50 protein-coding genes and 1 other RNA gene are annotated in these 49,749 nt (G+C 65.8%); 27 read left to right on the forward strand and 24 right to left on the reverse strand.

The window, feature by feature from the left end; genetic code table 11:
- Positions 1-190: 190 nt before the first annotated feature.
- Together HNO88_RS18480 and HNO88_RS18485 are read right to left on the reverse strand one after the other, a co-directional pair.
- A complete protein-coding gene (locus HNO88_RS18480) occupies positions 191-1,357 on the reverse strand; it encodes a thiolase family protein (protein ID WP_184249188.1) in 1,167 nt (388 codons plus the stop codon).
- A gap of 2 nt (positions 1,358-1,359) precedes the next feature.
- Entirely contained in the window at positions 1,360-1,788 is a 429-nt protein-coding gene (locus tag HNO88_RS18485) for a Zn-ribbon domain-containing OB-fold protein (protein WP_184249191.1), read from the reverse strand.
- 250 nt (positions 1,789-2,038) lie between these two features.
- On the opposite strand from HNO88_RS18485, the gene kaiC reads away from it, so the two are divergent.
- The 3 genes from kaiC to HNO88_RS18500 are packed head-to-tail and all read left to right on the forward strand — an operon-like array spanning position 2,039 to position 5,488.
- Entirely contained in the window at positions 2,039-3,718 is a 1,680-nt protein-coding gene (gene kaiC, locus HNO88_RS18490; RefSeq protein ID WP_184249194.1) for a circadian clock protein KaiC, read from the forward strand.
- Positions 3,715-4,017, forward strand: a complete 303-nt coding sequence (locus tag HNO88_RS18495; RefSeq protein ID WP_221420100.1) for a circadian clock KaiB family protein — start codon at positions 3,715-3,717, stop codon at positions 4,015-4,017. Before kaiC ends, HNO88_RS18495 begins: the two co-directional genes overlap by 4 nt.
- A gap of 1 nt (position 4,018) precedes the next feature.
- Positions 4,019-5,488 carry a sensor histidine kinase gene (locus tag HNO88_RS18500; protein ID WP_184249197.1) on the forward strand — a complete coding sequence of 490 codons (1,470 nt, stop codon included), beginning with the start codon at positions 4,019-4,021 and terminating at the stop codon, positions 5,486-5,488.
- An 18-nt stretch (positions 5,489-5,506) separates the two neighbouring features.
- Here HNO88_RS18500 and HNO88_RS18505 read toward each other — a convergent pair whose 3' ends face one another.
- A complete protein-coding gene (locus HNO88_RS18505) occupies positions 5,507-6,427 on the reverse strand; it encodes a TIGR03619 family F420-dependent LLM class oxidoreductase (protein WP_184249200.1) in 921 nt (306 codons plus the stop codon).
- A gap of 154 nt (positions 6,428-6,581) precedes the next feature.
- Here HNO88_RS18505 and HNO88_RS18510 point away from each other — a divergent pair, with 154 nt between their 5' ends.
- Entirely contained in the window at positions 6,582-6,917 is a 336-nt protein-coding gene (locus HNO88_RS18510) for a 2Fe-2S iron-sulfur cluster-binding protein (RefSeq protein ID WP_312857120.1), read from the forward strand.
- Here the strand turns inward: HNO88_RS18510 and HNO88_RS18515 are convergent.
- Together HNO88_RS18515 and HNO88_RS18520 are read right to left on the reverse strand one after the other, a co-directional pair.
- Positions 6,914-7,699, reverse strand: a complete 786-nt coding sequence (locus HNO88_RS18515) for an alpha/beta fold hydrolase (protein WP_184249203.1) — start codon at positions 7,697-7,699, stop codon at positions 6,914-6,916. The two genes, HNO88_RS18510 and HNO88_RS18515, sit on opposite strands and share 4 nt — an antisense overlap.
- Before the next feature lie 10 nt (positions 7,700-7,709).
- Positions 7,710-8,204, reverse strand: a complete 495-nt coding sequence (locus HNO88_RS18520; protein WP_184249206.1) for a flavin reductase family protein — start codon at positions 8,202-8,204, stop codon at positions 7,710-7,712.
- Positions 8,205-8,494: 290 nt separating this feature from the next.
- On the opposite strand from HNO88_RS18520, the gene HNO88_RS18525 reads away from it, so the two are divergent.
- From HNO88_RS18525 to mmsB, 7 genes are all read left to right on the forward strand, one after another.
- Positions 8,495-9,928 carry an aldehyde dehydrogenase family protein gene (locus HNO88_RS18525; RefSeq protein ID WP_184249209.1) on the forward strand — a complete coding sequence of 478 codons (1,434 nt, stop codon included), beginning with the start codon at positions 8,495-8,497 and terminating at the stop codon, positions 9,926-9,928.
- Positions 9,929-10,059: 131 nt separating this feature from the next.
- Entirely contained in the window at positions 10,060-10,608 is a 549-nt protein-coding gene (locus tag HNO88_RS18530) for a hypothetical protein (RefSeq protein WP_184249212.1), read from the forward strand.
- Between the two features lie 21 nt (positions 10,609-10,629).
- Positions 10,630-11,775 (forward strand): acyl-CoA dehydrogenase family protein, encoded by a 1,146-nt coding sequence (locus HNO88_RS18535; protein WP_184249215.1) that lies wholly within the window; start codon positions 10,630-10,632, stop codon positions 11,773-11,775.
- 41 nt (positions 11,776-11,816) lie between these two features.
- A complete protein-coding gene (locus tag HNO88_RS18540) occupies positions 11,817-12,062 on the forward strand; it encodes a hypothetical protein (RefSeq protein ID WP_221420102.1) in 246 nt (81 codons plus the stop codon).
- Complete coding sequence (locus HNO88_RS18545; RefSeq protein WP_184249221.1) at positions 12,055-13,098, forward strand: enoyl-CoA hydratase/isomerase family protein; 1,044 nt, start codon at positions 12,055-12,057, stop codon at positions 13,096-13,098. The genes HNO88_RS18540 and HNO88_RS18545 overlap by 8 nt, the downstream gene beginning before the upstream one ends.
- Complete coding sequence (locus HNO88_RS18550; protein ID WP_184249223.1) at positions 13,095-13,880, forward strand: enoyl-CoA hydratase-related protein; 786 nt, start codon at positions 13,095-13,097, stop codon at positions 13,878-13,880. The genes HNO88_RS18545 and HNO88_RS18550 overlap by 4 nt, the downstream gene beginning before the upstream one ends.
- Before the next feature lie 178 nt (positions 13,881-14,058).
- Positions 14,059-14,928 carry a 3-hydroxyisobutyrate dehydrogenase gene (gene mmsB, locus HNO88_RS18555; RefSeq protein WP_184249225.1) on the forward strand — a complete coding sequence of 290 codons (870 nt, stop codon included), beginning with the start codon at positions 14,059-14,061 and terminating at the stop codon, positions 14,926-14,928.
- Between the two features lie 307 nt (positions 14,929-15,235).
- Here mmsB and HNO88_RS18560 read toward each other — a convergent pair whose 3' ends face one another.
- Genes HNO88_RS18560 through HNO88_RS18575 form a run of 4 tightly spaced genes read right to left on the reverse strand, consistent with a single transcriptional unit; the run spans position 15,236 to position 17,857 of the window.
- Entirely contained in the window at positions 15,236-15,775 is a 540-nt protein-coding gene (locus HNO88_RS18560; RefSeq protein WP_184249229.1) for an NUDIX hydrolase, read from the reverse strand.
- Positions 15,772-16,455 (reverse strand): TPM domain-containing protein, encoded by a 684-nt coding sequence (locus HNO88_RS18565; RefSeq protein ID WP_184249232.1) that lies wholly within the window; start codon positions 16,453-16,455, stop codon positions 15,772-15,774. The genes HNO88_RS18560 and HNO88_RS18565 overlap by 4 nt, the downstream gene beginning before the upstream one ends.
- Before the next feature lies 1 nt (position 16,456).
- Complete coding sequence (locus tag HNO88_RS18570; RefSeq protein WP_184249234.1) at positions 16,457-17,236, reverse strand: TPM domain-containing protein; 780 nt, start codon at positions 17,234-17,236, stop codon at positions 16,457-16,459.
- A 24-nt stretch (positions 17,237-17,260) separates the two neighbouring features.
- Positions 17,261-17,857, reverse strand: coding sequence for a LemA family protein (locus HNO88_RS18575; protein ID WP_184249324.1), 597 nt, complete (start codon positions 17,855-17,857; stop codon positions 17,261-17,263).
- A 194-nt stretch (positions 17,858-18,051) separates the two neighbouring features.
- On the opposite strand from HNO88_RS18575, the gene mscL reads away from it, so the two are divergent.
- Both mscL and ssrA read left to right on the forward strand, forming a co-directional pair.
- Positions 18,052-18,531 (forward strand): large conductance mechanosensitive channel protein MscL, encoded by a 480-nt coding sequence (gene mscL / locus HNO88_RS18580; RefSeq protein ID WP_184249238.1) that lies wholly within the window; start codon positions 18,052-18,054, stop codon positions 18,529-18,531.
- Between the two features lie 11 nt (positions 18,532-18,542).
- Positions 18,543-18,899: a transfer-messenger RNA gene (ssrA, locus tag HNO88_RS18585) on the forward strand.
- Positions 18,900-18,996: 97 nt separating this feature from the next.
- On the opposite strand, the gene HNO88_RS18590 is transcribed toward ssrA, so the two are convergent.
- A complete protein-coding gene (locus HNO88_RS18590; protein WP_246382020.1) occupies positions 18,997-19,290 on the reverse strand; it encodes a hypothetical protein in 294 nt (97 codons plus the stop codon).
- A gap of 265 nt (positions 19,291-19,555) precedes the next feature.
- On the opposite strand from HNO88_RS18590, the gene HNO88_RS18595 reads away from it, so the two are divergent.
- Together HNO88_RS18595 and HNO88_RS18600 are read left to right on the forward strand one after the other, a co-directional pair.
- A complete protein-coding gene (locus HNO88_RS18595; RefSeq protein WP_184249241.1) occupies positions 19,556-21,673 on the forward strand; it encodes a malate synthase G in 2,118 nt (705 codons plus the stop codon).
- Positions 21,674-21,741: 68 nt separating this feature from the next.
- Complete coding sequence (locus HNO88_RS18600) at positions 21,742-22,116, forward strand: PilZ domain-containing protein (RefSeq protein ID WP_184249244.1); 375 nt, start codon at positions 21,742-21,744, stop codon at positions 22,114-22,116.
- 174 nt (positions 22,117-22,290) lie between these two features.
- Here the strand turns inward: HNO88_RS18600 and rsmA are convergent, their stop codons facing one another.
- From rsmA to HNO88_RS18620, 4 genes are all read right to left on the reverse strand, one after another.
- The gene (gene rsmA / locus HNO88_RS18605; RefSeq protein WP_184249247.1) at positions 22,291-23,112 is read right to left on the reverse strand and encodes a 16S rRNA (adenine(1518)-N(6)/adenine(1519)-N(6))-dimethyltransferase RsmA; all 822 of its coding nucleotides are present in this window, start codon (positions 23,110-23,112) and stop codon (positions 22,291-22,293) included.
- A 48-nt stretch (positions 23,113-23,160) separates the two neighbouring features.
- On the reverse strand, positions 23,161-24,177 hold the full coding sequence (pdxA, locus tag HNO88_RS18610; RefSeq protein ID WP_184249250.1) for a 4-hydroxythreonine-4-phosphate dehydrogenase PdxA: 1,017 nt from the start codon (positions 24,175-24,177) through the stop codon (positions 23,161-23,163).
- An 8-nt stretch (positions 24,178-24,185) separates the two neighbouring features.
- Complete coding sequence (locus HNO88_RS18615; RefSeq protein WP_312857123.1) at positions 24,186-25,421, reverse strand: peptidylprolyl isomerase; 1,236 nt, start codon at positions 25,419-25,421, stop codon at positions 24,186-24,188.
- 395 nt (positions 25,422-25,816) lie between these two features.
- Entirely contained in the window at positions 25,817-28,141 is a 2,325-nt protein-coding gene (locus tag HNO88_RS18620; protein WP_184249253.1) for an LPS-assembly protein LptD, read from the reverse strand.
- Between the two features lie 130 nt (positions 28,142-28,271).
- Between HNO88_RS18620 and HNO88_RS18625 the strand changes: the two genes are divergently transcribed.
- From HNO88_RS18625 to HNO88_RS18640, 4 genes are all read left to right on the forward strand, one after another.
- Complete coding sequence (locus HNO88_RS18625) at positions 28,272-29,735, forward strand: leucyl aminopeptidase (RefSeq protein ID WP_184249256.1); 1,464 nt, start codon at positions 28,272-28,274, stop codon at positions 29,733-29,735.
- A 151-nt stretch (positions 29,736-29,886) separates the two neighbouring features.
- A complete protein-coding gene (locus tag HNO88_RS18630) occupies positions 29,887-30,321 on the forward strand; it encodes a DNA polymerase III subunit chi (RefSeq protein WP_184249259.1) in 435 nt (144 codons plus the stop codon).
- 90 nt (positions 30,322-30,411) lie between these two features.
- A complete protein-coding gene (gene ndk, locus HNO88_RS18635; RefSeq protein WP_184249262.1) occupies positions 30,412-30,834 on the forward strand; it encodes a nucleoside-diphosphate kinase in 423 nt (140 codons plus the stop codon).
- Between the two features lie 110 nt (positions 30,835-30,944).
- Positions 30,945-31,190: a hypothetical protein gene (locus HNO88_RS18640; RefSeq protein WP_184249264.1), complete on the forward strand. Its 246-nt coding sequence runs from the start codon at positions 30,945-30,947 to the stop codon at positions 31,188-31,190.
- A gap of 154 nt (positions 31,191-31,344) precedes the next feature.
- Here the strand turns inward: HNO88_RS18640 and HNO88_RS18645 are convergent, their stop codons facing one another.
- Complete coding sequence (locus HNO88_RS18645; RefSeq protein ID WP_184249267.1) at positions 31,345-32,310, reverse strand: NAD(P)H-dependent flavin oxidoreductase; 966 nt, start codon at positions 32,308-32,310, stop codon at positions 31,345-31,347.
- Between the two features lie 174 nt (positions 32,311-32,484).
- Here HNO88_RS18645 and HNO88_RS18650 point away from each other — a divergent pair, with 174 nt between their 5' ends.
- Positions 32,485-33,648, forward strand: a complete 1,164-nt coding sequence (locus HNO88_RS18650; RefSeq protein ID WP_184249270.1) for an FAS1-like dehydratase domain-containing protein — start codon at positions 32,485-32,487, stop codon at positions 33,646-33,648.
- A 153-nt stretch (positions 33,649-33,801) separates the two neighbouring features.
- Here HNO88_RS18650 and leuA read toward each other — a convergent pair whose 3' ends face one another.
- The 8 genes from leuA to miaA all read right to left on the reverse strand — a co-directional run bounded on the left by leuA (position 33,802) and on the right by miaA (position 42,108).
- On the reverse strand, positions 33,802-35,469 hold the full coding sequence (gene leuA / locus HNO88_RS18655) for a 2-isopropylmalate synthase (RefSeq protein ID WP_184249273.1): 1,668 nt from the start codon (positions 35,467-35,469) through the stop codon (positions 33,802-33,804).
- Positions 35,470-35,794: 325 nt separating this feature from the next.
- Entirely contained in the window at positions 35,795-36,106 is a 312-nt protein-coding gene (locus HNO88_RS22065; protein WP_184249276.1) for an I78 family peptidase inhibitor, read from the reverse strand.
- A complete protein-coding gene (locus HNO88_RS18665) occupies positions 36,103-36,753 on the reverse strand; it encodes a YceI family protein (protein ID WP_184249279.1) in 651 nt (216 codons plus the stop codon). The genes HNO88_RS22065 and HNO88_RS18665 overlap by 4 nt, the downstream gene beginning before the upstream one ends.
- A 71-nt stretch (positions 36,754-36,824) precedes the next feature.
- On the reverse strand, positions 36,825-37,343 hold the full coding sequence (locus HNO88_RS18670) for a hypothetical protein (RefSeq protein WP_184249282.1): 519 nt from the start codon (positions 37,341-37,343) through the stop codon (positions 36,825-36,827).
- 56 nt (positions 37,344-37,399) lie between these two features.
- Positions 37,400-38,419 (reverse strand): ketol-acid reductoisomerase, encoded by a 1,020-nt coding sequence (gene ilvC / locus HNO88_RS18675; RefSeq protein ID WP_184249285.1) that lies wholly within the window; start codon positions 38,417-38,419, stop codon positions 37,400-37,402.
- Positions 38,420-38,532: 113 nt separating this feature from the next.
- Positions 38,533-39,048: an acetolactate synthase small subunit gene (gene ilvN / locus HNO88_RS18680; RefSeq protein WP_184249290.1), complete on the reverse strand. Its 516-nt coding sequence runs from the start codon at positions 39,046-39,048 to the stop codon at positions 38,533-38,535.
- A gap of 160 nt (positions 39,049-39,208) precedes the next feature.
- A complete protein-coding gene (gene ilvB, locus HNO88_RS18685) occupies positions 39,209-40,951 on the reverse strand; it encodes a biosynthetic-type acetolactate synthase large subunit (RefSeq protein WP_184249293.1) in 1,743 nt (580 codons plus the stop codon).
- Positions 40,952-41,124: 173 nt separating this feature from the next.
- Entirely contained in the window at positions 41,125-42,108 is a 984-nt protein-coding gene (gene miaA / locus HNO88_RS18690) for a tRNA (adenosine(37)-N6)-dimethylallyltransferase MiaA (protein ID WP_184249296.1), read from the reverse strand.
- On the opposite strand from miaA, the gene serB reads away from it, so the two are divergent.
- Both serB and HNO88_RS18700 read left to right on the forward strand, forming a co-directional pair.
- Positions 42,101-42,982: a phosphoserine phosphatase SerB gene (gene serB, locus HNO88_RS18695; protein ID WP_312857121.1), complete on the forward strand. Its 882-nt coding sequence runs from the start codon at positions 42,101-42,103 to the stop codon at positions 42,980-42,982. The two genes, miaA and serB, sit on opposite strands and share 8 nt — an antisense overlap.
- A 1-nt stretch (position 42,983) precedes the next feature.
- Complete coding sequence (locus tag HNO88_RS18700) at positions 42,984-43,634, forward strand: DUF1345 domain-containing protein (RefSeq protein ID WP_312857122.1); 651 nt, start codon at positions 42,984-42,986, stop codon at positions 43,632-43,634.
- A 51-nt stretch (positions 43,635-43,685) separates the two neighbouring features.
- Here HNO88_RS18700 and purL read toward each other — a convergent pair whose 3' ends face one another.
- The gene (purL, locus tag HNO88_RS18705; protein ID WP_184249302.1) at positions 43,686-45,905 is read right to left on the reverse strand and encodes a phosphoribosylformylglycinamidine synthase subunit PurL; all 2,220 of its coding nucleotides are present in this window, start codon (positions 45,903-45,905) and stop codon (positions 43,686-43,688) included.
- Between the two features lie 135 nt (positions 45,906-46,040).
- On the opposite strand from purL, the gene HNO88_RS18710 reads away from it, so the two are divergent.
- The 5 genes from HNO88_RS18710 (at position 46,041) to queA (ending at position 49,623) form a co-directional block, all read left to right on the forward strand.
- Positions 46,041-46,292, forward strand: coding sequence for an exodeoxyribonuclease VII small subunit (locus HNO88_RS18710; RefSeq protein ID WP_184249304.1), 252 nt, complete (start codon positions 46,041-46,043; stop codon positions 46,290-46,292).
- 36 nt (positions 46,293-46,328) lie between these two features.
- Positions 46,329-47,222 (forward strand): polyprenyl synthetase family protein, encoded by an 894-nt coding sequence (locus HNO88_RS18715; RefSeq protein WP_184249307.1) that lies wholly within the window; start codon positions 46,329-46,331, stop codon positions 47,220-47,222.
- Positions 47,222-47,737, forward strand: a complete 516-nt coding sequence (gene coaD, locus HNO88_RS18720) for a pantetheine-phosphate adenylyltransferase (RefSeq protein WP_184249310.1) — start codon at positions 47,222-47,224, stop codon at positions 47,735-47,737. Before HNO88_RS18715 ends, coaD begins: the two co-directional genes overlap by 1 nt.
- 139 nt (positions 47,738-47,876) lie before the next feature.
- Positions 47,877-48,563: a peptidylprolyl isomerase gene (locus tag HNO88_RS18725; protein ID WP_184249312.1), complete on the forward strand. Its 687-nt coding sequence runs from the start codon at positions 47,877-47,879 to the stop codon at positions 48,561-48,563.
- Between the two features lie 31 nt (positions 48,564-48,594).
- Positions 48,595-49,623, forward strand: a complete 1,029-nt coding sequence (gene queA, locus HNO88_RS18730; RefSeq protein WP_184249315.1) for a tRNA preQ1(34) S-adenosylmethionine ribosyltransferase-isomerase QueA — start codon at positions 48,595-48,597, stop codon at positions 49,621-49,623.
- The last annotated feature ends 126 nt before the right edge of the window (positions 49,624-49,749 follow it).

Consider the following 49,749-nt stretch of genomic DNA (forward strand, 5'->3'; position numbering starts at 1 on the left):
ATCCTGGGACAATGGTGCCGTCATCACAGCCTCGATGCTCAATCAGCATCCTCGAATCAGAACTCGTGAATCCGTGCAACCTCAAACTGCTCTAGGTGCGTCGAGCGAGGTCGCACGAGGACGCGAGTCCCCACCACCACTCGCTATGCGAGCGGTCCCCCTCCCCGTGCCGGGGAGGACAGCTGCAACCTCAATCCCGTGCCAGCAGCAGCGCCGCCGCGAGCGGTCCACCGCCCGAGCTCGCCACCGCCACCTTCGGATCGCCGGGAATCTGCCGCTCGCCGCCTTGGCCACGCAGCTGCGTGACGGCCTCGTGCGCGAAGCCGAAGCCGTGGAGGCGGCCGGCGCCAAGCTGCCCACCCGCGGTATTCATCGGCAACTCGCCGTCGCGCGCGATCCGGTGACCGCCTTCGATGAACTTGTGCCCTTCGCCCTTGCCGACGAAACCCAGACCTTCCAGCCAGGTGATCGGCAGGAAGGCGAAACCATCGTAGAATTGCACCGTGTCGACATCCTCCACGGTGTAGTCGGTACGCTTCCACAAGTCGGGTCCGGCGTCGTACGCGGCCGGCCACTCGGCCTGGTCCCACGAATAGCGGTCCACCGAGCCGGAACTCGCGGCGATGCGGATCGGGGTCGCCTTGATCTCGTCCAGCGCGTCGCCGGCCGAGACGATGATCACTGTCGACGCATCGGAGAACCGGTCGCAGTCGTAGAGGCACAGCGGCGTCGAGATCAGCCGCGCGCTCATGTACTTGTCGAGAGTCAGCTCCTCCTTGGTGATCGCCCGGGCGCGCGGATTGAGCATCGCGTTCTTCGAGCCGTTGATCGCGATCTGCCCCAGCTGCTCGCGGGTCATGCCGTAGCGGTGGACATGGCGGTTCGCGTATTGCGCCGTCCAGCATGCCGCGGAGGTCGCCCAGAACGGCGAGGTCCACTGCGAAGCGCCCGAAACCGTGTCCTGCTTCATGCCGGCCATGTAGGTTGCCGGATCGGCCATGCCGCCTGCCTCGTAGACCGTGCGGAAGCACAGCACGTGGCGGCAGATGCCTTCCTTCACGGCCCATGCGGCCATGGCGATCGCGGCGAGCTGCGCGGGTTGCTCCATCGCGCCCATCTGCCACTTGGACTTGATGCCCAGCGCCTCGATCACGTCGTCGGTCCCGACCGGCGAGAAGGCGAGGTAGCCCGCCGCCTTGCCGGGGAAGGAGAACACGCCGTCGATCTGGTCGAACGTCAGGCCCGCGTCGGTCACGGCTTCGCGTGCGGCGTCGAGCGTCAGCAGCAGCGGATGGCGCGGCAGGCGCACGCCGACTTCGGATTGGCCGATGCCGGTGATGTAAGCTTCGCGTGCCATCGTCAGGCTACTCCCTCGGCGGTGCTGGGAACGTGCTTTTCGAACAGCGGATAGAACACGCCGTCCTGCTCCTCGAAGACCACGCGGACCGGATCGTCGAAGTGCACCTCGTCCACGGGTGAGCCGACGATGTTGGTGGTCAGATAGACGCCGGGCACGCCATCGAGGCTGACGCGGGCGATCACGTAGGGCACCTCCAGGTCCTTGGCCCAGGGCTGGTGGTTGACCGTCATCGTATCGATGCGACCGGTGCCGGCGACTGGTTCAGGGGCGATGTTCTCGGACTGGCAATGGCGGCACAGCACGCGGGGCGGATGCGTCCATTGCCCGCAATCATGGCAATGCACGATCAGCAGCTTGCCTTCGGCGCCACCGGTCCAGAACGCACGGTTCTCCTGGTCGAGCTTGGGCCGGGGCCGGGGTGGGTTCATGGCGATCGTCTCTCCCTTGTATGCGCGCGACACTCGCGGCAGGGCAGGGCGCGCGTCAAGATCACGCTGCCGACGGGCGGAAATGATCGTCCCTGCGGAACATGGTGGATCCTGCGCGGGCGTTGTGACGACCGCTGCGCCTGGAATGATCACACCGGACGCGCTTAGCGAATGATCTTGCCAGGGCGATTGCCCATAAGTGCAAGCACGCCTAACGATGTCGTGAGCACAAGGCACACAGCGGGGTAGCGTGACGGACGGAATTGCGAAGGCGCGGACGGGGATCGAAGGTTTCGACGATCTTACCCTCGGCGGCTTGCCGCGTGGGCGTCCGACGCTCGTGTGCGGCTCGGCCGGCTGCGGCAAGACGCTGTTCGCATCCACCTTCCTCGTCAACGGCGCACGCGACGAGGGTGAGCCGGGCGTCTTCGTCACCTTCGAGGAACGCCCGGTCGACATTGTCGACAACGTCGCTTCGCTCGGGTTCGGCCTCGATGACCTGATCGCCCGCAAGCTGCTCCACATCGAGCACATTGCGATCGATCCTTCCGAACTGGCGGAAGTCGGCGACTACGACCTGGAGGGCCTGTTCCTGCGGCTCGAACTGGCGGTGGCGGAAGTCGGTGCCAAGCGCATCGTGCTCGATACCATCGAAAGCCTGTTCTCCGCGTTCCAGAACCCCGCGATCCTGCGCGCCGAGATCCGCCGCCTGTTCGACTGGCTCAAGGAAAAGGGCCTCACCGCCGTGATCACCGGCGAGCGCGGCGACGGCACGCTGACGCGCCAGGGCCTGGAGGAATACGTCTCCGACTGCGTGATCCTGCTCGACCACCGTGTTCACCGTCAGGTGTCTACGCGCCGTCTGCGGATCGTGAAGTATCGCGGCACCGCGCACGGTACGAACGAGTACCCGTTCCTGATCGGCGAGGACGGCTTCAGCGTGCTCCCGGTCAGCTCGCTGGGCCTCGGGCATCAGGTGCACGAGGATCGGGTGAGCACCGGGATCGCCGACCTCGACGCGATGCTGAGCGGCGATGGTTTCCACCGCGGCAGTTCGATTTTGCTCAGCGGCGTCGCCGGCTCGGGCAAGAGTTCGATCGCAGCCGCCTTCGTCGCGGCGACATGCGCGCGGGGCGAGCGGGCGCTCTACTTCTCCTTTGAGGAGTCCGAGGCGCAGACCGTACGCAACATGCGCTCGATCGGCATCGACCTGCAGTCCTGTATCGACGCCGGCCTGCTGCGCACCGTGGCTACGCGGCCTACGTTCTACAGCCTGGAAATGCACCTGGCGATCATGCTGCGCGAAGTGCAGAAGTACAAACCCGCGCTGGTCGTGCTCGATCCGATCTCGGCCTTCCTCGACAGCGGCGAGCAGCTCGAAGTGCAGGCCATGCTGCTGCGCATGATCGACTACCTCAAGGCGCACGGCATCACCGGCGTGTTTACGCACCTAGCCCATGACCAGCGCGTTACCGAAACCGATGCGGGCCTGTCGTCGCTCATGGACGCCTGGATCCTGCTGCTCAATCGCGAGGTCAATGGCGAGTTCAACCGCGAGCTGTACCTGCTCAAGGCGCGCGGCATCGCCCACTCCAACCAGGTGCGCGAGTTCGTGATGAGCGATAACGGCATCTCGCTGGTCGAGCCATATCTGGGTGAGGACGGTGCCCTGACCGGCTCGGCGCGCCGCGCGGCGGAAGCCCGGATGCGGCGCGACGAGGCGGCGCGACGGGGCGAGTTCTCTCGGCTGCAGGACAAGATCGACCAGCGCCGGCGCCGCACGCAGGCGCAGATCGAAGCTCTGCGCGCAGAGCTGGAGGCCGACGAGATCGAACTGCGCAGCCTTGGCGAGCACGAGGCCGACTTCGCCGCACAAGTCTTGAGCGACCGTGAAGCGATGGCGGCGCACCGCGGGGGCAGCAGCTCGTGAACGAGGACCAGGGCACAGCCGGGGTGGGCAAGACGATGAAGCTGACGCTGTACGTTGCCGGCCAGACACCCAAATCCGTCGCGGCGATCCGTAACCTCGAGCGTATCGTGGCAGAGCATCTGGAGGGGCTATACGAGGTCGAGGTCATCGACTTGCGTGAGCATCCCCAGCTTGCCCGTGAGCACAACATCGTCGCGATTCCGACCCTGGTGCGCTCGCTTCCTGTCCCCGTGCAGAAGATCATCGGCGACTTGTCGGACGAGGAGAAGGTCCTCGTTCACCTCCAGGTCGACAACTGAGGTGGCCGGAGCCGAGGACGTGCCCGAGAGCGAAGCCGAGCTGCGTCGGCGCCTTGAGGAGGCCGAAAGCACCTTGCGCGCCATCCGCGAAGGCGAAGTCGATGCGCTGGTGGTACGCGGCGCGGAGCAGGACGAAGTCTTCGCACTCGGCGGCCAGGACAGCTATCGCGCCTTCATGGAAGCCATGGAGATCGGCGCCGCCGCGCTAGATGGCCAAGGCAAGCTGATCTACGCCAATGCCGCACTCTGCATGCTCTTCGGGCGCAGCGCGAAGGATCTGCAGAAAGACGGCTTCTTCGGCGCTCTGGGTGAGAGTGCAGGCTTCACCGTGCGCCAGCTGCTGCAAGACGCCGCGCAGTCCCGCAGCAGCACCCAGATCGCGCTTCCGTGCGTCGGCGGCTATCGGCACGTCGAGGTCGGCGTCGCTCCCCTGGCGCTCGGGTTCGGGCAGGGCCACGCCCTGACTTTCACCGACGTGACCGAACGGATCGAAGCGGCCGCCGCGCATGAAAGCGATCGCATCGGACGCGCGATCATGGCCTCGTCGAATGAAGCGGTGCTGGTGTGCAACCAGGAAGGCCGGATCACCCATGCCAACACCGGCGTGCGAAATTTTTTCAATGGCAGTGCGGTCGGCCGCCTGTTCGATGAGGCGTTCACCCTCGGCTTTGCGCTGAGCTCGGGGTTGATGGCGGGCGGCGACCTGATCGGCGTGGCGCTGGCCGGCTCCGCCGTGCGCGGTGTGGAGGCAACGCTCACCACGGTCGGGCGCACCCGCGACGTGCTGTTGAGCGCGGCACCGCTGCGCCAGTCGGGCGATACGATCTTCGGCTGCATCGTCACTATTGCGGATGTGACCGAGCGTCGCGCCACCGAGAAGCGCCAGGCGCTGCTGATGGACGAGCTGACGCATCGCGTGAAGAACACGCTTACGTTGGTCATGGCGATCGCGCACCGCACGATTGCCGCTTCCAAGGACATGGGCGAGTTCCGGACCGCCTTCGGCCGTCGCCTCGAAGCGCTCGCCGCCACGCACTCGCTGCTGGCAAGCGACGTGTGGAACGGCCTGACCCTCGAGGAGCTGATTGCCGTCGAGCTGGCGCCGTTCGTCACGGTGGGCAGTGAGCGGGTGAAGCTGACGGGCGTCGACGTACGGGTGGTGCCGGATGCCGCCGTGGCGCTCGGCTTGATCTTCCACGAACTGGTCACCAACGCGGTCAAGTATGGCGCGCTCTCGGGGGAGAACGGCCGCATCGCGATCAGCGCCGCGCAGCAGGACGACCGCATCGAGATCGTATGGAGGGAGCACGGTGGTCCGCCGGTGATGCAACCCGAGAAGATGGGCTTCGGCCAGACCCTGATCTCACGTGGCCTCGGCCAGCATGGCGAACAGGCGACCAAGGTCGAATTCCATCCCGAAGGGCTCGTCTGCCGCATGTACATCGCCGCCACTCAGACGGCTGCGGCGTAGAATTTCAGTGCGGTCGCCTCATCGGACGGCGGGCATGATCTCTTCCGCGATCCACTGCGTGTAATCGTAGTAGCCCTCGACACTGGACAGTGGAGGGATGGGCACCGAACTCCACGTCACGCCCTGCGCTGCAAGCCAGCCCAGCCGGTCCACGATCTCCTGCTTCGTCTGTCCTGCTCGGGCCGTCGGATCGTCGATCACGACATGCCCTTCGCCAACCCGCGACGTTGCCAGACCGTAGTACACGTCTGACAGCTGGCCGTTGTAATCTGCCTGCGAGCGGATGAAGTCGATGCGCTGGGCGATCAGTTCGGGCTTGGTGAGGAACGGCCACCAGCCTTGCGCATAGCGCGCGACGCGGCGCAGCACCGGATCGGCGTCGCCGCCGAACCAGATCGGCAGGTGCGGCTTTTGCACCGGCTTTGGCTCGAATGCGACATCGCGGAACGAGACGTACTTGCCTTCGTACTCGGGATTGTCCTGCGTCCAGAGTGCGATGATGGCCTGGATGTACTCCTCTGCCATCGCACCGCGCTTTTGGAACGGAATGCCGAGCAGCGTGAACTCCTCCTCCAGCCAACCGACCGCGAAGGTGATCGTCACGCGTCCGCTCGACAGCCAGTCCATCGTCGAGAGCGCCTTGGCGGTGACGATCGGGTGCTGCGCGGGCAGGATCGCGATGCACGAATTGACGCGGATCTTCTCGGTGGCGCCGGCGAAGTGCGCCATCGCGGTATAGGCATTGAAGTAGAACGGCCCTGACAGCTCGATGTGCTTACGGGGAATGACATGGTGCTCGGGCACCGCGATCATCTCGTAGCCCAGCGATTCCGCCCATTTGGCGAGGCGGGTCTGGTCGGCTCCCGTGACCTTCGCCTCCCATGGCTGCATCGTCGCCTTGAGCTTCAGCATGTGTGGCATGGCAAAACCAAGCTTCATCGATCTCTCCCGCGCGTTCTCTTGGTGGGCCGAGGGTTCGACGGGGCGCGGCTCGGGTCAAGCTCCAGCTGCATCTGCCGCTTTGCAAATCGCCCCGGCGTGCGTCATTGGAGAACAGCAGTTCGCTTGAGCGAACGACGAGGGGAGGAAGCAGGTGGGCAAGCTGAAGGTCACGATGACCGGCGTCGATGGCATCGTGCACACGTTCGAGGATGTCGAGGAAGGAACCAGCCTCATGGAGCTGGGCCGGCAGAACGGCGTAGCGGGAATTCTGGGCGATTGCGGGGGTGGCTGCGCTTGTGCCACCTGCCACGTCTACGTCGCGCAGGAGTGGTACGCGCGGGCAGGCCAGCCCGATGAGATCGAACACGCCATGCTCGACATCGTAGCCGACGTGATGGAGCCCACCAGTCGTCTCGGATGCCAGGTGAGGATGCGCCCCGAACTGGACGGGCTGGAGGTCACGGTCGCGCCGGCTAGCGCGTACTAGCCCCGCAGGAATGATGCGATTGCCTCGGCGATCGCGTCCGGTGCCTCGAGTGTAAGCAGGTGCCCGCACCGGGGATCGTCGATGCGGGTGACGTTCGGCACGGCGGCTTCGATCAGGTCGGCCATGAGGCGGAAGTCCGGCAGGTCCCGGGCACCGGTCAGCAGCAGCGTTGCGGCATCCACGACGTGGAGACGCTCGACCATCGGCACTTCGGCGCGCTGATCGTCTCGGATCCACTGCCGTCCCGCGAATGCTTCGATGCTCGTGCGCAGCGCGTCGCCGTGCCCGAGCGCACGCGTGGTTCCAAACAGCGGATGTTCGAACCATAGCGTGCGCGCTCGCGCCATGTTGCCGCCACGCGCTGCCTGGCCGATCGCCTTCCACTGCTCGACCCAGTCGTCGCTCCACGACCAGGCGGCAAGCATGGGGCTGACGAGCGCCAGGCGATGAACGCGCGCTGGGTTCAGGATCGCAGCCCCCAGGACAGTCGCCCCGCCAAGCGACAGGCCGCACAGGTTGGCGAGGGGCAGGTCGAGTGCATCCAGCAGTGCCAGGAGATCCTCGGCGTGCGAAAAGGCCACCCCCGGCTCGGAGGTGGACGACCCGAAGCCGCGCTGATCGTAGACGACCACCGGCATATCGGGCGGCAGCGCGGCGAGCACGGGCTCCCAGTCGTGCCGAGCTCCGCCGAAACCATGTGCCAGGACGAGCGGCGGACCTTCGCCGTCCCTCCGCTCCCCGGCAAGCTGCGCGCCTTCTACGTCGACTGAAAAGGCGCGCATGGTCGGCCGATCAAAGCACTTCGGCGAAGCCGCCGTACTTGCCGCGGTGGAACAGCATGGGATCCTCGTCCCGCGTCGATTCCATGCGCAGCACCTCTCCCATCACGAACCAGTGATCGCCGGCCTCGGTGACCGAGTAGAGCCGGCATTCGATGCAGGCGAGGGAGTTCGCGATGATCGGCAGGTTGTGCTCGGACAGGGTATATTCCACGCCGACGAACTTCTGGTCGCCCTTGGCGCCGATGGCCCGACACACGTCCTGCTGGTCGCTGCCCATGACGTTCACGCAGAAATGGCCTGCGTTTTCGATCAGCGGCCAGGACGTCGATTTCTTGTCCGGGAAGAAACCGACGAGCGGCGGATCGAGCGACACCGAGGTGAAGCTGCCGACGACCATGCCCGCAGGCTTGTTGTCGCCATCCAGCGCGGTGACGACACAAACGCCGGTCGGATAGCTGCCGAGAACCTTGCGAAAGTCCGCTGCATCGATCGTAGTCTGCGTCACGTCCGTGTCTCCACCCGCGTAGTCGGCTCGTCCATGAGGCAAGGCGTTCGCCATGTCGACCCCTGGTAGCTGCCATCAGGAGGGTGCGGGTTGAACGGCGACGACGTGTGTACCAGATGAAACCGGCACGGCGTTTTTTGCAAATGCAGCAGTTTAAGCGCGCGGTTAAGAAGACGGTTGCGACCGGCTGCCGAAAGGTGCAGTGCAAGGCGTGAAGGTACATTTTGGGAGCGGGAACCGCACAGTGGCGTATCGCTCTGCGGCCCCCAAGCCTCGAAGGGATGACGAACATGGCAACCGTTGAAAAGATCGCCGAGAGCACCGGACCGTCCGTCGCCGACGAAGTCGCCGTGCTGATCGCCCGCTCGCGCGCCGCGCAGCAGCAGATCGAGAATGCCACCCAGGAGCAGGTCGACACCTGGATCCGCGGCATGGTCTACGCCGTCGCCAAGCCCGGCATGGACGAGGAGATCGCGCGCGAGACGGTCGAGGAAACGCAGCTCGGCAACTACGAGGGCAAGTTCAAGAAGATTTCGGGCAAGACCCGCGCCGCGCTGATGGACATCATCGACGACAAGTCGGTCGGCGTGATCGAGGAAATCCCTGAGCGTAACATCGTCAAGATCGCCAAGCCGGTCGGCGTGATCGGCGCGCTCTCGCCCTCGACCAACCCAGAGGCGACGCCGGTGATCAAGGCGATCAACGCGGTCAAGGGACGCAACTCGATCATCATCTGCCCGCACCCGCGCGCCAAGTTCGTCAACGCCAAGATCTGCAACCTGATGCGCGATGCGCTGGTGAAGCTGGGTGCGCCCGCCGATCTGGTGATCCCGATCGAGCAGCCTTCGGTCGAGCGCACCAACGAAGTGATGAAGCAGTGCGACCGTATCCTCGCCACCGGCGGCACGCCGATGGTCAAGGCGGCCTACTCGTCCGGCACTCCGGCGCTCGGCGTTGGCGTCGGCAACGCGGTGATCACCGTCGACGATACCGCCGATCTGGACGATGCGGCCGAGAAGATCCTGATTTCCAAGACCCTCGACTACGCGGCCTCGTGCTCTTCGGACAACTCGGTGATCCTGCTCGACGCGATCTACGACACCATGCTCGAGAAGCTGAAGGCAAAGGGCGGCTTCATCATCGAGGGTGAGAACAAGACCAAGCTGCAGAACGCGATCTGGGAAGACGGCGAGCACATCAATGCCAAGGTCGTCGCGCAGAGCCCCAAGTTCATCGCCGATTACGCCGGCTTCGAGATCCCGGAGAACACCGCGTTCTTCATCGTGCCCGAGACCGGCTATGGCCCGGACTACAAGTTCTCTGGCGAGAAGATGACGGTGACCATGGCGCTCTATCGCGCCAAGGACATCGACGCGGCGATCGCGTTGACCAACAATATCCAGTCCTATCAGGGGCAGGGCCATTCCTGCGGCATCTACTCGACCTCGGACGAGAACATCCGCAAGCTGGCCGAGGGCACCAAGACTAGCCGCGTGATGGTCAACCAGCCGCAGTCGGCTTCCAACTCGGGCAACCTGTGGAACGGCATGCGCCAGACCTTCTCGCTGGGCTGTGGCTCGTGGGGCGGCAACGCGACGAACAACAACGTCTCGTGGCGCGACCTGATCAACGAGACCTGGGTCTCCAAGCCGCTCGCCACGCCCAAGACGCTGCCGAGCGACGAGGCGCTGTTCGGCAAGGATATCATCGCAGCGGTGGGGTGAGGCGAACGCCTTCAACCGAACCTTCGTCATTCCCGCGAAGGCGGGAATCCAACTCCAGGTGGTTCCATTTACGCAAGGTCAGGAGATGGACCCCCGCCTTCGCGGGGGTGACGAGAGAGGGAGGTAAGGTGATGAAAGAAACACTGCCGCTGATTGCCTTGGTAGGTGCCCTCGCGCTGTCCGCCTGCTCTAAGAGCCCGGAGCAGCCCGCCGCGCAACCGAGCAGCAGCGAGGAAACGCAGCCGGTCCGGCCATCGCCCACGCCTCCGTCCGAGGCTGCCGAAGCGCTGCCCACCTCCCTTGGTGCCACCGAGGCATCGGCGGAGCCGAGCCCAACGCCTTCAGCCTCCGCGACCACTGCCGTCAACGAAATCCCGCGAGCCATCCGCGGTCGCTGGGGGCTCGTACCCAAGGACTGCACCAGCAAGCTCGGCGACGCCAAGGGCCTGCTGACCGTATCGGCCAACCAGCTGAAATTCTACGAAGCCGTGGCCAAGCTCGGCAAGGTGAAGGATGCGCAGGCGGACAGCCTGCGCGCCACGTACGCCTTCTCGGGCGAAGGGCAGGCCTGGACGCTCGACGTCGCGCTCGACGTCCAGAACGGCGGCAAGACGCTGATCCGCCGCGATACCGGCAAGGACGCCTTGCCCGGGCCACTCAAGTACACCCGCTGCACCTGACGGCAGCCCGAGGGGGATAAGATGACTGACCAGTTCGCACTCACCGAGGACCAGCTCGCGATCCAAGAGACCGCGCGCAAGTTCACCGAAGACAGGATCACGCCGTTCGCGGCCGAGTGGGACGAGAAGAACCACTATCCGGTCGACGTGTGGAAGGCCGCCGGCGAGCTCGGCTTCGGCGCGATCTACGTCTCGGAGGAGAGCGGCGGCATCGGCCTTGGCCGTTTGGAAGCGGCGCTGATCATGGAGGCGATGAGCTATGGCTGTCCCGCCACCAGCGCCTATATCTCGATCCACAACATGGCCGCGTGGATGATCGACACATATGGCAGCCAGGACCTCAAGGACCGCTACCTGCCCGAGCTGGTCACGATGGAGAAGATCGCCAGCTACTGCCTGACCGAGCCCGGCTCCGGCTCCGACGCGGCGGCGCTCAAGACGACCGCTCGCCTGGACGGCGATCACTACGTGTTGAACGGCACCAAGCAGTTCATCTCGGGCGGCGGGTACAATGACGTCTATGTCGTCATGGTGCGCACCGGCGATCACAAGTCCAAGGGCATCACCTGCCTGGTGGTCGACAAGGACACCCCCGGCGTCAGCTTCGGCGCGCCGGAGAAGAAGCTGGGCTGGAATGCTTCGCCGACCGCGCAGGTGATCTTCGAGGACGCGCGGGTGCCAGTCGCCAACCTGGTCGGCAAGGAGGGCGAGGGCTTCCGCTTCGCCATGGCCGGGCTCGACGGTGGCCGCATCAACATCGGCGCGTGCTCGCTGGGCGGGGCGCAGCGCTGCCTCGACGAGGCGATCCAGTACGTGAAGGATCGCAAGCAGTTCGACCAGTCGATCGGTGACTTCCAGAACACTCAGTTCATGCTCGCCGACATGGCGACCGACCTGGAAGCAGCGCGCGCGCTGCTCTACATGGCGGCGGCCAAGATCACCGCGAACGCGCCCGACAAGTCGCGCTTTTCGGCGATGGCCAAGCGCCTGGCGACCGACAGCGGCTCGGCCATTGTTAACGATGCGCTGCAGCTGTTCGGCGGCTATGGCTACTTGCGCGATTACCCGATCGAGCGCTTCTGGCGCGACCTTCGCGTGCACTCGATCCTGGAGGGTACCAACCAGGTCATGCGCATGATCGTCGGCCGCGATCTGCTGCGCCAGTAAGCAAAAGGTGAGCTAGAAAATCGATGGCAAATCCGCTTCTGGTGAGCGCGGCCCGTTCCGCACCCGTGGTTCTGGCGGGGGTGGCGGCGGTGCCGGCAGTGGCAAGCCTCGCGGCCGTCGCGACGATCTGTTTGTGCAGCATCATGGTGGTGCGCCACCGCACGCAGTCTCACGTCAGCTTGCGATACAGGAAGGGGCAGGGCTTGATGTTCGATCTGATGAAGGAAGCCGACGACGCATCGTCGCTGGTGACTATCCACGATGCAGGCGGCCCGCGCGATGTCTGACGAACTTCTGACCCGCCGCGAAGGCGTGGCCGGATACCTCTCGCTCAACCGGCCCAAGGCGATCCACGCTCTGACGCAGGGCATGTGCCTGGCCATGATCGAGGCGCTGCTCATGTGGCGCGACGCGCCCGAGGTGAAGGCCGTGATCCTGGAGCACAGCGAGGGCCGCGGCTTTTGCTCTGGCGGCGACATCAACCTGCTGCGCCAGTCGGCGCTGACCGACGAAGGCGCGGCGGGCCGGGCGTTCTTCTTCGACGAATACCGCCTCAACCACTTGCTGTTCACGTACGAGAAGCCGGTGGTCGCTTTCATGGACGGCATCACCATGGGTGGCGGGGTCGGCATTTCGCAACCGGCCAAGTACCGCGTCGCGACCGAGAACACCCGCTTCGCCATGCCCGAGACCGGGATCGGCCTGTTTCCCGATGTCGGTGGTGGTTGGTATCTTTCGCGCCTGGATGGTCGCCTGGGTCAGTTCCTCGCGCTAACGGGCGCGCGCCTCGATGGCGCCGAGTGCCTGTGGGTCGGGCTTGCGACCCACTATCTGCCATCCAGTGCGATCTCCGAGGCCAAGCAACGGATCGCTGCGGGTCACGAGATCGGTGGCGTGCTCTCCGCTCTTGCGATCACCCCTCCCGAGCCGAAGATCGAGAGCCAGGCGGCGCTCGTTCGCAAGCACTTCGCATCGGACACGCTGGAGGACATCCTCGCCAGCCTGGAAGCCGATGACGGCGAATGGGCTGCAAAGGAACTCGCGACCTTGCGCGCCAAGAGCCCGCAGGCCTGCAAGGTCTCGCTGCGCCAGTTGGCCGAGTCCGCGAAGATGACCGACTTCGCCGAAAACATGGCGATGGAATACCGCATCGGCGCCCGCGTGCTGGTGCTGCCCGACTTCGCCGAGGGCGTGCGCGCGGTGATCGTCGACAAGGATCACGCGCCCAGATGGAACCCACCGACGCCCGAAGGCGTCACCCCCGGCCAGCTGGACGCGATCTTCGCTCCGCTGCCTGCATCCGAGGAATGGAAACCGCTATGAGCACCTATGAGACGATCCTGGTCGAGCAGAAGGGTGCGGTCACCCTGATCACGCTCAACCGTCCCAAGGCGCTCAATGCGCTGAACTCGACCGTGCTGGCCGAACTGATCGACGCCTTCGCCAAGTTCGAGGCCGACAAGTCGCAGGGCTGCGCGGTGATCACCGGCTCGGGCGACAAGGCCTTCGCCGCCGGCGCCGACATCAAGGAGATGGTCGACAAGCCCGGAGCGGAATTCTTCTCGGAAGATTTCTTTGCCGGCTGGTCCTCCCAGCTGGTCAAGGCGGTGCGCAAGCCTTGGATCGCGGCGGTCAACGGCTTCGCGCTCGGTGGCGGGTGCGAGCTGGCGATGATGGCGGATTTCATCATCGCGTCCGATACCGCCAAGTTCGGCCAGCCTGAGATCAAGCTGGCAGTCGCGCCGGGCATGGGCGGCTCGCAGCGCCTGGCGCGCGCCGTGGGCAAGGCCAAGGCGATGGACATGTGCCTCACCGGCCGCAACATGAACGCCGAGGAAGCCGAGCGCTCCGGCCTCGTCAGCCGCGTGGTCCCGCTCGACCAGCTACTCGATGTGGCGCTCAAGGCGGCCGCGGACATCGCGGCGATGCCGCCGCTCGCCGCGCTGATCAACAAGGAGATGGTCAACATCGCCTTCGAGACGACGCTCGACACCGGCCTGCTGATGGAACGCCGCATGTTCCAGATCCTCACCGCGACCGAGGACAAGAAGGAAGGCATGACCGCGTTCGTCGAGAAGCGGGCCGGCGTCTGGCAGGGCCGCTGATTCTTCCTCGCCTCTTCCAAGTGGGAGGTAGCGTAACTTACCGCGCGGCGGCTAGCGTAGCTGGGATAAGGGGTTCGACGCCCGGGAGCGCACCAACCCCTTTCCAACCTTGGCTGGCGAGCAAGCTCGCAAGCCTTCGTATCCTCTTACCGTTCGGGGAGAGGACAGGAGACATCGCATGAAGATCGCGTTCATCGGCCTGGGCAACATGGGCGGCGGCATGGCCGCCAACCTGGTCAAGGCGGGCCACGAGGTTTCCGCCTTCGACTTGTCGCAAGATGCGCTCGCCCGCGCCAAAGAGAACGGCTGCGCGACGTTCACCGCGGTGCCCGATGCCGTCGCGCAGGCCGAGGCTGTCGTCACCATGCTGCCCAACGGTGGGATCGTGAAGGCGGTCTATACCAGCGACGTGATCGGCAAGGCCCCGGCAGGCGCGTTGTTCCTCGATTGCTCGACGATCGACCTTGCCACCGCGCGCGAAGTCGCCGGGCTCGCGGAAGCGGCGGGCTACGAAATGGTCGATGCGCCGGTCTCGGGCGGCATCGCGGCGGCGAACGGCGGCACGCTGACGTTCATGGTGGGCGGAACGGACGCCGCGTTCGCCAAGGCAAGCCAGGTGCTCGAGCCGATGGCGAAGGCGGTGATCCACGCCGGCGCGATCGGCAGCGGTCAGGTTGCCAAGATGTGCAACAACATGCTGCTGGCGATCCACATGATCGGCACGTGCGAGGCCCTCGCCCTGGCCGAGAAGGCGGGCCTCGATCCGCAGAAGTTCTATGAGATCAGCTCGAAGTCGACCGGCTACAACTGGTCGTTGAACGACTACACGCCGGCTCCGGGCATCGGCGCCAAGAGCCCGGCGGACAACGACTACCAGGGCGGTTTCGCCTCGGCGCTGATGCTGAAGGACTTGCGCCTGGCGATGGCCGGGGCGGATACCGCCGGCGCGACCGTGCCGCTGGGCGAACATGCGACCAGGATCTACGAAGCGTTCGTGGATGCCGGCAACGGCGGCAAGGATTTCGGCGCGATCTTCACCACCTTGTAAGGCTTCGCAGGACGGCGCGATCCCGAGCTTGATCCCGGGAGCCGTTTCGGCATTCCCCGAGATCTCCGATCGGCTCCTTGAAAACTGGGACTTGGCGGAACCGGCCCCGGGTCAAGCCCGGGACGACGCTATCGTGCTCGCGCGAATGCGGGCACACGCATGCCCTTGGTGCGGCTGGTCAGGTGATACCGGCGGCACAATTCGCACCGATAGGGCCGCAAGGTGACGTCCGCCGCCTCCGCCACATCCAGTGCTTCCGCCTCGGTGGCGAACCGCCGCTTGCGGGCGCAAATTGCCGGCTCGGTCCTCAGCCCAGGATACCCGGCCCAAGCAGGGTGAGGATCTTGACGTCGATGGCGAACCCCTCAACCCGCCAGCGTTCGACCGCGTTGCCGATTTGCGCCAGTGGCACGCGATGCACGGTGATGTCCTCGCTCTCCACGCCGCCGCCTTCGCCGACCTTCACCAGGTCATGCGCCCGTAACAGGGTGAAGCTTTCGCTAACCATGCCGGGCGAGGAGAAGAACTCTCCGATCACTTCCATGCGGCCGGGGCGATAGCCCGTCTCCTCCTCCAGTTCGCGAGCCCCGGCGACAGCGACATCTTCGCCTCGATTGTCGTCGTGGTCGCCGACCAGACCGGCCGGCAGTTCCACGCAGCGACGCCCTAGCGGCACACGATACTGGTCGACGAGGATCACCTGGCCCTCGTCATCGATCGCCAGGATGACGGCGGCGCGGATGCCACGTGCCCGCCCGACGTATTCCCAACGGCCACGCCGACGCGTGGTGATGAACTTGCCCTGCCAGACGATCTCCTCGGGCGCGTCGGCGTCGTCGATGCTCATACTTCGATCAACCTGTCCGGCAATTCATTTACGTCATCAGGCAGCCGAGGCAGATGGCTGGCAAGCACCGCTCCGACTCTGTCGACCGCAGCGCAGATGCCACCTGCGACGTCGCCGCGACGCACTTCGCTCAGCAGCGCTTCCAAGGCATCGGCCCAGACCTCTGCTTCGACCTTGGAGGCGATCGCGGCGTCGGCCAGGATCTCGGCGCGATGCTCTCGCATGGACAGGTAGATCAGGATGCCCGTGCGTCCGGAGGTGCGCTGTTCCGCGCCGACGCGAAAGGCCCGCAAGGCCCGATCGTGCACGCGCTTGGCCTTGATCGGCCCGGGGATCAGGAAGAAGCGCAAGGCCGGGATCAGCTGAAGCAGGACCATCGCGGCAAATTTCAGCGTCGCCACGATTGCGGCGAGGGTGAAGAGCTCGCGCGGTGTCCAGTCGTGTACCCAGCCGCCGGAAAACCACTCCGCCATGCCGATGTAGAAACCAGGCGCGATGGCCAGCGCCACGAGCGAGACGAGCGCGACCAGCGCTGCCCAGGCGAGGGCGACATCGGAATAGCCATCTGAACGGTCGGCCAGCACGGTGACGACTTCGCCAGCCGTGCTGCCTTCCGCATGGGCCACGGCCTCGCTGATGCGCCGGTGATCGGCCTCGGAAAGATACGATGCCTGCTTCATCTCACCAGCTCCCGCTCGCGCCGCCGCCGCCGAAGCTGCCGCCGCCGCCCGAGAAACCACCGCCGCCGCCCAAGCCACCGCCGCCTCCGCCTCCGCCGAAGCCGCCGGGGATCCACACGATCGGTGCGCCCCATCCGCCGCGCCGCCGGCCGCCGTGGCCGAACATGGCGCGCAGGATGGGCAGCACGAAGAAGAACAGGATGAACAGCAGGAAGAAGATGGTGCCGATCGGAATGCCTTGGTCACGCTGGCGGCTCTGCTGCACGGCCTGCGAGGCGATCTTCTGCGCCTGATCGGCAGGCAGGGTGAGCTGCTTGATGATCGCGTCGGCGCCGGCTTCAATTCCGCCGGGCATGTCGCCGGCCTTGAACTTGGGCAGGATATCGTTGTTGATGATCAGGAAGCCCATACCGTCGGGCAGGACACCTTCGAGGCCATAGCCCGTCTCGATGCGCAGCTTGCGTTCGTTCGGTGCCACGATCAGCAGCACGCCGTCGTTGTTCGCCTTCGTGCCGATGCCCCAGGCCCGGCCAAGCTGGTAGCCGTAGTCGGAGATCTCGTAGCCCTGGAGGCTCGGCAGGGTAGCGATGACGAACTGACGCCGCGACTGCTGCTCCAGCCCCTCCAGCTTCTGCGTCAGCCGCTGCTCGACATCGGGCGGCAGGATGTTCGCATCATCGACGACGCGGCCGGTCAGCTTGGGGAACTGAGGCTCGGCCCAAGCCGATGGCGCAAGCAGCGCGCCGATGCACAGCAGCAACGCGCCGAGAAGTGCTCTCATGTCAGGCGACCTATGCCGGCCGCCTTACAGCTTGCCTTCGAGGCTTGGCGCGACTTCGGCGCCCGGGGTCACGGCCTGGTAAGGAACCATCGGAGTAGCGCCACGCAGCTTCGCCCCGATCATCGACGGGAACGTGCGCACCTCTGTGTTATAGTCCTGCACCGCGGCGTTGTAGTCGCGAAGCGCCACGCGGACGCGGTTCTCCTGTCCTTCGACCTGGGTCTGCAGCATCTGGTAGTTCAGGATCGACTTCAAGTCGGGGTACTGTTCGACGCTCACCAGGAGGCGGCCGAGGCTCTGCCCGAATTGCTCCTGCGCCTGCTGGAACTGCTGCATCTTGGCGGGATTGCTGAGGTCGCCGGCTTCGGGATTGATCTGTACGCTGGTCGCCTTGGCCCGCGCCTCGACCACGCCGGTCAAAATCGCCTTCTCCTGCTCGGCCGCGCCCTTGGCTACGGCGGCGAGATTGGGAACCAGGTTAGCGCGCTCCTGGAACACGGTCTGCACGTCGGCCCACTTGGCCTTGGCGGCCTCCTGCTTGGTCGGCACCGAGTTGAAGCCGCAAGCGGCCAGGCTCAGGGCAGCGACGGCCACCACGACCGCACGGATCGAACGCGTCATCGAGGTACGAGCAACGGACTGCGACATCGAACAGGCATCCCTTGGTTGAAGGCCCGCGCGATGCGTGCCCCTCCTGGTGGAGTTAGATAGCGTGCGCCAGCCCGCACGCAAGCGCCGCTGCTCAAACCGTTGCGCTTGTCTTGCGCGCAAGAGTGCGGCACCGTGCGATGGTCGAACAGCCGAAGGGATGGCCCATGACCCTCATGAACGAATTCAAGAAGTTCATTGCGCGCGGGAATGTCCTCGACCTGGCGGTCGGCGTGATCATCGGTGCGGCGTTCGGCAAGATTGTGACATCGCTGACCGAGAACGTGATCATGCCGGTGATTGGGTGGCTGTTCGGAGACATCGACTTTTCCAATTACTTCATTCGCTTGGGCGCGGTTCCTGCCACGTACAAGGGCAACCTCAGCGACTATGTCGCGCTCAAGGCGGCTGGCGTGCCGATGATCGGCTATGGCACCTTCATCACCCAGATCATCAACTTCCTGATCGTTGCCGCAGTGCTGTTCATGCTCCTGCGCTCGGTGAACCGGGTGATCGACAAGCTGGAGCGCGAGAAGAAGCTAGCGGCCGACACGGCGAGCGAAAACGCAGTGGCGACGGACCCGCAACTCGATATCCTCAAGGAAATCCTGGTCGAATTGAAGCGTCGCGACCTGCCGCAAGTCTGATCGCGCCATGAAGGCTTCACAATCCGCTGAGGCCGCCCTATATCGCTCTTTGCCGGTTTCGACCGGCTATGGTGATAAATTGCGGCGTGCAATAGGCACAGCGGACCCGGGGGCGGTACCCGGCGGCTCCACCACTCCTCTCGTTTCGGCTTCGGTCGAGCGGGAGAAATGACGGGGCCGAACTAGGATCGACGTGTGTTCAAAAGCGCTGTTTTTGCCCGGGCTGAGTAACCCGTTCAAGGCTCAAAACCCAATAAGTGCCAACGATAACGAAGCACTTGCTCTCGCGGCGTAATTCTAGGGGCTAACGCCCTGAAGTTACAAAGTTAGAACACGGTCGGGCCCACCGGGTAACAGAAGGGATTCCAGCGGTACGGAGCGCACCGGGCAACAGAAGCGCTCCACCTTTCTGCATCGAACCTGCCTATATCATGGGCATTGGCCGAGCTGGTGCGACCTCGCCGTTCAGGCCTGCTTGCGGTCGTCCAAGTCGATCGCAACGGTGGCCGAATTGTCGTTGACGGCCGGCCCTACCGCGGCGGCGAGCGTCTGTTCGTGGCGCAGGCAATCGAGGATCTTCGCACCGGCCATGAACACCGCTCCGGTGCATGCCAAGAACAGCAGCTTGCCACCGATCCCGGGAAAGCGCGTGAGGTACACGCTGCCTCGCTCCACCGCGCCGAGCGCGAGACCGTAGATGATCAGGAACGCCTCCCACCGGGTCTTGATGACGAAAAGGCGTCCGATCTTGTTGAGCATCGCGGTCCTCATATTCGGCAGCAACTTAGCAACGAGTGTGCCAAGCGACCGTTCCCGCCGCTCGCGTCGGTTAAGGCCGACTTACCTGTAACGGTTTCCGACAAGTTACGAACCCATCCTGTGCGGCGAAGCTCCGGCAAGTCGCTGCGCAGTTGCCAAGCCCTGGACCATGCGTCATAGCCCGCTGGTTCCTTCCCCAGGATAGCATCGGTGTTCCACAAGGCTGCCGCCTCTTGGCGCGCGGCGAGTATGGTTGCGAGGACGAATGACGGACAGGATTGAGCGTAGCGGACTGCAGGTCGATGCCAAGCTGGCGCAGTTCATCGACATCGAGGTTCTGGGGCCGATCGGCAAGGATCCGCAGGCGTTCTGGTCCGGCTTTGCGGCTCTGGTGGCCGAGTTCGCCCCGCGCAATCGCGCGCTGCTCGCCAAACGCGACGAGCTGCAGGCGCAGATCGATGCCTGGCATGGCGAGCGTGCCGGCAAGCCGCTGGATCAGCGCGAATACCAGGCCTTCCTCAAGGGAATCGGCTACCTCGTTCCCGAGCCTGGCGACTTCCTCGTCACGACCGAGAAAGTCGATCCCGAAATCGCCGAGATGGCAGGCCCGCAGCTGGTGGTGCCGGTTCTCAATGCCCGTTTCCTCCTCAATGCCGCCAACGCGCGCTGGGGCAGCCTCTACGACGCTTACTACGGCACCGATGCACTCGATGCCGAACCGGCGCGGGGCAAAGGCTATGATGCGGTGCGCGGCGCGGCCGTGATCGCAGCCGGGCGCGCGTTTCTCGACGAGGCCTTGCCGCTGGCGAGCGGATCGTGGGCCGATATCGAGGACGTGGCGACCGTCGAACTCGCCACGCCGGCGCAGTACCGCGGAACGACGGAGAAGGGCCGGCTCTATCGCAGCAACGGCCTCGCCATCGAGATCGTGATCGATCGGGAGCACGCGGTCGGCAGCACGGACAAGGCAGGCATCGCCGACATCGTCCTCGAAGCCGCGCTCACCACCATCGTGGACCTGGAAGATTCGATCGCCGCCGTCGACGCCGAGGACAAGTTGCTTGCCTATGCCAACTGGCTGGGCGTGATCCGTGGCGACCTGACCGACACGTTCGAGAAGGGCGGGCAGACGATGACCCGCGCGCTTGCCGCCGACAAGACGCTCACCACGCTCGAAGGCGAGACGCTGTCGCTGCCTGGGCGCAGCCTCCTGTTCGTGCGCAACGTGGGTCACCTGATGACCAATCCGGCGATCCTGCTGCCCGACGGCTCGGAGATCCCCGAGGGCGTCATGGATGCGGTTATCACCAGTGCCATCTCGACGCAGGATGTGAGGGGGCTCGCCCGCTCCACCAACAGCCGGCAGGGCAGCATCTACGTCGTCAAGCCGAAGATGCACGGGCCTGAGGAATGCGCCTTTACCAACGACTTGTTCGATGCGGTGGAGGATCTGCTCGAACTTCCGCGCCACACCGTCAAGGTCGGCGTCATGGACGAGGAGCGCCGCACTTCGGCAAACCTCGCCGCCTGCATCCATGCGGTGAAGGATCGTATCGTCTTCATCAACACCGGCTTCCTGGATCGGACCGGCGACGAGATCCACACCTCGATGCGGGCCGGGCCGATGATCCGCAAGGGCGCGATCAAGGCCAGCGGCTGGATCCAGGCGTACGAGAAGCGCAACGTGGCGATCGGCCTCAAGCACGGGCTCTCGGGCAAGGCGCAGATCGGCAAGGGCATGTGGGCCGCACCCGATCGCATGGCGGCGATGATGGTGGAGAAGATCGGACATCCCAGGACCGGTGCCAACACCGCCTGGGTGCCGTCGCCGACCGCCGCGACGCTGCATGCCATGCACTACCACGAGGTCGACGTGTTCGGCGTCCAGGGCGAGAAGGCCGCCGAGACCATCCCAGGGCTCGACGAACTGCTGGCGATCCCGCTTGCCGATGGCACCAACTGGTCGGAAGACGAAGTGCGCGAGGAACTCGACAACAATGCGCAGGGCCTGCTGGGCTACGTGGTGCGCTGGATCGATCAGGGCGTCGGCTGTTCCAAGGTGCCCGACATCAACGACATCGGCCTGATGGAAGATCGTGCCACGCTGCGCATTTCCAGCCAGCACATGGCGAATTGGCTGCTGCATGGCGTCTGCAGCGAGGAGCAAGTCATGGACTCGCTCAAGCGCATGGCTGCCAAGGTGGACGCGCAGAACGCGGGCGATCCGCTCTACGAGCCTATGGCCGGCAACTGGGACCACTCGCTGGCCTTCAAGGCCGCGTGCGATCTCGTATTCAAGGGCGTCGAGCAGCCCAACGGCTATACGGAGCCGCTGCTGCATGCCTGGCGGCTCAAGAAGAAGGCGGCGCTGGTCGGCGCGTGAGTCGTTAACCCGGCTCTAACCTTTGTCACCCCATGCTGCGCCAAAGCCGCAGCATGGGGTGAGCTACCATGATCTTTCACAGGCAAAGAGGCGATGAACGCACGCGCATCGCCGTCGAGGCGCGCATGTGCATCGGCGAGTTCGAGTGCGAAGCGATGCTGCTCAATGCGTCTTCGCATGGGGTGCTCGCCGCCGTTGCCAAGCCGCCTGTGCGTGGCACTCGAGTCAGGCTGGTGGTCGGCGAGATGGAACTGGTCGGTCAGGTGCGTTGGCGCGGCAAGGATTGCTGCGGCATCGCTTTGCGCAATCCGATCAGCGTCTCGGACCTGCTGGATGGCCACGCGGTTCCCGTTGCTTTCATCCCCGAGCCGCGCGCGCTGCGGGGCTTGAGCGGCATGTTACGGGCGCTCGTGGGAGAACGAAGGGCGGTGCGCTTTAACTAGGGTGCGTCCGGTGTTGCCTCAGAGCCTCCCCTGCAAGGGGAGGGGGACCGCTCACGAAGTGAGTGGTGGAGGGGTGTAACCCTCTCAGTTGTGCACTCCGCTGGCGGTGACACCCGTCCGTCAGCTGCTACGCGCCTGCCACCTCCCCTTAGAGGGGAGGATCGAGCCGCAGTTTCAGCTCAGCAGCCGGGCCACTGCTACGAATTCAGCGACACTCAGCGTCTCCGCGCGCCGCTGTGGATCGATGCCGAGCGTCTCCAGCGCCGCGATGGCGCCGCTTACGCCTTTGAGGCTCTGCCGCAGCATCTTGCGCCTTTGCCCGAACGCGGCTTCGGTCACGCGCTCGAGCACCCGCATCGACACGCCGTCGGGCGCTTCGGCAGGTTCGACATGGACGATCGCCGACATGACCTTGGGCGGGGGCGTGAAGGCACTGCGATGCACCTTCATCGCCAGCCTCGCCCGCGAGCGCCACTGCGCGAGCACCGCAAGGCGACCGTATGCACCCGTGTCCGGCTCGGCGACGATGCGGCGGGCGACTTCCTCCTGGAACATCAACGTCAGGGACGACCATTGCGGCGGCCAGCTCTCTCCGGTGAGCCACCCGGTGAAAAGCGCCGTTCCGACGTTGTAAGGCAGGTTCGCGACGATCGCATAAGGCCCATCGAACAAGCTTGCCGGATCGATCTTCAGCGCGTCGCCCTGGATCACCGTCAGCTTGCCCGGAAATGCAGCTTCCACTTCGGCAAGGGCCGGCAGGCAGCGTCGGTCCATTTCGATGGCGGTGACTTGCGCGCCGGCGCGCAGCAGCGCGCGGGTAAGACCTCCAGGGCCCGGGCCGACCTCGAGCACCTGGTGACCATCGAGAGATCCGGGCACCGCGGCGATGCGGTCGAGCAATTGCTCGTCGAACAGGAAATTCTGACCGAGCGCCTTGCTGGCCGACAAGCCATGGCGCGCGATCACGTCGCGCAAGGGGGGGAGCTCGGGGTTCACCGGGTCTCCCTAGGCCGCAGCGTCATGCAAAGTCGAGAGGGACGCAGATCAGCCGGCCAGAACGCGCGCACGGCGTTCGGCACATTCGCCCGCCATGCGAATCGCCGCGATCGTCGCGCCCGCGCTTGCCGTTCCGGTGCCGGCGATGGCGAAGGCGGTGCCGTGGTCGGGCGAGGTGCGCACGACCGGCAGCCCAAGCGTGACGTTGACGCCCTGGTCGAAGTCCAGGGTCTTGATCGGGATCAATGCCTGGTCGTGATACATGCAGACTGCAACATCGTAGCGCCCGCGCTCGTGCGCGGCGAACAGCGCATCCGCGGGATGGGGGCCGGTCACGGCCAGACCGGACGCGCGCAAGATGTCGAGGGCAGGGGCGATGACGTCGCGCTCCTCGAGGCCCATGCGTCCGTCCTCGCCCGCATGGGGGTTGAGGCCGGTCACCGCGATGCGCGGCTCGGGCAAGCCGAAGTCGCGCGCCAGCGAGGCGGCGACGACGCGCACGCGCCGCACGATGAGGTCGACGCTCAGGAGGCTAGGCACCTGGGCCAGCGCGGTGTGTACCGTCAGCGGCACAGTGCGCAGCGATGGCCCCGCCAGCATCATGACCGCGTCCTCCCGCGGCGTACCGCTGGCATCGGCCACGAACTCGGTCTGCCCCGGCTGGGTGAAGCCGTGGCGAGCCAGGTGCGACTTGGCGATCGGTCCGGTCACGATGGCGCTCGCCTCGCCGGCGACCGAGAGTGCCGCGGCCTGGGTCAGAGAGGCGATCGCGAGCAGAGCGCCTTGTTCGTCGGGCATCCCCGGTCGGTACTCGGCATCGTGCTCGCCCAGGATCGGGAGTCCTTGCGCGAACGCGGCTGTCGCCTCCGACGCATCGGCAATCGCGATCAGCGGCACCGACAAGCCACGACGCCGCGCGGCGGCCTCGATCACGGACCTGCCGCCCGAGACGATGAACGGGAGCAGGCGCTCCACGTCGCGCCGCACCCAGGCCTCGGCGATCAGTTCCGGACCGACGCCGGCCGGATCGCCCAGCGAGACGGCGAGCGGCGGCAGCGCGGTCATGTCGGAGGTCAGTTGTACTCGATTACCGCATCGCGGCGAAGGTCGCGCAAGTACATCTGCGCGCGCTTGTTGATGCGATCGTCTTCCATCTGGCTCATCAGCTGGTCGAAGTTCGGGCCGGACGCATTGGGAGCATCGTCGCGACCGCACAGCATGAGGACGCGGACGCCCTCGCTGATCGAGCCGAACGGCGGGGAAGTCTCGCCCACGTTGAGCGAGAGCACCGCGTTCTGCAGCGGTCCGGGCAGGTCGCGCGCGCGAACCTGGTCGTTGGCGACGACTTGCGCGCCGAGCTTGCCCGCGACCTCGTCCACGGCGCCGCAGCCCTTGGCGCTCTGCATGGCGGTGGCGAAGGTCTTGGCCCGCGCGGTCGCCTGCGCCTCGGTCGTGCCGGAGGGGAAGTTGATCGAGATCTGCTTGAGCGCCAGCACCGCGTCGCGCGGGTCGGCGGTGAGGACCTGGCGCTTGTCGATCAGGTAGATGATCGAATAGCCGCCGGGGATCCTGATCGGTCCGACGAGTTGGCCCGGCTGCACTTCGCTTGCGGCCGTGGCCAGTTCGGCAGGCAGCTGCGCCAGCTTGATCCAGCCGAGATCGCCACCGACTGCCGCAGTCGACGCTTGCGAGTACTGCCGCGCGTAGGCGACGAAGCTGCCGCCCTGCTTCAGCTGCTCGACGATCTTGCGTGCGTTTCCGGCGACCTGGGCGTCGTCCTCGTCGGTCGATGCCAGATAGATTTCGCCGATGCGGTACTCGTCGGTGCCCTTCGCGGCCTCAAGGCGGTTCATGACCTCCTTGACCTCGTCGTCGGAGACATTGACGAACGGCGCTACGTTGCGGCTCAGCAGGCGCTGCCAGGACAACTCGCCCCGGATCTGCCGCTTCAGCGATGCGGGCGAGGAGCCTACCCGGCCGAGATAGGCATCCATCGCGCCCGGGTTCTGACCGAAGTTCTGCGTCGCGACGCGGGCGTAGGTCTGGTTGACCTCTTCGTCCTTGATGGTGATGTCGGCCGCCTTGGCAGCCTGGATCTGCAGCGTCTCGTCGATGAGGTTGCGCAGCACCTGCAAGCGCAGGCGGGTCTTCTCCTCCTCGCTCGGCTTGTTGTCGTTGGCTGCCAGGATCAGGGCGAGCCGCTGGTCCACGTCGGTGCCGGTGATGACGTCGCCGTTCACGACGGCGGTGGCGCGGCGCAGGTTGGGATTGTTCTGGGTGAAGATCCGCACATTCTCGGGGATCGTGATGTTGCCTTGCGCATCGGCCGGTTGGCCCGCGTCCTGCTGATCCGCTCCCTCCTGGCCTTGCTGCTGCTGACGCGCTTGCTGCTGGGCGGCCGACTGCCGGGCCGCCGACTGCTGAGCCGCAGCCAGTGGGGCCACGAGCGCGCTCGCAAGCCCGGCGATCGCAAGCGAACCGGTCTTCAAGCCATTACGAAAGCTGGTTTTCACCTTGTCTTCTATCCCGTATCTGGCCGGAGGAGCCGGCCTGGTCTGCGTGCCTCGCTCATGAAGAGACGACCCCGCACGCTTGTCTCGCGCCTTGCAGGGGCGCGGCTTAACTGAAAATGAGCACCACCGATAGCGCGATTGCGGCGTGCTCACAACGAGAGGTCTGGGGAAGGCGGGTGCCGGGCCGCAGCTTACTTGAAGCCGATGTTCTTGAGCGCGAAGCGAAGCTGGAACGAGTTGCCCTTCCGCGCGTCGCCGGTCGCCTGATAATCGCGCCGCCAGGTGAGCGAAACCTGCAGGCAGTCATCCTCGTAAGCGGCGCCGATGCGGGTACGCAGTGGCTGGAATCCGTCGGAGCCGTAGACCGGATCCTCGCTGCGATCGGTCAGGTTGACCACTGCCGATCCGAACACCGACCAGTAGTTCAGGAATGCCGCGCGTCCGGCGAAGCGCAGTTCCTCGCGATCGCGAAGATCCTCGACCTCGTCGATGTCGCGGTTGAGCTTGGTGTAGCCGATCTCCGCATACGTCTGGCTGTTGCCGAGCGTCGCGTCGATTTCATTGCGGCGGACCGCGAAGCTGTCCTTGTCGACGCGGTAGCGGTGCGTGAACGTGATCCAGTCACGATAGCGCACTTCGGTACGCCCCACGATATCCGAGGTCTTGTTCGCCAGCCCGGTGCCGTCGGGCAGGATCGACTCGCGGTTGCTCAATCGCACGGATTGGCCGACGTTGGCCTTCACGCGCCAGCGCGGTCGTTCGAATTGCCAGTCGACCCCATAGGTGAAGCGAACGCCGTCCTCGATCCGGTCGTAGCCGGGGAAGCGGTTGAGCGCGAACAGATTGCTGTCCTCCAGGTCGATCGCCCGTGCATCCTCGTTGGGGATCGAGAGATTGGCGGTCTTGGGCGTCGCGACCAGCTGCACGCGCGGCGTCAGCACCTGCGTGCCGCCGAACACTTCGCCGATCAAGGGCCAGCGCACGTCGACCGCCGCGGTGGCGACGCCGCGCGTCTTCCAGCCGGCCTCTCCGCGATAGAGATCGGTCAGCGTGAGGTCGTTGTCGCTCGAGTGATAGACGTCGCCGCGCACCAGACCGGTGAACGTCACTTCCTGACCCATGCCGGTCAGCTTGCGCAAGGACCACTGGGCCTTGGCAAAGGCGCGTTGTGTGTCCTGGCCGTCCTTGCGGCTGATGGCGAGCGTGTTGACTTGCGCCTCGATCCTGCCGCCGAGCAGCGGATCGTCGAAGCGACGGCGATAGTCGATCAGCGGCAAGGCGAGGGGGACCTGACCCTGGTCCACGCCGCGGCGCAGCGTCTGGGTCGCCCAGCCGGAGATCGACAGGTAGCTGTTGGGATCGATCCGCTCTACATCCACCATCGAGCGCAGCCGGTCGTCACGGCTGATGTCGTAGCGGCGCAAGAACGTGCGATCGGTGGTCCGGCGGATCGAGGCGGTCACGCTCCAGTTCGGATCGAGCTGGAAGCGGCCGTTGGCGAAGACGTAGCCGCGGAAGCTGCGATCAGATGTCGCGTTGCCGCCGCTGATCGGGATGCGGCTGCTGGAGGTTGCATAGCCGGTGATCTGGTAGGCACCGTGTTCGGTCAGCGCGCGATATTGCCCGCTGACCATCGGGGCTACCTTCGAGAAGACGTGGAGCGTGCCGGTCAGGTCGCGGTTCTTGGCGATCTGCCAGTAGTAGGAGTCGCTCACCTCGATGCCGTTCGACGGCGAGACCCGGAAATCGGGAACCAGGAAGCCGCCGACCGAGCCGCCGCTGGTCGATATGCGCAGGCCCGGCAGAGGCAGCTTGATCAGGTTGAACAGCTCCAGCCGCGCGTTCTTGAAGGTGATCCGGTCCCCCGCCTCGTCGTAGACGACCTGGTTGGCGGTGACGCGCCAGCTCGGTTCCTTGGGGCAGCCGTCGGTGTCTTCCACGGCGCAGCCGGTGTAGGCGGCCTTGGTCAGGATGACGTTGCCGTTCTCGATGCGCTGGCCCTGCAGGGCAGCGAGGCGGCCGCCCTGGCGCAAGGCGATCAGCAGGTTCTCCATCGCGCCGGTCTTGAGCTCGTCGGTCAGCTCGACCCGGTCGGTGAACAGCTGGTTGCCGTTCTCGTCGATCAGGCGGACGTTGCCGGTGGCGACGATCTGGCCGCTCTGCTGGTTCCAGGTCACTTTGTCCGCGCGCACCGACTGATCGTCGCGCCGCAGGACGACGTTGCCGGTCGCGGTCACATCCTGCGAGTTCTGCGCGTACTCGACCTTGTCGGCCGCGAAGGCGACCGGAACCTCGTTGGCGTTGGTCGCCGGCGGGGCGGCGGGCGGCAAGGGCGAGATCGGCTGGTCCGGCAGCGGTTTGGTGAGGTCCTGAGCCCATGCCGCCGGTGCTGCCAGCGCAACCAGTCCCGCCGCCAAGGCGCCCAGGGACAAGGAGCGCAGGGACAAGGAGCGCAAGCAGCGGGGCCGCAAGAGACAGTTCCGGGCTTGCGGCGAGTGCGGCTGGGCGGGGGGCATGGCTTGCCTATCGCATCGCCCGCGCCTAACTGCAATCCGCCGCTGAGGCGAAGGCGCGTCCTTTGCGACAGCCCGTCGCCGCCGGCTCGATCCCGGTCGCCCGACAAGACGAATTCCCTGAGGAGAATGCATGAAGATTCAGTTCCTTGACGCCGGTGCGAAGTCGGACGCAGGCATCCTCGTGCATCTCGTCAACCAGGATGCGGTGCCGGCACAGCTTGAGGCGGTGCTGGTCGAAGCGGCGAGCCAGTCACGGTTCACCGGCAAGACCGGCCAGCTGTTCGAGGGTTTCGCCGAGCGCGACGGCCGCGTGCGTCGCGTCGTGCTGGCGGGGCTGGGCGAGGCTGGCGTTGGCGATCGCGTTGTCGCAGCCGAGAAGGCCGGCGTGGCCTTGGTCGCCAAATACCTGACTTCGGGTGAAACTGTGCTGGCGATCGACCTGGACGGTGCCGGTTTGTCGCAGGAAGAAACCACCGCGCTGCTGCTCGGCGCGCGACTGCGGGCGTGGCGCTTCGATGCCTATCGCACCAAGCAGAGCGACGACAGCAAACCCAGCCTGCAGCAGATCGACGTGCTCGGCGCGCCCGAGGGCATCCAGGCACACTGGGGCGATGCCGAAGCTTTGGCGCGAGGCGTCGAGTTCACGCGCGAGCTGGTGACCGAGCCCGCTAACGTCATCTACCCCGAGAGCTTCGTCGAGCGCGCCCGCGCGCGCTACGAAGGCACGGGCCTTGAAGTGCGCGTGCTGGACGAGAACGAGATGGCCGATCTCGGCATGGGCTCGCTGCTGGGCGTGGCGCAGGGCTCGGCACGGCCGGCTCGCCTGCTCGTGATCGAGTGGAAGGGCGGCGAGGCCGGCACCAAGCCGATCGCCTTCGTCGGCAAGGGCGTGACCTTCGACACCGGCGGCATCAGCATCAAGCCGGCGGCCGGCATGGAGGACATGAAGTGGGACATGGGCGGCGCCGGTGCGGTCGCGGGCACCATGCTCGCGTTGGCGTTGCGCAAGGCCAAGGCCAATGTCGTTGCCGTCTGCGGTCTGGTCGAGAACATGCCCGACGGCAAGGCGCAGCGCCCGGGAGACGTGGTGACGTCCCTGTCGGGCCAGACGATCGAGGTTATCAACACCGATGCCGAAGGCCGCCTGGTGCTGTGCGACGCTCTGACCTGGGTGCAGCGCGAGTTCGCGCCGACCCGCATCGTCGACCTGGCGACGCTGACCGGTGCGATCATCGGCTCTCTGGCGCATGAGTATGCGGGTCTGTTCTCGAACGACGATGTGCTTGCCGCCGACCTGACCGCGGCGGGTGCGGCGACCGGCGAGCCGCTTTGGCGCTTCCCGATGGGCCCGGCGTACGACAAGATGATCGACAGCCCCATCGCCGACATGAAGAACGTCGGCAGCCGCTTTGGCGGGTCGATCACCGCGGCACAGTTCCTCAAGCGCTTCATCGAGAACGACACGCCCTGGGCGCACCTCGACATCGCCGGGACCGTATGGGCCGACAAGCCCGGCGCCACCTGGGACAAGGGCGCGACCGGCTTCGGCGTGCGCCTGCTCGACCGCTTCGTGCGCAATACCATCGAGGGCTGAGGCTAAGCCCCGAGGCAGGCATGAACACCGTCTCCCCCAACCTCGTCATCCCCGCGCAGGGGGGGATCCCGCTTCTTGCGGTCGAACGCCCGGCTCCAGAAGACGAGCGGAGCCCACGCCTGCGCGGGGGTGACGAGGGAGGGGCGTCGTAGTGCGCGTCGACTTCTACCAGCTCTCGCGCGATCCGGTGGAGGCGGCCCTGCCGCTGCTCGCCCGCGCGACGTTGAAGGCAGGCGAACGTATGCTGGTCGTCTCGGGCGATCCGGCGCAGTTGACCCGCATCGGCGAAGGGCTCTGGGCTCTGCCCGACAGCTTCCTCGCCAACGGCCGCGCGAGTGACCCGCACGCGAAGCGCCAACCCGTGCTCCTGTCCGACCAACCCGAGCCGGCGAACGATGCCCGCTTCCTCGCGCTCGCCGACGGAGTCTGGCGCGAGGAGGCGACTCAATTCGCGCGGACCTTCCTGCTGTTCGATCAGGCCACGCTCGAGGGTGCCCGCGGCGTGTGGCGGCAGCTGCGCGGCCGCGAAGGGACCGAGCGGCACTTCTGGAAGCAGGAAGGCGGACGCTGGATCGAGGCGGCCTGAGGCACTCGCCTCCCTGCGCCTTGCTTCGCTGCGCCGACCCGGCTAGGGGCGCGCGCAACCCGATAACAGCTCTTCTACAAGGAATTCCGCATGGCCGTGACCCGCACCTTCTCGATCATCAAGCCCGACGCCACGCGCCGCAACCTGACCGGCGCCGTCACCAAGATGCTGGAGGAGGCCGGCCTGCGCGTCGTCGCGTCCAAGCGCATCCAGATGAGCAAGGAGCAGGCAGAGGGCTTCTACGCCGTCCACAAGGAGCGTCCGTTCTTCAACGACCTCGTCAGCTTCATGATCTCCGGCCCGGTCGTCGTGCAGGTGCTTGAGGGCGAGGACGCGGTAAAGCGCAACCGCGACATCATGGGCGCCACCAACCCGGAGAACGCGGACGCCGGCACCATCCGCAAGGAACTGGCCGAGAGCATCGAGGCGAACTCGGTCCACGGGTCGGACTCGGAAGAGAACGCCAAGATCGAGATCGACTACTTCTTCAAGCCCGAAGAGATCGTCGGCTGATCGGTCAGCGCCTGAGCTGAGCAGTTGAAGGCCGCTCCATTCGGGGCGGCCTTTTACATTTGATCCACTGCGGCTCATTGCGGTATCAAGGCGCCTGAAGGAGAGTTCCGATGCAAGGCATGGGTGACACGGGCGAGGCTTGCCCGTTCGAGTTCAATTTCGATCCCGCCAGCTTCAAGGTGGGCGATACCGTCAGCTATCGAGTGACCGGCAGCCTCGACGGCTTTCCGTTCGTAGGCACGTTGTTGGAAGTGCACGAGGATCATGTCGTCATCGCCGGCGATGCGAACGATCCCGAAGCGCGCTACAAAGGCACGCGCGAGAGCCGACCGCTGGTGGAGTACTCCGAGGTCTGAGGCACCAGCTGCTCTCGTTCGACGCAAGATTGAACGAAGATATCACCGTCGCCCCCGCGCAGGCGGGGGCCCCGCTTCTGAGACAGGCCTTACAGACGGAAGAACAAGCGGGGCCCCCGCCTGCGCGGGGGCGACGGGTGAGGTAGCGGTGTCGCTAGCCGACGCGCGTACGCGCGAGCTCCGTGCGCCCCGCCAGGTCCCTCGCCGCATCCGCGTACTGCGCGGCCATCCGCTCCACCCGCGACGCGACTGGCTCGACAGCGTCGATGGCGCCGATGCCTTGTCCCGAGCCCCAGATGTCACGCCAGGCCTTCGCCGCGGTGTTGCCGCCCGAACCGAAGTTCATGGTGCTTACGTCACCCTCGGGCAGGTTGTCCGGGTCCATGCCAGCCGCAGCGATCGAGGCGCGCAAGTAGTTGCCGTGCACGCCGGTGAACAGGTTCGAGTTGACGATATCCTTGGCGCGCCCCGAAACGATGGCCTGCTTGTAGCCCTCCACCGCGTTGGCTTCGGTCGTCGCGATCCAGGGTGAGCCGATATAGGCGAAGTCGGCGCCCAGCGCCTGTGCCGCCAGGATCGAGCGGCCGTTGGCGATCGCACCGGACAAGGCGACCAGCCCGTCGAACCAGCTGCGGATCTCCTGCATCAGGGCGAAGGGAGATTGCGATCCGGCATGACCCCCGGCGCCCGCCGCCACGGCGACGAGCCCATCGGCGCCCTTGTCGATCGCCTTGCGGGCAAAGGCGTCGTCGATGACGTCGTGCAAGACGATCCCGCCCCAACCATGCACCGCCGCGTTCACGTCCTCGCGCGCGCCCAGCGAGGTGATGACCAGCGGCACGCGCCACTTGGCGCAGATCGCCAGGTCTTCCTCCAGGCGATTGTTGGTCTTGTGCACAATGAGGTTGACCGCGAACGGAGCGGCGCAGCCGGCCGTTGCCTCGGTGATTGCGTGCAGCCACTCGTCCAGCTGGCTGGCCGGCCGGGCGTTCAACGCCGGAAAGCTGCCGACGATGCCGGCGCGCACTTGCGCAATCACCAGCTCGGGGTTCGACACGATGAACATCGGCGCGGCGATCACAGGCAGGCGTAGCTGCGAGAAAGGCGCGGGCAGGGGCATCAGGAGCTCCGTTTAATCGTGCGGTTAATTGCTGGCATAATGCGCTCGTGCATATGTGTCGAGCCGCAGGCGCGATGGTCGGAGGCCACCGGCCGGTTAGGGCGTGACCTCGCACTCGTGGCATGTAATAGACAGCACTGTCGATTACACTCGCGGCCGGAGAGGGAGAACATCATGGCGACGCAGACGCTCGATACATCGGATCTTGATCAGTACATCGGCAAGGTCATCGACTACTCGACCTTGCGCGAGCCGATCGCCAACAACGACATCCGCCGTTGGGTGCATGCGATGCACTACGCCAACCTCCTGCATTACGATCCGGACTATGCGGCGGAAAGCCGTTGGGGCAAGCTGGTGGCGCCGCAGAGCTTCGCCATCGCTACCGATGACGGCCATGGCGCGGCACCTGCCTGCTTCGGGCGCATCCCGGATTCGCACCTGCTGTTCGGTGGCGACGAGTGGTGGTTCTACGACACCAAGATTTCTGCCGGCGATATCGTCACCAACACGCGCATTCCTTTCGACTATGTCGTCAAGGAAACCGGGTTCGGGCCGACCTGCTTCCAGCGCGGCGACAACAACTACGCCAACCAGCATGGCGAGCCGATCGCCAAGCAGCGCTCGACGGGTATCCGATACTCGGCGGCTGCAGGTGGCGAGGGCGTCAAGGAAGCCGACTTCGACGAGCCGGAGTGGAGCGACGAGGAACTGAACGCGCTCGAGGATCGCAAGTTCGCGTGGATCCAGATGCTCCACGATCTGGGCCACAAGGAGCGTTGGTGGGACGACGTGCAGGTGGGTGACGAGCTTCCCGAGCGCGTGTTCGGTCCGCACTCGATCGCCAGCTTCACCACCGAGTGGCGCGCATACATCGTGAACAACTGGGGCACGATGAACTTGCGCAAGAACGACCTGGAAGCGCTGGGATTCACCCGCGAGATGGCCGGTTACGAGAACGATCCCGACATGATGCGGGTTAATCCGTTTCTCACCGACGGCGCGTACTACGGCCCTTCGCGCGGGCACCTGTTCCCCAAGTTCGCGCGCCGGATCGGCATGCCCCGCGGTTATGGCTATGGCGCCTCGATGGGCAGTTGGGTGACCGACTTCCTCTCGGGCTGGGCCGGCGAGCATGGCGGCGTGGTCCACTCCACCGCCAACTACCGTGGCCCGGCGCTGACCGGCGACGTGACCATCCAGACGGCCGAAGTGGTCGACAAGACGGTGGACGAGGAGGGACGCAACCTGATCCACGTGCGCCACAAGATGGTGAACCAGCGCGGTGTGACGATGTGCACCGGCACGGCCGAGATCAAGCTGCCGAAGAAGGGGTAAGGCTAAGTTCCCCTCCCCGGCGGGGAGGGGGAGCGATGCCGGAGCAGCGCGTCCACGCTGGCGTGCAGCCCCCCATCCACCCTTCGCTAGCTCCTTGCAGGAGCAAGCTGCGGTATCCTTCCCCCGACCCGGGGGAAGGTGTCGCGTCAGAGATCAAGCCGCGTTGGCGGCGCTCAGCACAGCGCGCACGCTGGCGGTGGCGACGTCTTCATCGATGCCGACACCCCACACCGTGCGACCGTCCGGCAGCACGCACTCGACATAAGCCGCCGCTCGCGCATCCGAGCTCTGGCCCATCGAGTGCTCGGCGTAGTCCTTGACCTCGAGCTCGACGCCGAAGCTGTCCTTGAGCGTCGCCGTCACCGACGAGATCAGGCCGTTGCCGCGCCCCGAGACGGTCTGCTCGCGGCCGTCGACACCGATCTTGCCCGAGAACAAACGCGTGCCGTCAGCGCCGCGACCTTCGTCCCAGTCGATCAGTTGATAGCGCTGCGCGCCATCCAGCCGGTAGGTGCGCTGGAACACGTCCCAGATGTCGACCGCCTGCAACTCGCGACCGAGCTCGTCCGCCAGCTCCTGCACGTGGCGCGAGAAGTGGGCCTGCATGCGCTTGGGCAGCTTGAGGCCCTGGTCCTGCTCGATCACCCAGGCAAAGCCGCCCTTGCCCGATTGCGAATTGACGCGGATCACCGCCTCGTAGCTGCGCCCCAGGTCTGCCGGATCGATCGGCAGGTAGGGCACCGCCCACAGCTGGTCGTTGCGCGTCTCCTGCGCTGCAAAGCCCTTCTTGATCGCGTCCTGGTGACTGCCGGAGAAAGCAGTGAACACCAGCTCGCCACCATAAGGATGCCGCTCGGGCACCTTGAGCTGGTTGCAGTACTCGACCGTCTGGATCACCTCGTCGATGTCCGAAAAGTCGAGCCCGGGATCGACACCTTGCGTGTAGAGATTGAGGCCGACCGTCACCAGGCAGCAGTTGCCGGTGCGTTCGCCGTTGCCGAACAGGCAGCCCTCGACGCGGTCGGCGCCGGCCATCAGGCCCAGTTCCGCCGCCGCAACGCCGGTGCCCCGGTCGTTGTGGGTGTGCAGGCTGATGACCGCGCTCTCGCGGTTGGGCAGGTTGCGGCAGAAATACTCGATCTGGTCGGCATAGATGTTGGGCGTCGCCGCCTCGACCGTCGCCGGCAGGTTGAGGATGATCGGGTGCTCGGGGGTGGGCTGCAGGATGCCCATCACCGCCTCGCAGCACTCCAGCGAGAAATCGAGCTCGGCGGTGGAGAACGTCTCCGGGCTGTACTCGAAGTGCCACCGGGTCTGCGGGTACTTGGCAGCCTGGTCGCGCAGGACCTTGGCGCCATTCTCGGCGATGGCGCGGATCTCATGGCGCTCCATGCCGAACACGACCTGGCGCCACAGCGGCGACACCGCGTTGTAGAGGTGTACGATCGCGGCATGCACGCCGGCGAGGCTCTGGAACGAGGTTTCGATCAGGTCCTGGCGGCTCTGCGTCAGCACCTGGATCAGCACGTCCTCGGGCACACGGCCGCTATCGACCAGCCCGCGAATGAAGTCGAACTCGGTCGAGCCGGCAGCGGGGAACCCGACCTCGATCTCCTTGAGGCCCACCTTCACCAGCAGGTCGAAGAAGCGCGTCTTCTTCTCCGCGCCCATCGGGTCGATCAGGGCCTGGTTGCCATCGCGCAAGTCGGTGGAGAGCCAGCGCGGTGCCTGCGTGATCGTGCGGCCCGGCCACTGGCGATCGGGCAAGTCGACTTGCGGGAACGGGCGGTACTTGACCGCGGGGTCTTTCAGCATGGTCATGGAGAAGTCTCGCTCGGGTATTCTGCGTGTCGCGGTGTGGCTTCGATCCCCTGGGCGCCGAGCGCGCCGGTCAGCCGACGCGCGGTCTCACGCCCAAGGGCGGATAAGTCGCAGAATAAGGCCGAGCTGGAGGGACATGGCGCTGCCTATGGCTTTGGAGAGTGCAAAAGTAAAGGCTCAAGTCGAGCCGTTCCATTTGCAAAGCCTCGCCGTCGTCCACTCGTAGGCGGGGACCCCGCTTGTTCTTCTGGGTTTGCTCTGAAAGAAGAAGCGGGACTCCCGCCTTCGCGGGGGTGACGAGATGGTTTGAAGGACTTTCGCGCCCTTAAACGCAGCGCAGTGTCTTGATGCGGCCGCTCTCGTCGGTGGTGATGGTCAGGCGGTCCTCGCGAAAGTCCATCGTCATGGCATCGTTCGGCCCTACCACGCGCAGCGCCTGGGCGCCCGAGGCGGACTTGATCTTGGCGATCACTTCGTCGGTGCGCTGGGTGCCGATGTAGCTTGTCACCTTCGCTGCGCCACATGCGTCGGCCGCAGCCGGCGCAGGGGTGGTAGCGGGCGGAGCATCACCCTGGGCGGTGCAGCCTGCGAGCATGGCAACGGTGGCCATGCTCGCGAGAGATACGATGCGGCTCATTTCTTGGTGAACGCCGCGGCGATCTTCAGCTTCACCTCGTCCGAGAGCATCGGCACCATGTTGCCGAAATTGAACTCGCTGCGCTTGATCGTGGTGGTCGCCTCGAAGCCGACGTTCTCGGCTCCACCCATCTGCGCGGGCATCTTGCCGGCGCCGTAGAAGGTGGTGGCGAGGGTCACCGGCTTGGTCACCCCGTTGAAGGTCAGGTTGCCGGTGACGTTCGCCTTGCCGGCACCAGTTGGCTTGACCGAGGTCGAGACGAAAGTGGCGTCCGCGGGCGAGGGGCCGAAGAAGTCGGGCTTGCCGCCCGCATCCTTGGGTGCGCGCAGCAGGTGGTCGGTGAGGCCCTTGCTGGCCGTTGTCACCTTGCTGATCGGGATCGTGACCGAAACCTTGGCGTTCTGCGGTGCCTTGGGATCGAGCTGCAGCGTCCCGGTGACATCGCCGAAGAGGCCGAAGTATGGCGAGAAGCCGAGATGATTCAGCTCCCACTCGACCAGCGTGTGATTGGGATCGGCTTGGTAGGTGCCGCCGGTGATCAGCGCGGCGTTCTTTTGGCCGGGCGCGGACGCCATGCCTTGTGCAACCAATGGAGCGGCGGCGACGATCGCCAGGGCCGTGGCGGCGGGAACGAGATAACGGCGCATGCGATAGCCTCCCAGTGCGGTTCTTGCCGCACGGGTGTGCCCCAGCCTTGTTACATGATCAAGTAGCGCGATCAGCCGCAGCGGAAGTCGCGAACGACGCTGCCGGTGTCGAGCATGACGTTAAGCCGCCCAGGCTGTTCGCCGGCGTTCACCTTGTTGCCCGCCCGAACAAACCGGATGCCGCCTGGAGCCTGGTTCGCCGCGGTGACCTGCTGGCGCAGGGCCGGACTGTCCTGCTGGCCCAGGAAGCGCGACATCGCGACCGCGCGGCATGGCTCGGCGGCCTTGGCGTCGGACTGAACGCTCGGAGGTACGACGAGGTCGGCGTAGGGCCCTTTGACGGCGCTCTCCGACTGTTCGTCGCTCTGGACCGCTCCGGCCTTTTCGGCCCGCTCGCGCTCGGCGGCGACCTGCTTGGGATCGAGTTGGGGCACCATGGGTGCGGGCTGGCCATTGGCGGCCGGCGTCGCGGCGATGCGTTCGGCGAAGTCGTCGGTCTGCCGAGGAGCTTCGCGATTGCACCCCGCCATCAGCAGGGCCGGACCGAGCAGTGCGCAAGGAAGAATGGCGGCCTTGGAAACCGAGATCATCAATGCTCTCCGACGTCACCGCCCCACCGTGCTGGCGGGGCGGCGTTCCGTTAGCGTCAGTTCTTGGCCTTGTCGACCAGGGCGTTGGCCTTGATCCAGGGCATCATCGCGCGCAGCTTGGCGCCGGTTTCCTCGATCGGGTGATGCTTGGCAGCATAGCGAGCGGCCTTCAGCTCGGGCTGGCCGGCGCGGTTGTCGAGCACGAAGGACTTCACGAAGCGGCCCGACTGGATGTCGGCGAGGACGCGCTTCATTTCCTTCTTGGTCTCATCGGTGATGATGCGCGGGCCGATGGTGATGTCGCCGTACTCGGCGGTGTTCGAGATCGAGTAGCGCATGTTGGCGATGCCGCCCTCGTACATCAGATCGACAATCAGCTTTAGTTCGTGCAGGCATTCAAAATACGCCATCTCGGGAGCGTAGCCCGCCTCGACCAGCGTCTCGAACCCGGCCTGCACCAGCGCGGTGGCGCCGCCGCAGAGCACCGCCTGCTCGCCGAACAGGTCGGTCTCGCACTCTTCGCGGAAGTTGGTTTCGATGATCCCCGAACGGCCGCCGCCGACGCCCGATGCATAGGCGAGGGCGACGTCATGCGCGTTGCCGGTCGCGTCCTGCGCGATGGCGATCAGGCAGGGCACGCCGCCGCCGCGCTGGAATTCCGAGCGCACCGTGTGGCCCGGGCCCTTGGGCGCGATCATGATCACGTCGATGTCGTTACGCGGCTCGATCAGGCCGAAGTGGATGTTGAGGCCATGCGCGAAGGCGAGCGCGGCGCCCGGCTTCATGTTGGCGTGCAGGTCCTCGGCATAGATCGCAGCCTGGTGCTCGTCGGGCGCCAGGATCATCAGGATATCGGCCCACTTGGCGGCCTCGGCGTTGGACAGCACCTTGAAGCCGGCATCTTGCGCCTTCTTGGCGGTCGCCGAACCTTCGCGAAGTGCGATCGCCACGTCCTTGACGCCGCTGTCACGCAGGTTCTGCGCATGCGCGTGGCCCTGGCTGCCGTAACCGAGCACCGCGATCTTCTTGTCGGTGATCAGGTTCAGGTCGGCATCGGCGTCGTAATAGACTTTCATCTCATCGGTTCCTTGCGTCGACCCGGGCTCGACCCGGGTCCGGTTTCGTAAGTGCGTGAGGTTCCGTCGTGGCGGAACCGGTCCCGGATCAAGTCCGGGACGACGAATTGCAGCTAGGCCTCGGTCGCGCCGCGGATCATGCCGACGATGCCGGTGCGGCCGACCTCGACGAGGCCGAGATCGCGCATCAGCGCCACGAAGCTGTCGATCTTGTCCGGCGCGCCGGTCAGTTCGAACACGAAGCTCTCGGTCGTGGTGTCGACCGGGCGGGCACGGAAGATTTCCGCCACCCGCAGCGCCTCGACCCGCTTCTCGCCGGTGCCGGCCACCTTGATCAGCGCCAGCTCGCGCTCGACGTAAGGACCATTCTCGGTGAGATCGACGACCTTGTGCACGGGCACCAGGCGTTCGAGCTGGTAGCGCACCTGATCGACCACGCTTTGCGGCCCGTGCGTGACGATGGTGATCCGGCTGACCGAGTGGTTTTCGGTGATGTCGGCCACGGTCAGGCTGTCGATGTTGTAGCCGCGCGCGGTGAACATGCCGGCGATGCGGGCGAGGATGCCCGCTTCGTTGTCGACGGTCACGGTGAGGACGTGCCGCTCCTCGGCGGCCTTGTGGATTTTCATGCGATGAGTTCCGGGGCGAAAGCGGCTAGCGCAGCTTGGAGAGGGGTGCGCGAGGTCGAGAGGGCACAAACCCCTCTCCAACTCCGGCTAGTACCCGCGGCGCGGGCACAAGCCTGCGTATCCTCTCCCCGTCCGGGGAGAGGGAAAAGCCGAACAGCCATCACACCAGCGCCTTGGCTTCGTCGCTGACGGTGCCCACCACTTCGTCGCCGTGGAGCAGCATCTCGGTGTGCGCCGCGCCGCTGGGGATCATCGGAAAGCAGTTGGTGTCCTTGGCCACCAGGCAGTCGACGATGACCGGGCCATCATGGTCGATCATCGCCTGGATACCGGCGTCCAGCTGGCTCTCGTCCTCGATGCGGATGCCCTTCCAGCCATACGCCTCGGCCAGCTTCACGAAGTCGGGAAGGCTGTCCGAGTACGAGTTGGAATAGCGGCTCTCGTACGTCAGCTCTTGCCACTGGCGAACCATGCCCATCCACTCGTTGTTGAGGATGAACACCTTGACCGGCAGGCGGTACTGCGTTGCCGTGCCCATCTCCTGGATGTTCATCTGGATCGAGGCGTCGCCGGCGATGTCGATGACCAGCTTGTCGGGGGCGCCGCACTGCGCGCCGATCGCGGCGGGCAGGCCGTAGCCCATCGTGCCCAGGCCACCGGAGGTCAGCCAGCGGTTCGGCGCGAAGAAGTGGAAGTGCTGCGCCGCCCACATCTGGTGCTGGCCGACTTCGGTCGAGATGATCGGATCGCGATCCCGCGTCATCTCGAACAGGCGCTGCACGGCGTATTGCGGCGCGATTCCCTGCGTGTTGCGTGGGTAGGCGAGGCTGTTGCGCGCGCGCCATTCGTCGACCTTGGCGTGCCAGGCGCTCAGGTCCTGGCCGTTGCGGCCGTTCCAGAGCGTCAGGATCTGCTCCAGAACCTGCGCGCAATCACCCACCAGCGGCAGATCGACTTCGACGGTCTTGTTGATCGAAGAGCGATCGATATCGATGTGGATCTTCTGTGAGTTCGGCGCGAACGCATCCAGTCGCCCGGTCACCCGGTCATCGAAGCGAGCGCCGACGCACAGGATCAGGTCGGCCTCGTTCATTGCCATGTTGGCTTCGAACGTGCCGTGCATGCCCAGCATGCCGAGCCAGTCCTTGCTGTCGGCGGGGAAAGCGCCCAGGCCCATCAGCGTTGAGGTGACCGGCGCGCCGATTTTATCCTGCAACTCGCGCAGCAGTTCGGAGGCGCGCGGGCCGGAGTTGATCACGCCGCCGCCGGTGTAGAACACCGGGCGCTCGGCCTTGGCCAGCATCTCGACCGCAAGCGCGATGTCGGCCGCAGGTGCCTCGGTCTTGGGCGAGTAGCGGTTGCGGCGCTGCGGCGCACCCTCGTGCCACAGGGCCGAAGCGATCTGAACGTCTTTGGGAATGTCGATCAGCACCGGACCGGGGCGGCCGGTGGTGGCGATCTGGAACGCCTCGTCGATCGTCGCGGCAAGCTCCGCCGGATCGCGGACCAGGTAGTTGTGCTTGGTGCAGTGGCGCGACATGCCGATGGTGTCGGCTTCCTGGAACGCGTCCGAGCCGATCAGCGCGGTCGGGACCTGGCCGGTGATGACGACCAGCGGGATCGAATCGAGGAACGCGTCGGCGACACCGGTCATGGCATTGGTCGCGCCCGGGCCCGAGGTGACGAGCACGACGCCGGGCTTGCCGGTGGAGCGGGCATAACCTTCGGCCGCATGCGCAGCGCCGGCTTCGTGACGCACCAGAATGTGGCGAATGCGCTCGTCCTGGAACAAAGCATCATAGATCGGAAGTACCGCACCGCCCGGGTAGCCGAATACGAATTCGACGCCCTGCCGGACGAGACTTTCGACCAGGATGTTCGCGCCGCTGCGCTCTTCACTCACAACACATGTCCTTACTGTTGAGATGCATGTTCTGTTCTGCACCCTCGAAGCCCGAAGGCTGATCGGGCTCATAATGAAATGGACCCGGCACCACAATGGCGGCCGGGTCGCATCCTCTCCCATCCCGCTTCTTTGATCCGAGCAGGTGAGTGGCGCCTAAGCGATCAAAAATGTCACGTCAAGCCATATGACCGCAAGAAAATTTCTTGCACCGACGTAGGCCTGAAATCTTCGTAGGAGATGCGCGGCCAATGCGGAGGCGGTTGGTGTCGCAACCAGGTATATTGCCGCTTGGCATAGTTCCTCGTTGCCTGAGCACCGCGGTCCCGAGCGACCTCGAGAGACATGCTCCCACCGAGATATTCGACGAGTTCCGGAACTCCGATCGCCCGCATGACCGGCAGATCGGGATCGAGGCGGCGTTCCCGCAATCGTGCGACTTCGGCCACGGCGCCACGCGCGATCATGCGGTCGAACCGAGCGTCGCAGCGGGCGTAGAGTGCCGCGCGCTCGGGCAGCAGGATCGCGGCCTGGACCTGCACCCGATCTCCGATGCCGCCCTCCACCTGCGCCTGCCAGTCCGCCAGCGTCCGGCCCGTGGAGCGGACCACCTCGAGGGCTCGTGCGATCCGTGCCTGGTCGTTCGCACCCAGCTTCTCGGCACGCGGGGGATCTTCCTGCAGGAGAGCGGCATAGGCCTCCGCGACGGGCAGGGCTCGCACCTGGGCGCGGATGGCTTCGTCTATGGGTGGGACCGGAGCGATGCCGTCCAGCAGGGTGCGGATATAGAGGCCGGTGCCCCCAACCAGGATCGGCACGCCGCCTTGTGCATGCACCGCGTCGACCTCACCACGCGCGGCCGCGGCCCAATCGGCAGCCGAGCAGGGCCGGGCGCCGTCCCAGGTGCCGAACAGCCGGTGCTCGATCCCGCCCATCTCCTCGGGCGTCGGTCGTGCGCTGAGCACTTCGAGATCGGCATAGACCTGGGCGCTATCGGCATTGATCACCACGGCGCGCTGGCCTCGCGCTTCCAGCGCCTGCCCCAGGGCGACGGCACAATCGCTCTTGCCGCTCGCGGTCGGCCCTGCGATGAGCGCCAGCGGCGGCCGGGACGGGTCGGGTCGCACGAACCAATCAGAGGTGTTTACGGTGCTCATTGCCCGGCTGATAGCAGAGACCGAAGGCTTGTCGGCAAGGATCGATGCCGCCCGTGCCGATCTGGAGTCGCGAGGCGTGCGCGTGGCCGGCATCGCCATGCTCGATCATTGCGGCGAGACTCTGGAGATCACCTCGCCCGACGACGATCGCGCCGCGATGCTCGAAGTGCTCGACCAGCACTTCGCGCCCGCCGACATGCTGGTCGCCAACGATGACATCGTCTTCCCCCGGGTGTTCGTGTCGGACATGGATTCCACCATGATCGGGCAGGAGTGCATCGACGAGCTGGCCGACTTCGCCGGTCTGAAGGACAAGGTGGCCGCGATCACCGAGCGCGCGATGCAGGGCGAGCTCAACTTCGAGGCTGCGCTGCGCGAGCGCGTTCGCTTGCTGGGCGGCTTGCCGACGAGCGCCATCAAGGAATGCCTCGCCAGCCGGATCGCTCCGATGAGCGGCGCCAGGACCCTGGTTTCGACGCTCAAGGCGCGCGGTTGCCGGACAGTGCTGGTCACCGGTGGATTTCACCAGTTCGCCGACCCCGTGGCCGAGCAACTCGGCTTCGACTATGTTGTCGGCAACCGGCTCGAGGTAAACACCGACAAGCTCAGCGGTGGCCTCGAAGGCGCGATCGTCGATAGCGCGGTCAAGAAGGCAACCCTTCTCGCCGAAGCGCAGGCGCTTGGCGACGACGTGGTCACCTTGGCGATCGGCGATGGTGCGAACGACATTCCGATGATCGAGGCGGCGACATATGGCTTCGCCTACCACGCGAAGCCCAAGGCCCGCGCCGCTGCCAATGGCCGCATCGACCGGGGCGACCTGACGAAAGTGCTCAAGCTGCTCGGCGTGCCGATGCGCGACTGGGTGAGCTGACGTGGCCGATGGCGGGGGAGGCTTGGCGCGCCTGGGCGCGGGCCATCCTCGCTACCGCCTGTTCCTCGTCGTGCTTGTCCTTACCTCGGTGCTCCTGAGCCTGATGGCCAAGATCGACATCGCCATCCTCCTCGGCTTCGATCTTGCCGCCCTGGTCTTCATCCTGTCCTGCGTGAACCTTTGGCGCGGCGGCAAGCCGGACGAGATGCGCATGGAAGCCAAGCGCGACGATGCCGGGCAGTTCCTGCTGCTGGTGCTCACTGCGGTCATCAGCACGGTCGTGCTGACGGCGCTCGGCATCCTGCTCCTCGACAAGCAGGGGCTGGACGCTCTACACATCGTGCTGCTGGTCGCGACCTTACTGGCGAGCTGGACCTTCGCGAACCTGGTCTACGCCTTCCACTATGCGCGACTGTTCTACTCGCGAGGCAGCGGTGGTGACCAAGGGGGACTGGATTTCCCCGGCGACTGCGAGCCGGAGTTCGCCGACTTCGTGAACTTCGCGTTCGTGATCGGGATGACGTGCCAGACCGCCGACATCACCATCACGCACTGCGCGATGCGGCGGATATCGACCTTCCACGGCCTGTTCGCGTTCGCGTTCAACCTTGGCATTCTGGCGCTGACGGTGAACGTGCTCGCATCGTCGTAAGCGACCGCGTCGAGCGGTACGGCCGGTTGCGACGATGATGAAAGGCCTGGCCTAGCGCTCCATCCAGTCACGGAAGAACGCCTCGTGTGCCTCGCGCAAAGTCCGAAGATCCGTGGCGCTTTCGCCACTTGCGTTTCGGAAGGTCAGCGTTTCGCCCTCTGTCTCACCCAGAGCGATGGCGACCAGCCCCGCGCCCTCGACGCTGTCGAGCAGGGCGATCGGATCGTTCGTGGTGACGACATAGCGGGCCTGATCCTCGCCGAACCAGAAGCCGGGTTCGCTGACGGTGTCCTCGGGTGAGGCGACGGCGAAACCGATCCCGCTGGCCAGAGCCATCTCGGCCAGCGCTACGGCGAGGCCCCCGTCGGAGCAGTCATGCACCGCCGTCACCTGGCCGCGGGCGATCAGTTCACGCACCGTCTCGCCAGCCAAACGCTCCAGCGAGAGGCCGACGGGGGGAGGGCCGCCTTCTTCACGACCCGCGATTTCACGCAACCACAGCGACTGCCCGAGATGCCCGCTCTCGCCGCCGATCAGCACGATCGTCTCGCCCTCGGCCTTGAAGGCGATCGTGGCCATGCCTTCGTGATCGTCGAGCATACCGACGCCGCCGATCGCGGGCGTGGGGAGGATCGCCGAGCCACCGCCGGTCGCCTTGCTCTCGTTGTAGAGCGAGACGTTGCCGCTCACGATCGGGTAATCGAGCTGGCGGCAAGCCTCGCCCATGCCGTGGAGCGCATGGACGATCTGCGCCATGATCTCGGGTCGTTGCGGGTTGGCGAAGTTGAGGCAGTTGGTGATTGCCAGCGGCTTCGCTCCGACTGCCGAGATGTTGCGCCAGGTCTCGGCGACGGCCTGCATGCCACCCTCGTAAGGATCGGCGTAGACGTAGCGCGGCGTGCAGTCGGTGCTGATCGCGAGTGCCTTCTTGGAGCCGTGCACCCGCACTACCGCCGCATCGCCGCCCGGCTTCTGCAGCGTGTCTGCACCGACCTGGCTGTCGTACTGTTCCCAGATCCACTTGCGCGAGGCGAGATCGGCCGTGCCCATCAGCTTGACGAGATCGGCAGCGACATCGGTCGTGTCCGGCACTTCGCCCAGCGGCAGCACGGCGGCCCAGTCGGCATATTCCTCGCGGCTGATGAAAGGTCGCTCGTACTCCGGCGCCTCGTCCGCCAGCGGCCCGAGCGGAATGTCGCAGACCACCTCGCCGTCGAACTCCAGCACCATGTGGCCGGTGTCGGTCACCTCGCCGATCACCGCGAAGTCGAGCTCCCACTTGCGGAAGATCGCCTCGGCCATCGGCTCCTTGCCCGGCTGAAGCACCATGAGCATGCGCTCCTGGCTCTCACTCAGCATCATCTCATAGGGCGTCATGCCCTCTTCGCGGCAGGGCACGGCGTTCATGTTGAGGCGGATACCCGCGCCGCCCTTGCTCGCCATCTCGACCGAGGAGGAGGTGAGGCCGGCAGCGCCCATGTCCTGAATCGCGACGATCGCGTCCGTCGCCATCAATTCGAGGCAGGCCTCGATCAGCAGCTTTTCGGTGAACGGATCGCCGACCTGCACGGTGGGGCGCTTCTCGTCGCTGTGCTCGTCGAAGTCGGCGCTCGCCATGGTGGCGCCGTGGATGCCGTCACGTCCCGTCTTGGAGCCGACATAGACGATCGGATTGCCGAGGCCCGTCGCGGCCGAATAGAAGATCTTGTCCTGCTGCGCGATGCCGACGGTCATCGCGTTGACCAGGATGTTGCCGTCGTAAGCCTTATGGAAGTTGGTCTCGCCGCCGACCGTGGGCACGCCGACGCAGTTGCCGTAGCCGCCGATGCCCTGCACGACGCCTTGCACCAGGTGCTTCATCTTGGGGTGGTCGGGTCGGCCGAAACGCAGCGCGTTCATGTTGGCGACGGGCCGCGCGCCCATGGTGAACACGTCGCGCAGGATGCCGCCGACGCCCGTCGCCGCACCCTGGTAAGGCTCGATATAGCTGGGGTGGTTGTGGCTCTCCATCTTGAAGATGGCGGCCTGGTTGTCGCCGATGTCGATCACGCCGGCGTTCTCGCCCGGGCCACAGATCACCCACGGAGCGGTCGTCGGCAGCTTCTTGAGGTGCACGCGGCTCGACTTGTACGAGCAGTGCTCCGACCACATGACCGAGAAGATGCCGAGCTCCACCAGGTTCGGCTCGCGCCCGATCGCGTGCAGCACGTGCTCGTATTCCTCGGGGCTGAGGCCATGGGCCTCGACGACATCAGGTGTGATTCCAGCCATGCGCCGCGCCTTAGCGGCAGAGGCCGAGCGGCGCTAGAGCCGCGCCCCCAATGCGCGGCATACAACTCCATGCACATTGAGACCGGTCAGCCTCCACCTTGACCCACGCCGCATGCAGCGCCATTGCTGCGCACGATGACCCAGACGCCTGAAATCGCCGCGTTGAGCTTCGAGGATGCCTTGCGCGCGCTGGAGGATGTGGTGCGCGCGCTGGAGAGCGGGGACGTGCCGCTCGACGATTCGATCACTCTTTACGAGCGCGGCGAGGCGCTGCGGCGCCACTGCCAGGCGCGCCTCGATGCCGCCCAGGCACGTATCGAGAAGATCGTCGCCGGGCCCGATGGCCTGCCTGCGTCGACCCAGCCCTTCGATGCAGCGGGCCGCTGAGCCTTGGCCTCGGTTCGCGATGAAGGCACCCGGGCCATGACGTCAGCGCTTCTCCCCGATGCGCTCGCGCGGATCGCCGGCGAGATCGACCGCGCTTTCGACCTGCTGCTGCCGGTGCCCGCCGACGCTCGCGCGAAGCTTGTCGAGGCGATGCGCTACGCGGCAATGGGCGGGGGCAAGCGTCTGCGCCCGCTTTTGCTGTGCGCCACCGCCTCGATGTACGGCGTCAACCGAGAGGCGGCGGTTCGGGCCGGTTGTGCCATAGAGTCGATCCACGTCTACTCGCTGATCCACGACGATCTGCCTTGCATGGACGACGACGACCTGCGCCACGGCAAGCCGACCCTCCATCTTGCCTTCGACGAGGCAACCGCCGTTCTTGCCGGCGACGCGCTGCACGACTTCGCGTTCGAGGTCCTGTCCGATCCGGCGACCAGCGCCGACCCGTTCGTGCGCATCGAGCTGGTTCGAGCGTTGGGGCTCGCCAGCGGATGGCAGGGCATGGCCGGCGGGCAGATGATGGACCTCGTCGCCGAAACCAGCGAGTTTGACCTGCCGACCGTCACCCGCTTGCAGCAGCTCAAGACGGGCGCCCTGCTCGGCGCCGCAGTGGAGATGGGCGCAATCCTGGGCCGCGTACCTGTCGAGGGCCGGACGCATCTGCGCGGCTATGCCCGCGACATCGGCCTGGCGTTCCAGATCGTCGACGACCTGATCGACCACGAGGGCGACGCCGAGCTCGCCGGCAAGGCGGTTGGCAAGGACGCGGGCGCAGGCAAGGAAACCTTCGTCTCGCTTCTCGGAGCCGAGCCCGCGCGCCAGCGTGCGCACATGCTGGTCGACCAGGCTCTCGCTCATCTGGCCAACCATGGCTCGGAGGCCGACTTGCTGCGGGCGGTGGCGCGCTACATCGTCGAGAGGGATCATTGATGCCTGCGCAGCGCACCGGAGTCTATCCCGGCACCTTCGATCCGATCACGCTCGGTCACGCCGACATCATCCGCCGCGGCTCCAAGCTGGTCGATCGGTTGATCCTGGGTGTGACCACCAACCCTTCCAAGAACCCGATGTTCACGCCGCAAGAGCGCATCGCCATGGTCGAACGCGAGGTGGCGGCGATGGGGCTCGATAACGTCGAGGTGGTCGGCTTCAACGCGCTGCTGATGAAGTTCGCCGAGGCGCAGGGCGCCAGCGTCATTATCCGCGGGCTGCGCGCGGTCGCCGATTTCGAGTACGAGTACCAGATGGCCGGCATGAACCAGCAGCTCAATGCCAGGATCGAGACGGTGTTCCTGATGGCGGACGTCGGTCTGCAGCCGATCGCATCCAAGCTGGTGAAGGAGATCGCGCTCTTCGGCGGCGAGATCGGCAGCTTCGTCAGCCCGGCCGTGCGCGACGACGTCGTCGCCCGCGTCGCCACCCTCGGCCGCCTCGGCGATTACTGACGCAGGCGCGCCGGCATCGAGCACGGGCCGGAGTTTTTCCGTTCATTGCCATGACAGCGGCTTGGCTCTATCGCCTCAGCAACTGTGTTCCCCCTGTCGCGGCGCCCCCACGTTACGCCGCGCGATCCGAGAGTTGCCGATGAAATCCCGCCTGCTTGTGTCGACGATGATGGGCATGATGATGGGGCTTGCGCTGGCCAGCTCGCCCGCGGCCGCCAAGAAGAAGGAGCCGGTCGTTGCCGCCGCTCCCGCGCTGCCGACCGTGATCGACACCGACATCTCGCACGATCCGGACAACGTGTTGCTGCTCGACCTGTCGGACGGCGGGCGCGTGGCCATCCGGCTCATGCCGCAGTGGGCGCCCAACCATGTCGAGCGGATCAAGACGCTGGCGAAGCAGGGCTTCTACAACGGCGTGATCTTCCACCGCGTGATCGACGGCTTCATGGCGCAGACCGGCGATCCGACCGGCACCGGGCAGAGCGGCTCGCAGCTGCCTGACCTCAAGGCTGAGTTCAACGCCATGCCCCATCTGCGCGGCACCGTCTCGATGGCGCGCACGAACGATCCGAACAGCGCCAACAGCCAGTTCTTCATCGTGTTCTATCCGCGCTTCGCGCTCGATCACAAGTACACGGTGTTCGGACGCGTGATCGGCGGCATGCAGTACGTCGACGCGATCCAGCGCGGCGAACCGCCGGCCAATCCGACGCGCGTGTTGCAGGCCTCGCTCGCCAGCGAGAAGAAGCCCGCGCCTGCCGCTCCGGTCAGCCCGGCGGCGCCGGCGGCCAGCGCGGCGCAGCTCAGCAATTCCAAGTCGGACTGATCGCGAGGCTCTTCCGGCACTGAGCCGCACGATGGACGTCGACCTCTTCGATTTCGAGCTTCCGCCCGAGCGCATTGCCTTGCGCCCGGTCCGCCCGCGTGACGCGGCGCGCATGCTGGTCGTCGATGGCGCAGCGCCGTTCGCTGACCGTCACGTGCGCGATCTGCCCTCACTGCTGCGAGCGGGCGACGTGCTGGTGTTCAACGACACCCGCGTCATCCCCGCGCAGCTCGAGGGCCAGCGCGGCGAGGCACGGATCGGCGCGACGCTGCACAAGCGGATCGACTTGCGGCGCTGGCAGGCCTTCGTGCGCAACGCCAAGCGGCTGCGCGAGGGCGATCGCATCGCTTTTCCGGCCAATGTCGCCGCCATCGCCGAGCAGCGGCACGAGGACGGCAGCTGGACGCTCGCCTTCGAAGGCGACGAACCGGTGGAGATCCTGCTCGAGCGGGCAGGGCGCATGCCCTTGCCGCCGTACATCGCCGGCAAGCGCCCCACGGACGAAGCCGATCGCAGCGATTACCAGACGATGTTCGCCACCCGCGACGGCGCCGTCGCCGCGCCGACTGCATCGCTGCATTTCACGCCAGAACTCGTCGCCGCTCTCGATGCCGCCGGGATCGATCGAGAGACGCTGACGCTGCATGTCGGCGCGGGCACGTTCCTGCCGGTCAAGGCGCAGGACACCGCCGAGCACCGCATGCACGCCGAATGGGGTCGCATCGACGGCCCCACCGCCGCGCGCCTCAACGCCGCTCGCGCCGCCGGTGGTCGCCTGATCGCCGTAGGTACCACCAGCCTGCGCCTGATCGAAAGCGCGGCCGAAGAAGATGGCACCATTGCGCCGTTCGAAGGCGACACCTCGATCTTCATCACCCCCGGCTACCGTTTCCGCGCGATCGACGGCCTGATGACCAACTTCCACCTGCCGCGCTCGACCCTGTTCATGCTGGTCTCGGCACTGATGGGGCTTGAACGTATGAAAGACGTTTACGCCTATGCGATAGAAAATAACTATCGGTTCTACTCTTACGGGGATAGCTCGCTACTATTGCCGTAAGAGTTACTCAGTGGGCCGGGCAGGGGCCGCCTGACGTGCTCCCCGGATTGTTACCAGTCAGAGGTAGAGTCCCGCGCCTTCATGATGGTTGGTTGAGGTGATGGCAACCTGTCCGGGGGCATGCCC

Source organism: Novosphingobium chloroacetimidivorans (genome assembly GCF_014204535.1).
Taxonomy (GTDB): Bacteria; Pseudomonadota; Alphaproteobacteria; order Sphingomonadales; family Sphingomonadaceae; genus Novosphingobium; species Novosphingobium chloroacetimidivorans.

Excerpts from the sequence above, each read along its gene's own strand:
- HNO88_RS18480 (WP_184249188.1), bottom strand. The coding sequence starts at position 1,357 with ATGGCACGCGAAGCTTACATCACCGGCATCGGCCAATCCGAAGTCGGC.
- HNO88_RS18485 (WP_184249191.1), bottom strand. The coding sequence starts at position 1,788 with ATGAACCCACCCCGGCCCCGGCCCAAGCTCGACCAGGAGAACCGTGCG.
- HNO88_RS18505 (WP_184249200.1), bottom strand. The coding sequence starts at position 6,427 with ATGAAGCTTGGTTTTGCCATGCCACACATGCTGAAGCTCAAGGCGACG.
- HNO88_RS18515 (WP_184249203.1), bottom strand. The coding sequence starts at position 7,699 with ATGCGCGCCTTTTCAGTCGACGTAGAAGGCGCGCAGCTTGCCGGGGAG.
- HNO88_RS18525 (WP_184249209.1), top strand. The coding sequence starts at position 8,495 with ATGGCAACCGTTGAAAAGATCGCCGAGAGCACCGGACCGTCCGTCGCC.
- HNO88_RS18530 (WP_184249212.1), top strand. The coding sequence starts at position 10,060 with ATGAAAGAAACACTGCCGCTGATTGCCTTGGTAGGTGCCCTCGCGCTG.
- HNO88_RS18535 (WP_184249215.1), top strand. The coding sequence starts at position 10,630 with ATGACTGACCAGTTCGCACTCACCGAGGACCAGCTCGCGATCCAAGAG.
- HNO88_RS18545 (WP_184249221.1), top strand. The coding sequence starts at position 12,055 with ATGTCTGACGAACTTCTGACCCGCCGCGAAGGCGTGGCCGGATACCTC.
- HNO88_RS18550 (WP_184249223.1), top strand. The coding sequence starts at position 13,095 with ATGAGCACCTATGAGACGATCCTGGTCGAGCAGAAGGGTGCGGTCACC.
- mmsB (WP_184249225.1), top strand. The coding sequence starts at position 14,059 with ATGAAGATCGCGTTCATCGGCCTGGGCAACATGGGCGGCGGCATGGCC.
- HNO88_RS18560 (WP_184249229.1), bottom strand. The coding sequence starts at position 15,775 with ATGAGCATCGACGACGCCGACGCGCCCGAGGAGATCGTCTGGCAGGGC.
- HNO88_RS18565 (WP_184249232.1), bottom strand. The coding sequence starts at position 16,455 with ATGAAGCAGGCATCGTATCTTTCCGAGGCCGATCACCGGCGCATCAGC.
- HNO88_RS18570 (WP_184249234.1), bottom strand. The coding sequence starts at position 17,236 with ATGAGAGCACTTCTCGGCGCGTTGCTGCTGTGCATCGGCGCGCTGCTT.
- HNO88_RS18575 (WP_184249324.1), bottom strand. The coding sequence starts at position 17,857 with ATGACGCGTTCGATCCGTGCGGTCGTGGTGGCCGTCGCTGCCCTGAGC.
- mscL (WP_184249238.1), top strand. The coding sequence starts at position 18,052 with ATGACCCTCATGAACGAATTCAAGAAGTTCATTGCGCGCGGGAATGTC.
- HNO88_RS18590 (WP_246382020.1), bottom strand. The coding sequence starts at position 19,290 with ATGCTCAACAAGATCGGACGCCTTTTCGTCATCAAGACCCGGTGGGAG.
- HNO88_RS18595 (WP_184249241.1), top strand. The coding sequence starts at position 19,556 with ATGACGGACAGGATTGAGCGTAGCGGACTGCAGGTCGATGCCAAGCTG.
- HNO88_RS18600 (WP_184249244.1), top strand. The coding sequence starts at position 21,742 with ATGATCTTTCACAGGCAAAGAGGCGATGAACGCACGCGCATCGCCGTC.
- pdxA (WP_184249250.1), bottom strand. The coding sequence starts at position 24,177 with ATGACCGCGCTGCCGCCGCTCGCCGTCTCGCTGGGCGATCCGGCCGGC.
- HNO88_RS18620 (WP_184249253.1), bottom strand. The coding sequence starts at position 28,141 with ATGCCCCCCGCCCAGCCGCACTCGCCGCAAGCCCGGAACTGTCTCTTG.
- HNO88_RS18625 (WP_184249256.1), top strand. The coding sequence starts at position 28,272 with ATGAAGATTCAGTTCCTTGACGCCGGTGCGAAGTCGGACGCAGGCATC.
- ndk (WP_184249262.1), top strand. The coding sequence starts at position 30,412 with ATGGCCGTGACCCGCACCTTCTCGATCATCAAGCCCGACGCCACGCGC.
- HNO88_RS18640 (WP_184249264.1), top strand. The coding sequence starts at position 30,945 with ATGCAAGGCATGGGTGACACGGGCGAGGCTTGCCCGTTCGAGTTCAAT.
- HNO88_RS18645 (WP_184249267.1), bottom strand. The coding sequence starts at position 32,310 with ATGCCCCTGCCCGCGCCTTTCTCGCAGCTACGCCTGCCTGTGATCGCC.
- HNO88_RS18650 (WP_184249270.1), top strand. The coding sequence starts at position 32,485 with ATGGCGACGCAGACGCTCGATACATCGGATCTTGATCAGTACATCGGC.
- leuA (WP_184249273.1), bottom strand. The coding sequence starts at position 35,469 with ATGACCATGCTGAAAGACCCCGCGGTCAAGTACCGCCCGTTCCCGCAA.
- HNO88_RS22065 (WP_184249276.1), bottom strand. The coding sequence starts at position 36,106 with ATGAGCCGCATCGTATCTCTCGCGAGCATGGCCACCGTTGCCATGCTC.
- HNO88_RS18665 (WP_184249279.1), bottom strand. The coding sequence starts at position 36,753 with ATGCGCCGTTATCTCGTTCCCGCCGCCACGGCCCTGGCGATCGTCGCC.
- HNO88_RS18670 (WP_184249282.1), bottom strand. The coding sequence starts at position 37,343 with ATGATCTCGGTTTCCAAGGCCGCCATTCTTCCTTGCGCACTGCTCGGT.
- ilvC (WP_184249285.1), bottom strand. The coding sequence starts at position 38,419 with ATGAAAGTCTATTACGACGCCGATGCCGACCTGAACCTGATCACCGAC.
- ilvN (WP_184249290.1), bottom strand. The coding sequence starts at position 39,048 with ATGAAAATCCACAAGGCCGCCGAGGAGCGGCACGTCCTCACCGTGACC.
- miaA (WP_184249296.1), bottom strand. The coding sequence starts at position 42,108 with ATGAGCACCGTAAACACCTCTGATTGGTTCGTGCGACCCGACCCGTCC.
- purL (WP_184249302.1), bottom strand. The coding sequence starts at position 45,905 with ATGGCTGGAATCACACCTGATGTCGTCGAGGCCCATGGCCTCAGCCCC.
- HNO88_RS18710 (WP_184249304.1), top strand. The coding sequence starts at position 46,041 with ATGACCCAGACGCCTGAAATCGCCGCGTTGAGCTTCGAGGATGCCTTG.
- HNO88_RS18715 (WP_184249307.1), top strand. The coding sequence starts at position 46,329 with ATGACGTCAGCGCTTCTCCCCGATGCGCTCGCGCGGATCGCCGGCGAG.
- coaD (WP_184249310.1), top strand. The coding sequence starts at position 47,222 with ATGCCTGCGCAGCGCACCGGAGTCTATCCCGGCACCTTCGATCCGATC.
- HNO88_RS18725 (WP_184249312.1), top strand. The coding sequence starts at position 47,877 with ATGAAATCCCGCCTGCTTGTGTCGACGATGATGGGCATGATGATGGGG.
- queA (WP_184249315.1), top strand. The coding sequence starts at position 48,595 with ATGGACGTCGACCTCTTCGATTTCGAGCTTCCGCCCGAGCGCATTGCC.